Consider the following 53999-nt stretch of genomic DNA (forward strand, 5'->3'; position numbering starts at 1 on the left):
GGAGCCAGGGGCGATACGCGGTCGGTCACCGGCGGGTTCCTCCTTCGCGGATAGCCGCACACGCCTGATTTGTGTCGATTTCATAGCGTCTTCACGCGCCGGGGAGAACCGGTCGCGACGACAATATCGCGCTGGACCAATGCCTTGTGGTTCGAGTGCTTTCCAGCCAGGCATCCGCTGGCCGCATATTTGCCTAAGGCTGCCAGGCCGCCATCCTGTAGTCGAGGGCCGCTATTCGGCGGCCTTCGGGAAAGGTACCGGAGCCGCAACCGGCTTAGATGCGGGGGCGGCCGGTGCTGCCTTGTTGCGCCGGAAGACACGGCGGAAGAAGCCGTAGACCTTGCTGTTCTTGCTGCGCGTAAACACCATCAGCATCGATGGGGTGACGATCAGCGTCAGCACTGTGGCGAAGGATAGGCCGAAGACGATGGCCGAGGAGAGCGCGATCCACCATTGCGTCGACGGCGCGTTGATCGTCGTCTCCTGGTGGAAGATCTCCAACCCGAGGCCGAAGGCGATCGGCAGCACGCCGAGGATGGCCGACACCGCCGTCAGCACGACCGGGCGGGCGCGTTCGCGGCAGGTCTGCAGAACGGCTTCCTCCTTCTCCCAACCCTCCTCGCGCAGCCGGTCGTAGGTGTCGATCAGCACGATGTTGTTGTTCACCACGACGCCGGCCAGCGCGATGAAGCCGATGCCGGACATGACGATGACGAAGGTCTGTCCGGTAAGCAACATGCCCAGCAACGCGCCGACGATCGCCATCACCACGCAGGTCAGGACAAGGATGACGCTGGTGAATTTGTTGAACTGCGCGAGCAGCACGATGAAGATCAGGAACATCGCCGCGCCGAACGCGCTCATCAGGAATGCGCCGGCCTCGGCGCTGTCCTCGTTGGAGCCGGCGAGTTTCCAGTCGACGCCGGTCTTGGCCATGTCGCCGACAACCTTGCTGACCGCGGCCTGCACCTCCGCCACCTGGAAACCCGATGCGACATTGGCCTGGATGGTGATGGTGCGTTTGCCGTCGATGCGGTTGAGCACACCGACGGTGGGTTCCGGCTTGCGCGTGACGAAGTTCGAGATCGGCACCGAGCCTTCCGCCGTCTCGACGCGCAGATCGTCGAGCGCCGACAGCGTGCGGCGATCCTCGGGCAGGCGCAGCCTTATGTCCACGGCGTCGTCGGCGCCCGGCGGCCGGTAGTCGGTCAGCTTGAGGCCCGTGGTGACGAGTTGCACGACAGTGCCGACAGCGACGGGCGACACGCCGTATTGCGCGGCCTTCGACCGGTCGATCTGCAGCGCCCAGTCGACACCGGGCGGTGGAAGACCGTCGGACAGGTCGATGACTCCGGGCACTTTCGCCACCGCGCCAGCGACCTGCTTTGCGTATTCGTTGAGCCCGGTCGGGTCGGTTGCCGAGAGCTGGACCTGGATCGCCTTGCCGGTCGGCGGCCCCGCATCCGGGACGCGCACCTCGACATCGACGCCTGGAATGCCTGCCATGGCGACGCGCAATTCATCGAGGATCTGATGCGCCGACTTGCGCTCGCGCCAGTCAATGAATTCGTAGTTGATGACGCCGACAACGTCCTCGGGGATATCTTCCCCGCCGCGCGTCTTGCCGACCTTGGTCAGAACCGACTTGATGCCCGGCCAGCCGAGCATGCGCTCCTCGGCGACGCGCGTTGCTGCGTCCATCTCCTCTAGCGAGAGGTTGCCGCGGGCGTGGACGTAGAGCAGGCCGTAGTCCGGTTCAACCTGCGGGAAGAATTCGACGCCATTGCCGTATTTGACATAGGCGAACATGCCGCCGCCGAGCAGCAGCACGGTCAGCACCAGCGCCGTGATCGGCCAGTGCACGGCGGTCTTGACCACCGCCATATAGGCGCCGTCGCGGTTTTCGTGTTCGCCATGCAGGGGGGCCTTGCCGATCATGGCGCCGATCGCCGGCGCGAAGATCAGCGCATAGGCCATCGATGCCGCCAGCGTGACGATCAGCGTGATCGGCAGGTATTTCATGAAATCGCCGACGATGCCCGGCCAGAACAGCAGCGGCGAGAAGGCGGCGATACGCGTCAGCGTCGCCGCGATGACCGGGCCGGCCATGCGCTTGGCCGCTTCCTCGAAGGCCTGCGCCTTCGGCATGCCTTCGCCCATCCGCCGCTCGGCGTATTCGGTGACGATGATGGCGTCGTCGACGAGCATGCCGACCGCCAGGATCAGGCTGAACAGCACGATCATGTTGATCGTGTAGCCCATCAGCGCGAGCAGCAGGATGCCCATCAGGAACGACGACGGGATGGCGAGGCCGATCAGCAGCGAGGCCCGGCCGGACAGTGCGTACAGGATGACGATGAAGACCAGGATGACCGCGATCAGCACATGGTTCTGCAGGTCGTTGAGCAACTGGTTGACGAAGATCGACTTGTCCTGGGTGTAGGTCACCGCGAGGTCGGGCAGCGTCTGCTTGTTCTGGGCGACGAACTCCTCGGCGACCTTCTTGGAGCCCTCGATCGTCTGCACCACATTGGCGCCGATGCGCTTCTTCACGGCAATGGTGATGGCGCTCCGGCCGTCGATGCGGGCGATCGTCTCGGCATCCTTGAAGGTCGAACGCACGGTGGCGAGGTCTCGGACGCGCACTACGGCATCCTGGCCGGCGACGACCGGAAGGTTGGCGACATCCTCCGGCGTTTCGATCAGCGCCGGCACCTTGACCGCGTATTTGCCTTCCGAACCCTCGATCGCGCCAGCGGCGACAAGGCTGTTGGAGGCGCCGATTCCCTGGATCATCTGGTCGAGCTGCAGCCCGTAGGAGGCAAGCCGCATCGGATCGATGATCGCTTCGACGAGTTCGTCGCGCGAGCCCTGGATTTCGCCCTCCAGAACGCCCGGCACTTCCTCGATGCGGTCGCGCAAGGTTTTTGCCGCCGCGGTCAGCACGCGTTCCGGAATATCGCCGGAGAGCGTGACGAAGACCACTGGGAATTCGGAAAGGTTGACCTCGTTGACGGTCGGCTCCTCAACGCCCGCCGGCAGATCACGCTTGGCGTCCTGGACCTTGTTGCGGGTATCGATCAGCGCGTCGCCCAGGTCGACCGACGGGTCGAACTCGACGATGACATTGGCGCCGCCCTGGAAGGCGTTGGACTTCATCTCCTTGAGCCCCTTGAGGCTCTTCAGCTGCGATTCCACCGGCCGCAGCAGCAGGCGCTCGGCATCCTCGGGCGAGATGCCCTGGTAGACGAGGCTGACATACATGATCGGGATGGCGACATCCGGCTCGGCCTCTTTCGGCACGGAATTGTAGGCCACCGCCCCGGCGATCACCAGGAAGAGGAGGACCGACAGGGTCAGCCGTGCGTTGCGTATGGCAAGCTTGACGATATCCATGACTGCTCGTCCCTGCCTTCCCCGGACTTAGTTGATGCCGGCGGCTTCGCCGACCAGCTTCTTGAGCATCGCCTCGTCGGCTGGCACAGCCTTCACATGGGCGCCCTCGGCGACAAGATCCTGTCCGGCGACAATGACGCGCGCGTCGGCCGGAATGCCGCCAAGCACCAAGCCTGTCGGCGTGTCGTCGACGATGTCGATCGGGAAGAACACGACCTTGTCGTCCTTGTCGACCGCGCGGATGCCGATGTCGCCAGCGTCGGACAGCGTCACCACGGAGCGCGGCAGCATGACGGCGTCCGTCGGCTGCCCGCGCAGCGTGACCTCGGCGGTCATGCCGGCGGGCAGCGCCTTGTCCTCGTTGGGGATCGCCACCTCGATGCGGAAGGTGCGCGTCGTGGCCGAGGCGTCGCGGCTGATGTAGCGCAACGTGCCCTTGAGCTTCTTGCCGTCGACGAGCTGGATATCCGCCTCGCCGCCGACCTTGATGTATTGCAGGTCGCGCTCGCTCACTTCGCCGATGGCCAGCAGCGGGTCGAGGTTGATCAGTGTCGCCACCTCGGCGCCCGCCAGGATAGCGCTGCCGCGCTGAACGGGAACGCGGTCGATCAGGCCGTTGAACGGCGCATAGATCTCGTAGTTGGCAAGCTCCGCCTTTGCGCCCTCCAGTTGCGACTGGGCCGTGGCAAGGGCGGCGCGCGCCTGGTCGGCCTGGAGTTTTGGCGCGTTGCCGCCCTTCACCAGCTTCTCGGCGGCGTCGGCCTCGGCCTGCCGCTGCACGACAACGCTCTCAGCCATGCGGATCGCCGCCTCCTTGTCCTCGGCGTTCAGACGCATCACCAGGTCGCCGCGGTTGACGCGCTCGCCCTGTTTCACCGGCAGGCTCTCGATGACGCCCATGACGCGGGTCGCCAGCGTGACGCGCTTTTCGGCCTCGGTCCGGCCGGAGATGCGGATGGCCCGCGCATGCTGGGTGCGCGGCGGCGTGATGACCGCGACCGTGCGCAAGACGACCGGAGGTTTCTCGGCCTCGGCCTTCTCGGCCGCAGCCTGGGCTTCGGGCGCGGCGCTGCCGACCGAAGAGAACCGGCCCGTTCCCATCCAGCCGGCGAAAGCGACCAGCACGACGACCGCAGCCACCTTATGGAACCTGAACTTCGACATGATCGTTTCCGTTTGCCGATTGCGCCGGGGCATTCGCAGCCCTGCATATGGGTACGTATGGCCGCAGTTACACGCCCGGTCGGCGAACCCCCGGGAAGGCGGCGTACACGTACATCATCTTGTCATCGCCCAAAAGTGAGAATTTTTTATCAACCGATCAAGACAAGACGGTGGAATTGAGCCTTGCGGCCTTCGGCGCCCCTGCAGGCCGCATATTCGCGGCAAGATTGCATAATGGCAGCAGCCGTCAGCAATGTTGTCGCATAGCTCATGCGAACGCGATTTCCTTGCCGAGTGGCAAAGAGCGGATGCGTTTTCCGGTGAGCGCGAATATCGCGTTGGCGAGCGCCGGCGCGGCCGGCGGGGTGCCGATTTCGCCCACGCCTCCCATCTTGTGAAAGTTCTCCAGGATGGCGACCTCGAATTCCGGGCACTGATTGATGCGCATGGCATCGAAGTCATGGAAGTTCGACTGTTCGACCATTCCGTCGGCGAAGGTGATTTCCTGGCCGGTTGCCGCCGAGAGGCCGTAGATCGCGCCTGAAATGAGTTGCGCCTCGATGATGCCCGGATCGAGTGCGGTGCCGACATCCACGGCAATCCAGACCTTTTCGAGGCGGATTCCGGAGGATGTCTGCGCAACCTGTACGATCTCGCCGACCCAACTGCCGAAGGACAAACAGAAGGCGATGCCCTTCGCCTTGCCTGCGGGAAGCTTCTCGCCCCATTTGGCCATCGCCGCGACCTTCTCGACCACCTTCATCGCTGCCGGATAGTCGGCCATCATTCGTCGGCGCAGGTCGACCGGATCGGTCTTTCCGGCGACCGCGATCTCGTCGAGAAAACTTTCGTGGAAGAAGCCGTTGAATGAGTTGCCGACCGAACGCCACGAGCCGACCGGGATCGTGACCGGCGCGGCGATGCCGGTCACCCGGTAGTTGGGGATCGTGTAGGGCTGGTTGTAGGCGCCGTCGACGATGGTCTTGTCAGGACCGAGCGGCGACATGGATGGAAACAGCCGCCGCAAGGTGCTGGCGATGATCGAAGGCGAGGAGATTTTCATGTCGAGCGCGACGGGCAGGCCGTCGTCGCCGAGCCGAGCCTGGAATCTTCCGGCGGCGGCGGGGCGGTAGGCGTCCTGGCGCATGTCCTGCTCGCGCGTCCAGACGACCTTAATGGGACGCTCGCCCGTCTCCTTTGCCATCAGCGCTGCGCACAGCGAAAAATCGGCCTCGACACGGCGGCCGAAGCCGCCGCCCAGCGACGGCGTATGGATGTTGACCTTATCCTCGGCGAGGCCGAGCGCGATGGCACACAGCCGCCGCGTGATCGTCGGCGCCTGGTTGCCGGCCCACAGGTCGAGCACGCCGTCCTTCAGCCGCGCCGTGGCATTCATCGGCTCCATCGGGGCATGGGCGAGATAAGGCACCCAGTAGTCCGCCTCGACCAGTTTTTCAGCGGGCGCATCGGCAAAGGCGACGTCCACGTCGCCGTCGTTGCGCATGGCGGAACCGTCGGGTGAAGAGAGGGCATCGGTGAGCACCTTGGCGATCGCGGCGCTGTCGAGCGGATATTCGGGCGCGTCCCACTCAGCCTCGATGGCGTCCGCCGCCTTGAACGCCGCCCAGGTGTTTTCCGCGATGATGCCGAAGCCGTGGCCGTAATGCGTTTGCAGCGGCACGATCTTGATGATGCCTGGCATCTTCTCAGCCTTCGATAGATCGACCTTCGCCGGTTTCGCCCAGAAGCGCGGGCTGAGTTTCACGGTGCCGAACAGCATATTGGGCAACACCACATCCATGCCGAAGATCGGCGCGCCGGTGACCTTCGCCAGCATGTCGATGCGCTTCTGCGGCTTGCCGAGCAGCGTCCACGCGGATTTTTGCTTGAGCGGCGGGTCGGCGGGCGGCGAGAGTTTTGCCGCATCTAGCGCCACTTCACCATAAGCGAGCGAGCGACCCGATGGCTCGTGTACGATGCGTCCGGCCGACGTCTTAAGCTCACCGGCAGAAACGTTCAGCCGGGTTGCCGCCGCCGCGATCAGCATCAGCCGCGCGGCGGCGCCTGCCTGCCGCATCTTGACAAAACCGTCTCGCGTGGAGGCCGAGCCGCCCGTGCCCTGCAGGCCGAAAATCTTGCTGACGCCGCCCATGACGGACCGCATGATCTCGGCGGTTACGCTCTCGTCGTAGAAGGCGAACGGTCCACCTTCTTCGATCATCGCCGAATTGTAATAGGCCCAGGACGCCGGGCCGTGCTCGACCTTCAGCGCCTCCAGCGGCACGTCGAGTTCTTCCGCCACCATGGCGGCGAGCGTCGTCGAGATGCCCTGGCCCATCTCGGCGCGCGGCGCGATGACGGTGATGGTGTTGTCGGTGGCGATCTTCACATAGGGATTGAAGGTGGTCTCGCCCTCGGCGAGGGCGCCTTGCAGCGGGTTCGGATATGGCGTGGCGACATACCAGTAGCCGAAGGCCGCGCCACCGGCGATGGCGGCCGCTCCGAACAGGAAAGCGCGGCGGGTGGTTTTTCCGAGGACCATGGTCAGAGCCTCGCCGTCTTGAGGAGAGCCGCCTTCCTGATGGCGGCGCGGATCTTCGGATAGGTGCCGTAGCGGCAGAGATTGCCGCTCATCGCCGCGTCGATATCGTCGTCGGTCGGGTCGGCGACCTGGTCCAGCAAGGCGACAGCGCTCATGATCTGGCCGGCCTGACAATAACCGCACTGCGCCACCTGCTCCTCCAGCCAGGCCTGCTGCACCGGATGTAGTTTTCCACCTTGCGCCAGTCCTTCGATCGTCAGCACCTCGCCATCGACCGCGCCTATTGGCGTCACGCAAGAGCGGACCGGCATGCCGCCGACATGCACGGTGCAGGCGCCGCACATGGCGATGCCGCAGCCGAATTTCGGGCCCGTCTTGCCGGCGATGTCGCGCAAGGCCCAGAGCAGCGGCATTTCCGGGTCGGCGTTGATTTCCGTGGGGTTTCCGTCAACGATCAGGCGCATTGGATAGAAAATCCTTCTGCCAGCGGGTAGGAAGGGTGGAATTGACCTTTTATCTACAATCTGACAAAATTCGTCAAAATGTCAAGACACCCGCGCCAAGCCGAAAATCCGGTCGCATCCGACGCAACAGCGGAGGATGCGAAGCGTTCCCGCATCCTGCAGGCGGCGATGAAGGTTTTCCTCGCCTACGGGTTTTCGCGGGTCACCATGGACGACATCGCCAAGGCGGCCGAGATGTCGCGGCCGGCGCTCTATCTGGTGTTCCGCAACAAGGCAGACATCTACCAGGCGATAGCCGCAAGTCTTGTCGCCGAATCCTTCGGCAAGGCGCGCGCGGCGCTGGCGGCCGAAGGCACGTTCGCCGGACGGATGAACGCGGCGATCGATTCCTGCATGATTTCGATTTTTTCGGAGATCGCGGCCTCGCCGCACGGCGCCGAAATTCTGGACGCCAAGAGCACGCTCGCCGCCGACCTGCTGCTGTCTTGGAAGCGCGACCTCGGCGGCATCATCCGCGACGCGATCGAGGCGGAGGCGGAGCGCAACGGCGTCGATCTGGCGGCCGGCGAACTCTCGCCCGAGATGCTTTCGCAATTCCTGCTCGACGGCATCGAGGGCATGAAATCGCGCCTTGCCGATCCCGATCAGCAACGCAAGGCGGTGCGCGGGCTGGTGAAGATCGTCGAGCGGACGCTTCAGCCGTAGCGTATCCGGGATATTACCGCCGCGCCGCGTGCGGCTTCGGGCGGTTGGCGAGGAAGGCGCGGACGCGATCGCCGGGTTTTTTCTGCAACTGAGGTTGCGGCACAAGGTCGGCCTTGAGGTCGACAGTCGGATGTTTGCCGACCGCGTCGAAATGCTCTTCCAGCCAGTCGCTCGCGGCATTGCGGCCGAGGTCGCGCAGATATTCGAGGAAAGCCCATTCGGCGCTGATCTTCGAGGAGGCCGAAAGATCCTTGAAGGCCTCGTCGGCGTCGATACGGTGCAACCGGATGTCGCGATAATCACCGTCCGTCAGGCGTCCCTCGGCGATCAGTTTCTTGACGAAGGCGATAGCCCGGAATTCACGCAGCAGGGCGGCGTTGAAGGTGATCTCGTCGATGCGGTTCTGGATCTCGTTGGCACTGCGCGGCGTGCCCTCGCGGATGATGGGATTGATCTGGATGAGAAGAAGATCGTCGACATCGGTCGCGTAGAAGAACGGGAAGATCGCCGGATTGCCGCCATAGCCGCCATCCCAATAAGGCACGCCGTCGATCTCCACCGCCCGGAAAATCTGCGGCAGGCAGGCCGAGGCCATCACCACGTCGAGCGTGATCTCGTTGGGATTGAATACCTTGATTTGCCCCGTCTCGACATTGGTGGCCGAGATGAACAGTTTTATCGCCTCGCAGGAGCGGACTTTGGCGAAATCGATCTCGGCTTCGACCACGTCGCGAAGCGGATTGATATCGAGCGGGTTGGCGACATAGGGCGAAAAGGCGCGGCTCATCATGTCGTACCAGATGTAGCCGGGCGAATTCTCGACAGACCAGTTGCCCAAAAACATGTCCCAGGGCGTGCGCTGGATCGGGCTGAAGCGGCCATTGCGGGCGACCGCGCTCCAGAATTCGTGGAGTTTTTCGCGTGCACCCTCGGAACCGCCGCGCATCCAGCCGTCGACCAGCGCCACCGCGTTCATGGCGCCGGCGCTGGTACCCGAGATCGCCACGAAATCGAGCCGGCCGTCCTCGAGCAGCCGGTCGAGCACGCCCCAGGTGAAGGCGCCATGCGACCCGCCGCCCTGCAAGGCGATATTGATGCGCTTTTTCGCTGGGTGCGTGCCGTTCGTGGTCATAAAGCGTTTGCCTTTCGATGGTTAGTCGAACCGTTGGCTCTGCCCTTCGCCATGGCTCAGGGCGTTCGTCGCTCCAATCGACAAATCGTTGTCGATCGATCGGCCTGCGGCCGGCCGCTCCTCACTCCGCCGTCCACCCACCGTCGACGGAGATATGCGTGCCGTTGATCTCTCCGGCTTCGGGCGAACAAAGGAAGGCGGCGGTGGCGGCGATCTGCTCGACGGTGACGAACTCCTTGGTCGGCTGTTTGTCGAGCATGACCTCGCGGATGACGGTCTCGCGGTCCATGTTGTGCGCCTTCATCTGGTCGGGGATCTGCGCCTCGACCAGCGGCGTCAGCACGTAGCCTGGGCAGATGGCGTTGCAGGTGATGCCGTCGCGGGCGACTTCCAGCGCGATGGTTTTCGTCAGGCCCATGATGCCGTGCTTGGCGGAAACATAGGCCGACTTGAACGGCGAGGCGACGAGCCCGTGGGCGGAGGCGATATTGACGATGCGGCCCTTGCCGGCCTTCTTCATCAACGGGATGGCGGCGGCCGAGGTATGGAAAGCCGATGACAGGTTGATGGCGATGATCTGGTCCCACTTGGCGATGGGGAACTCCTCGACCGGCGCGACATGCTGTACGCCGGCGTTGTTGACGAGGATGTCGACCGTACCGAAGGCTTCGGCCGCCTTGGTCACCAGCGCCCGGCACTGGTCGGATTTCGACATGTCGGCCTGCACGTAGATCGCCTTGGTGCCGAACTCCTTCTCGATGCCGGTGGCGAAGGCGTGATCGTCAGCCGTGTCGCTGAAAGAGTTGAGCACCACATTGCAGCCGTCGGCGGCGAATTTTCGCGCGATGGCGAGGCCGATGCCGGAGGTCGAGCCGGTGACGATTGCCGTCCTCGGGGAGGTATTGCTGTCAGCCATAAAAATATTCCTTGTGGTTCGGAGCAAGTTGCGTCCCGGCGGAGATATTGCACCGCAACACGGATGCCAGCAACGCACCGGATGAAATTTCGGCAATGGGAGTTATCGGCTGGCGGCTCCAGGGCTCGTGGACGGATATTTCGTTCCCGTGCGGGGCTGTTCCACAGCCATTGCAGACAAGCGCCCCATCGTGTCATTCACGGCCGTTCCATACGGGTTCCGCATGACCACACCGAAAAACCTGAAAAAGCAATTGCGCCTTGAGGCGCTTGCTCGCCGCGACGGGCTCGACCCAGTCTGGCGTATCGAAGCTTCGCTCGACATGGCCGAGATGGCGCGCCGCCACATCGAAGCCGGGCAGGCGGACATCGTTTCCGGCTTCTGGCCGATCCGCTCCGAGGTCGACACACGTCCGACCCTCTTTGCCCTACGCGAGGGCGGCGCGCGGCTCTGCCTGCCGGCTATCCTCGACAGGGCGACCATCGTCTTTCGCGAACTGGTGCGGGGCGCCGCGATGATCGACATGGGATTCGGCACGTCCGGACCAAGTCCGGAAGCGGAGGTGCTCGATCCGACCATCATGCTGGTGCCGCTCGCCGCCTTCGACGCGCGCGGCCACCGCATCGGCTACGGCGCCGGCCATTACGATCGCGCCATCGCCCGCCTGCACGACAAGGGAGCACCGGTGCGGCTAATTGGCGTCGCCTTCGATTGCCAGGAGGTAGCGCAAGTGCCGGACGAACCGCACGACGTGGTCCTGCCGGAGATCCTGACGGAGAGCGGGCTGAGGCGGTTCGCGGGATAACGCGATGCATGATTTCGAGTGTGATGAGAGGAAAGGCCGGATCGAACTGGTTCCGTTTCCGTCCAATTCGCCGCAACCGCCTAACATAATTTTCAGCACCAGCGTCTAGCGTGCTTGGCGTACCGCTGGAGACACGGGATGCTTTTGCTGAAAATCGCGCTGGCGCCGTTTGTCCTGATGGCGGCGGTCTTCCTGGCGATGATCACCCATATTTCTGGGCTCACGCTTCATCACCGGCTCGCCTGGCAGCCGACCACCGCCACTGTCCTCAATTCCGAAACCCTGTGCGAGGTCACCTACCAGCCGGTGGACGCCGTACTGCGGGCCGTTGCCGCGCGCGGTCCTTGCGAGACGATGGGCAATGTCACCCTGCCCAGAGGCGGAACGACGCCGAGAACCTTGATGGGGGTATTTGGCGCGCTCGCCTACGACACCGACGGCGTCGGGCAGAAATGGGAGGGCAAGCTGGCGGATGCGGGTGTCTACAACGTACGTGCCGGCGACAAGCTGACGCTGTTCTACGACCCGTCCTCGCCGCAGCACATCGATAGCGCGCAGTACAAGGGATGGTTCGGGGGCCTTCTGATCTTCGGTGTGTCCGCGGGCCTGATCGTGTTTTGCACTTGGCTGGCCTGGCCGCGCCGGAGAAGCCCAATCGACACCGGCGGCAAGCCGAACAACAAGAATAGCAGGCCGTATGTGCCGCCGGCCCGCGCCGTCAACGGGCGCCGGCAGGGATTTGGACGGGCCTGAGCGGGCGTCCGCATGGCGGTTCCGGGGCAATTCGACTTGCTTCGGCACTCATCCCCTGACTAGAAGTCGGCATGAGACTTCTCTTTCTGGGCGACATGGTCGGGCGGTCGGGGCGCACCGCGGTGTGGGAGCGGCTGCCGGGGCTGATCTCCGACTTCAAGCTCGACTTCGTCATCGTCAATGGCGAGAATGCCGCCGGCGGTTTTGGCATCACCGAGGAAATCTTTCGCGAGACGATTACGGCCGGCGCCGACGTGGTGACCACTGGCAACCACGTCTGGGACCAGCGCGAAGCGCTCGACTTCGCGCCGCGCCAGGAGCGGTTCCTGCGGCCCGCCAATTTCCCGAGGGGCACGCCGGGCCGCGGCTCTGGCGTCTACATCGCCCGCAACGGCGCGCGCGTGCTGGTGTCGAACATCATGGGCCGTGTGTTCATGCATCCCGAACTCGACGATCCGTTCCGGGCCGGCGAGCGCGAGCTTGCCGCCTGTCCGCTCGGCGAACAGGCGGACGCGATCGTGATCGATTTTCACGCGGAAGCAACCTCGGAAAAAATGTGCTTCGCGCATTTCGTCGACGGCCGCGCCAGTCTCGTCGTCGGCACCCATACGCACCAGCCGACCGCCGACCATCAGATCCTCAATGGCGGCACGGGCTACCTTACCGATGCCGGCATGTGTGGCGACTACGATTCCTCGCTCGGCATGGACAAGGAGGAGCCGCTGAACCGCTTCCTGTCGAAAGTGCCGAAGGGCCGCTTCGAGGCCGCCGGCGGTCCTGCGACGATTTGCGGCGTGGGCGTCGAAATCTCTGACCGGACCGGGCTGACCGAAAGGATTGCGCCGTTCAGGCTGGGGCCGAGGCTGGAAGAAACCGTTCCCTTCTTCTGGCAAGGCCGTTGACGTGGACGGCGGCCTCTCCTACGTCTGTCGCGATTTCACCTACGCGCTATCCACTTACCGTTCGACGAGAGGCCGATGACCGACTTCCTTGCGACGCATCTCGACTGGTTTGCCGATCCCACCGCCTGGGTGGCGCTGCTGACGCTGGTCGTGCTGGAGATCGTGCTCGGCATCGACAATCTGATCTTCATCTCGATCCTGACCAACAAGCTGCCGAAGGACCAGCAGCAGCGCGCCCGTACCATCGGCATCGGCGCCGCCCTGATCATGCGGCTGCTGCTGCTGGCGACGGTCTCCATCATCGTGCGGCTGACCGACCCGGTCTTCAGCCTGTTCGGGCACGGCTTCTCCTGGCGCGATCTGATCCTGATCGCCGGCGGCCTGTTCCTGGTCTGGAAGGCAACCAAGGAAATCCACCACACGGTCGACCCCGAGGATCACAAGGACACAATGGTGGGAGACGCGGTGAGCATGGGGATCGGCGCGGCGATCTTCCAGATCCTGCTGCTCGATCTCGTCTTCTCGATCGATTCGATCATCACCGCCGTCGGCATGACCGACGAAATCGCCATCATGTATATCGCCGTGATCGTAGCGGTTACCGTGATGCTGCTGGCCGTGAACCCGCTCTCGAACTTCATCGCCAAGAACCCGACCATCGTCATGCTGGCTCTGGGCTTCCTGCTGATGATCGGCATGACGCTGATCGCCGACGGCATGGGCTTCCATGTGCCGAAGGGCTACATCTACGCCGCCATGGGATTTTCGGCGCTGGTCGAGGGGCTCAACATGCTGGCAAGACGGCGCAAGAAGCGGTGACGGACGACCGGCTGGCCGAAAAGCCGGCCGGTCCTGCTTCGTTCAGAGTCCGATGAAAGGAACGAAGCCGCCGGAGATCAGGCGCTTTCCGTCGATCGGCGCGTCCTTCATGATGTCGGTGAAATGCTCGTCCGACATCATCCTGGCGTTGGCCGCGTCGCGCACCTCCTTCGAGGGATAGACGATCCAGGACAGCACGACGATCTCGTCATCCCCGGCCTGGACGGCGCGTGGAAACGAGGTCAGCTCGCCATAGGGGACATCGTCGCCGATGCATTCCACGACGGCCGTGGCGCCGAACTCCTTCAAGATCGGTTCGGAGCTGCGCTCGGCTTTCTTATAGTCCTCGATCCGGCTCTTCGGCACGGCGAGCAGGAATACTTCGACATAGGGCATAATGCTTCTCCCATTGGCTGACCTGTAATAGGACGCCGCAGGGAAGGCTTTCCCGACACGCTAGCCCGATTTTTTGCAGCGCGGTCAAAGCGGATCAGCCGATGCCTTCCGGCCAGCGGTCGCCGACCGCATTGAGGCGGATGCCGTGTTCGAGCCATGCCTTCAGGCCGCAGAGCACGATGGCGAACCCGTCGGTCGATCCGATGGCCTGCGCAACCTGGCCGTCCCCATCGCCCTGGAAGCCAGAATTGCTGATGTCGACGAAAGTGGCCCCATCGGCCCGGTGCGTAAAATTCCACTCGATGATGCTGGCGTCGGCGCCGGTGCCCCAGGCTGCCACGATCTTTCGGTTCTTGACGATCTCCGTCGCATGCACTTCGGACGAGATGCCATACATCTCCCATGTCCATGTCACAGGCCTGCCGGAATCCAGCCTGTCGCTGCCCTTAGTGAACCAGAAATTGCGGGTGATTTCAGGATCGACGAAGGCCTCGTAAACCTCATGCGCCGGCTTGCGGATCAACATGCCGGCCCTGGCGACGGGCGATTGGTTCAACTGCATGTCATTCACCTTTGCTTTTTGAGGCATCACCGGCTGTGGCCGATCACCACGCGTCCGGCTCGCGCACCATGTGAACGATGTTGGCGGGGTTCATGATCCAGCCGCCGCGAAAACTTTCGCCGAGCGGCTCGATCGGATCGCAGCGTATGGCTCCCGACGCCTCGAGATGATCGAGCGCCGCCCGATGTGCATTGGTAAAAAGCTCCAGCCAGATCTCGGCCTGGCTCATCGTTGGCGCTTCGTCGATCCACAGCCGGTTGGGACCGAGCTCGAAGCCGACCGCCGGCGCCTTGGCGGTGAACGGCTTCAGGCCAACGACGTCGCGGTAGAAACGGATTGTTGCCTCGTATTGATGGCTCGGCACCTTCATGGCGATGTTGATGCCGCCGCTGATCTTCGCAGTCATGATGGTCTCCCCTACCGATCTCGTTTGGTACTTGGCGCGCTACGGCAGATTGATCTGCCACGAGACGCCGAACCTGTCGTTTAGCCATGCGAAGCGGCGGCTGAATCCGTAGTCGCCCGGAGGCATGAGAAACTCGCCCGTCTGCAGGGCCGAGATCATGGCATCGAATTCCTGCTCGGACCGGCAGGTCGCAAACAGCGAGAACGACGGCGCGAAGGCGAAGGCGTGCTCGACCGGACTCTCGAACATCATCACCTCGAGGCCGCCGATCGAGGCGCGCGCCAGCTTGAAGGAGCCCTCCTTGCCGGGTTCCCCAGGCCCGTAGTGCTCGACGTTGACGATCCGGCTGCCGGGGACCGTCCCGCAATAGAAGTTCAGCGCCTCCTCGGCCCTGCCGCCCTGAAACATCAGAAATGGAGTGACGAACGCCTGCATATCCGCCTCGCTCAGATATTGTGCTCGCGCGCGGGCTCGCCCTTGAGCTCGCTGCGGTAGTAGCCCTCGCGAAGATTGATGCCGTATTCGAGATACGCCTTCATGCAGCACAGCATCTGCGTCCATCCCTCGCAGTTGAGGTAGGACTTGCCGCGGCCGTTCTCGTCCTCGCGCCAGCCGGATTCGGCGATGGTCACCATCGTCGCGTCCTCGTCGAGCGCGTCGAACTTCATCTCGATGCGCGTCTTGTAGGTCGGCGCGCCGGCCGGCCCACCCGCGTCCCAGCGCAGCACGATGCGCTCGTTGGGCATGACCTCATCAACCTCGACCGGAATGTCGCCGAACCAGGTCACCGTCGTGCCCTCGACGAGTGGCGCGCTGGCGCCGCCGATGACCGTGAAATAGCCGCTGAGCTTCTTCGGATTGACGACGGCGTCGAATACTTCGTCCACCGGCTTGGCGATGCGGCCGGATATCTTGAATCCAAGAGACATATCCACAGCTCCTTCTTGCCTGCCATCAATTTACGTTATAAAAATATAACATGTCAAGCGATGCCACGGACGATAGTGTTTTCAAGGCCTTGGCCAACCCGACCCGGCGGAACCTGCTCGACCGGCTGAAGGAGGAGCCGCGAACGACGGGCATGCTGTGCGAGGCGTTGCCGGAGTTCGACCGCTGCACCGTCATGCAACATCTGAAGGTGCTGGAAGACGCCGACCTGATCATCGTGCGGCGTGAGGGCCGCGAGCGCTGGAACCATTTGAACGCGCTGCCGATCAAGCGCATCCACGACCGCTGGATCAGCGAATATGCTTCGCATGCAATCAGCATTCTCGACCGGCTGAAGAGCGACCTGGAGGGATAACCCATCGCTTCAGGCGGCCGTGGCCGTCGTGATGCGCTACGGGCTCGCCTCCCGGCAGAACCGTGGACCCACCCTTACGGTTGGGCGGATGTGTGAGACTGTTTCCGAGGTTCCCGTCTTGATCGGCCGGGCCGTCCGATCGCCGCTTCGCCGGCTTTGCTTGGTCATGCTTGTTCCGCAATAATCCACGCGGATTGCGATCAACTCTCTGTTCCTGCTTGGCTTTACAAGCATGACATTGTTTTCGACCGGCCTTGTGCCCAGGCCGGGAGAGCCCTGAAGCACGTCGCCGCCCATCGAAAGACCAAGCCTTTTCAATATGTTTGCTGGCAGGGTGACGGCAGCCTGGCCGCGCCATCATCGTGAAGGATTATTTTCTTAGGCCGCTTGTGTTTGTTCCCTTTATGTTCCATATTGGATGCCGGCCCTGTCCGGAGGTGGCATCGGTGGAGTTTGGAGACGCGAGTACAACAATCGAGCGATACCGGCAGGCGCTGAAGCACATCCTCTTGATGCTGGTCGGCATGGCCGAGATGGGGTTTGGCAGGCCGCTGTCGCTGGTGCTCGGGGAAGCCGTTGTCGCTCCAAGGCCGGGACGGGCGGGAAAGACGGGGAGAAACAAGCCGGCCGCGGCGCCCTGCCTGCCGCGCCATCTCTACCGCGGCATTCTGCTGTTGCTGCGTCCCGCCGAATCCGCCGCCCGGCGGCTGATCATCGCGGCGGCGCAAGGCATCGTGGTGACGCTTCCACCGTTTCGCCCGCGAAAGCTCAAGTTAAAGATATCCGACACAGTGGCCGCCATGCGCCGCCTCGGCCTTGCCGTTAATCTGTCGAGAGAAGACTTTGCCCGCTACGAAGCCGAGCGGAAGGCCGCCGAACGGCGCGCCGCGCGCCCGCGTACAGCAAACCTTTCGCTGCTCGATGCGCTGAAATATCCGTTCCGCATCCGCCGCAACTATGTGCCGGCGCATGCCGTGCCGCGCATCCGGTCGCTCGACGACGATGCGCCACGCATCCCCCTGCCGCCGCCGCCATCGCAGAACGATCCGATCAATGCGGCAAAACTGACGCTCAGGCTCGACGCGCTGGCCTCAGCGCTCGACGATCTGCCCGGCCAGGCGCAACGTTTTGCCCGCTGGAAGGCGCGCAACGACGCGGCCCTCCAACGTGACCGGGCGGCCCGCGACGCGGCGGCAGCAGGCGGCAAGCCAGGCCCGGTCCGGTTCCGGCGTTTTTCACCGCTGAGGCGCGGGCGTCCGCCCGGCGGAAGATTGCCGCGCTTCGACCCGGATGCTCCGAAACGCAAGAACATCCGCGAGGTCGACGAGATTCTGGCGCATGCCAACGCGATGGCGTACTACGCGCTGGAGCCGCCTCGCAGGAATACGTCGTGACGGCGGCGCCCCTGACAGGAAAGCCGAAGCTCGATGGCCGGCGCGGACTTTTTCGCGGCGTGGCGACGGTATAGGCTGTCAACAAATACCCTTGCTCATCCGTTGGCGAACTATGGCCAAAACCTGCCTAGACACCGTCCAGCACCACGATGGTCGGCCGGTCCGGCAGGCTGCGCAGCGAGACGGTCAGCGAGCGGCTGTCGCGATAATCCACCGCGAAACCGTCACCCATCATGCCGAGGAATTCGGCCATGGGAGTCGAATGGCGGTGCATAGGCAGCACGATCGAGGATTGCAGCCTTGCGGTGATCTCACTCATCGAGCCGAGCGATTGCGTCATGCCGCCGTCGATCGGCACCATCAATATGTCGAGCCGGCCGATCGCGCCGAATTGGGCGTCGCTCAGCCTGGTATGCAGGTGGCCGAGATGGCCGATGCAGAGATCCGCCACCTCGAAGATGAAGATCGAATTGCCGTCGCGCTCCAGATTGCCGCCCCAGTCGCGGATGTCGGTCGTCACGTTGCGGATATAGACGTCGTCGACCACCAGTGCGTGATGGGCCGGTCCGCCCTCGGGATTCCAGCCGCGCAGCACGTATTCGATCCCGGGGTCCGGCGCCTCGGTGAAATGCGTGCGGTGCGCCTTGTTCATCGTGGCGACGCGTGGCGGCGGATTGCCGCCATAGACGCCGCTGAAGTCGGTGGCGATGCGCACGTCGGCAGGCGTGTCGATCAGATAGGTCGAGTGTCCGGCATAAGTGATGATCACCTCGCCTTCGCCGGCCGCCTGGGCCGGCGTGAAATTCGCATAGGTAACTTTGGGCAGCGCCTCGGCGATCGCCATGCATTTGCTGGGCGGCCGCTCGCTGTCCTGCGCCACGGCCAGGGCCGGAGCAAAGAGCATGAAGCAGAGGGCAGCAAGCAGACGAAGCGGCATGAGCGTTCCCGTCGAACTCCGCGTATCGGACGTTCCGCAACGTTAAGCGGCTTCGTCCCGTCCGCCAGCGCAATCGCCTGGGCGACGATCAAAATTTTGCGAGCATCGCATTGGAAGCGGAGACCGGTTTCCATCGGCAGCCCAGCCTCTTTCCAACCCCTTCTGGACGTTTGACGGCAATTTATCTATAAGCCCCGCCATTCCGAAATTCGCCGAGACGACAGGGGTCCCATGGCCGGCCATTCTCAGTTCAAGAACATCATGCATCGCAAGGGCCGGCAGGACGCGATGAAGTCGAAACTGTTTTCCAAGCTGGCGCGCGAGATCACCGTCGCGGCCAAGCTCGGCACGCCCGATCCGGCGATGAACCCGCGCCTGCGGCTGGCAGTGCAGGCGGCCAAGGCAGAATCGATGCCCAAGGACAACATCCAGCGGGCGATCAACAAGGCCTCGGGGGGCGACGCCGAGAATTATGACGAGGTCCGCTACGAGGGTTATGGCCCGGGCGGCGTGGCTCTCATCGTCGAGGCGCTGACCGACAACCGCAACCGCACGGCCTCCAATGTGCGCGCCGCCTTCACCAAGGCTGGCGGCGCGTTGGGCGAAACCGGCTCTGTGTCGTTCCTGTGGGACCGCGCCGGCGAGATCTATTATCCGGCGAAGGCCGGCGACGGCGACAAGGTGATGGAAGCGGCGATCGAGGCCGGCGCCGATGACGTGCAGTCCGACGAGGACGGCCACACGATCCTTTGCGCCTTCGAAGACATCGGTGAGGTTTCCAAGGCGATGGAAGCGGCGCTGGGCGAGGCAGAGAGCGTAAAAATCATCTGGAAGCCGCAGAACAACGTGCCGGTCGACGAGGAGCGCGCGCAGTCGCTGATGAAGCTGGTCGCCAATCTCGAGGACGACGACGACGTGCAGAACGTCTATGCCAATTTCGAGGTCGACGAGGCGACGCTGGCCAAGCTGAGCGCGGCGTGAGCGACGAACCCAAGCCTTCCATCCGCATCACTTATTGCACGCAGTGCCACTGGCTTCTGCGGGCGGGATGGATGGCGCAGGAACTGCTCTCGACCTTCGGGACCGATCTCGGCGAAGTCACAATGGTGCCGGGAACCGGAGGGATATTCACGATCACCTGCGGCGAGACGCTGGTCTGGGACCGCAAGCGCGACGGAGGTTTTCCCGATGCCGCCAAGCTGAAGCAACTGGTGCGCGACGTGATCGATCCAGGTCGCGATCTCGGTCACGCGGACCGGAAGTAGCCGCCCCGACGGCATGGTGCCAGCGCTCAAACCTTGCCACCTTCACCCTTGATGGCGTGCGATGGGCCGGAGCCCGCTTGCAAAACGTTCCACCGGCGGAAACCGTTCGCGACTACTTGCAGCCGTTGTGCGCCCAGTTCGCCAGCGCCACCTTGAACCGGTTGCCCAGCGGATGCTCCAGCCGCATGATCGAGACGTCGATCTTGTCGTAGTTCTGGGCTTGCTCGCACAGCCGTGCCTTCGTCCATTGGTGACAGGTGGAGCAATGGTTGTCCCAAACGGACTGATCGAGGCCCTCGACCGGCGGATAGAGCGGCCTGCCTTGCAGGAGTTCCTCGATGCTCTTGCCGTCGATCTGCGGATCGCCGAAGATGATCGGCATGTCGAAGGAGATCGGCCCCTCCGTCTCGATTTTCGGAATGCGCTGGCGCAGCATGTTGAGCGCGACCTGGCCGGCATCGTCGGGAGCAGGACCGTTGGCGGTGCCTGCTGCCGTCCGGCTGTTTGAGCCAGGGCCTGCTTCCGGCCCCGCGGCCGCGACCTTTGGTGCCGGCTCCGGTTGTTCGTCGACGCGGTTGAGCACGATGTCGTCGGTCAGGGACAGATTGACCCACGGGCGCTGCAGGCCCTTGGTCGACGTGTACACCTCTTTCGTCACGCGCGTCATGATTGCCGTCAGCGGCTCGTTCTTTTCACTCAGATGCGCGAGCAAGGCAGCCGAAAAGGGTGAATGTTCGCCCTGGCCGTCATAGGCCACTTCTTTCGGACCCGTGGCGAAGGCGACCAGCGTTCCCGCGCCGCCATTTTCGATCTGCATCTCGGCAAGACCGCTCGACACCTCGGTGCTGCCCGACTTCGACAGCGCCTCGGCCAGCGGATTGTCGCGGCAAGCGTCCAGAAAGACCAGCCGCACGCCGGTCTCGCGCGACATCTGGCGCAGGATGAAATTCATCTGGACCGCCTCGAAATCCAGCGACGTCTCATCCTCCAGCACAGCATCGACCGGAATGAGATAGTTGACGTTGGAGACCTGCAGCCCATGGCCGGCATAGAAGAAGAGAGCAATATCTGCGCCGCGCACTTCCTTCGCGAAGTGAGCGATCGTTTCTTGCGTTTCGGCTTTCGTCAGGTTGAAGCCGGAAACCACCTCGAAGCCGAGACCTTGCAGGAGTTTCTCCATCGCCCTGGCATCCGAGGCCGCATTGGTGAGCGGCGGCACGTTCTGGTATTCGGAATTGCCGAGCACCAGGGCGACGCGGCGATTTGCATCGGCGCCCAGCACGAGCACGTCGCGGCGCTCCGCAGCCTGCGCGGCAAAGAACGGCGCGCAAAGCGCAATCAAAACTGCCAGGAAACGAAATCTCGATATTGGTCGCATGCGTTCAGCCATGGTTGGTCGGCGGCACCCCATCAGTTAACGATCGAGGAGGCCGAAAACTCGATCCTGCGGTTGAGCGCCTTGTTTTTATCGCTGTCGTTTGCTGCGATTGGCTTGTCCTCGCCGTAACCTGCCGTGCCGATACGATCCGCCGGAATGCCTGCGTCGTGGATATAGCTGGCGACCGCGGTAGCCCGGCGCAGCGAAAGGGCGCGGTTTTCCTCCGCCGTTCCGTCCGAGTCCGTATGGCCGGAGATCTCGACCTTCAGCTTCGGACATTTGCCGACTACGTCGAGCACCGTGTCGAGCACCGGCTTGCTTGCCGGATCGAGCCGCGCGCTGCCCCTGCGGAAATAGATCGCGCCGGTGCGCGACAGCACCTCGAACCGGTTCACGCATTCTTCGTCGGTATAGGTTGCCTTGGAAGCGTCCGTTTCGACGGGACCGGCTGCGGCGGGAACTGCGGCGGCGCTTGCGTCGTTCGTGGTTCCGGTCGCAAGCGCCGCGACCTGAGGAGGCGGCGCCGCGGCAGGACCCTTGTTGAAGATGAAATCGAACGAGACGGATGCGGTCGGCACGATGCTGCTCACATTCGCGGCCTGCTGCAGCTTCTCGACATTGGGAAGCAACCCGAAATCCTCGACATGAACAGCCACGGGCGTTTTCGAGGAGATCGACACCGAGGTATCGGTGATCATGGTGACGATGACGTCGGCCTCGTATTGCTTGTCTATGCCATGCAGGTTGAGGGTGAACGGCAGCTTCGTAGTCATGCGCCGTTTGGTCGACAGATCGGCGAAGGCGGCGGGATCGACCTTGGTGGTGACGGTCGCGACCGGATATTTGTAGGTCTCGAAGAACAGGAAGCGCATGCGCACATTGCGCAGGTCGACGCCGGTGTCGACGGAGTTCAGGTCGAGCCGGACTTCCGCGTCGCCCTGGGCCGACAGCGTGCCTTCCAGATTTCTGATCTGATTGGTTTCGACGATCGTGTTTTTCTTCACCGATTGGTAGGTGAGGATCGACGAGGTCGGATCAAGCGTCCAGTCTTCGGCTGCGGCGCGGCCAATGGAAACGGAGAAACTTCCGCCCGCAATACACACGGCAAGGACGAGCAGCAGGCGAGAAAATTTTCCCCGAAAGAGGTTCCCGAACCGGGCGGACATGATTTCCTCCGAAAATTCTCGCTCGACGCTGCCCCAGCGGCGCTGCCAAGCTCCATGGGGAATCTGTCGACGGCGTGACCGGCCAATGCCCAGTCCATTTCCGGCAACCTGTTCAAACTCACCCGGCACAGCTTTTGCCTGATATCACGGGTCGGGCGCAATCGGATTGTGGATCAAAATGTGGTGTCCACCTCAAAAATGTGGCTGTTCCAATGTGCTGCACAAACGATTTGTGGAAACCTGGTTGGATAAAATCCACCACCCACGATCAATGGCCAATTGAGGACAGGCCAATAAAAAACCCCGCCGGAGCGGGGTTTTGAACGGTGCGGCAAGCCTGGCTTAGATGCCGAGCCCCTCGTAGCGCTTCTTGAACTTGGAGAGACGGCCGCCGCGGTCGAGCAGCGTCTGCTGGCCGCCGGTCCAGGCCGGATGCGTGGTCGGGTCGATGTCGAGGTTCATCGTGTCCCCTTCCTTGCCCCAGGTCGACCGGGTGAGGTATTCGGTGCCGTCGGTCATCACGACCTTGATGGTGTGATAGTCGGGATGGATTTTTTCTTTCATCGGTCTGTTCCTGGCTTTCGCGGGGGCGCCCGGTCCGCCCTGCGGCGATGCGCCTACTGTCAAAATGAATGAAGCCGCAGCTATTGGACGGCTACGGCTGCAAAAACGGTCAGCGGGCCTATACACCAGCCAGAATTGAATCACAAGGCCGCCGCATCCGGGAAGGAAACCGATGGAGGAAACGAAAAGGCGCTCGCTGAAGCCGCTCCGGCGCCTGCTGCCATACATGCTGCGCTACCGCGTGCTGGCGATCGGCGCGGGCATTTCGCTGGTTGTTGCCGCCGCGACGACGCTAACCTTGCCGCTTGCAGTGCGCCGCATGATCGACCACGGTTTCTCGTCGTCGGATTCGACTTTCATCGCCAATTATTTTTCCATGCTCGTCGTGCTGGCGGCTGTGCTCGCGGCCGCTTCGGCGGCGCGCTACTATTTCGTCATCACACTGGGCGAACGGGTCGTCGCCGATTTCCGCCGTGATGTGTTCTCGCATGTGACGACGCTGTCGCCGGGTTTTTTCGACACGGTGCAGTCCGGCGAGATCGTGTCGCGGCTGACCGCCGACACCACGCAGATCAAGTCGGCCGTCGGTGCCACAGCCTCGCTTGCGTTGCGCAACGCTATCCTCGGCATCGGCGCGGTCGGCATGATGATCGTCACCAGCCCGAAACTGTCGGGCCTGGTGATCGTTGCCATCCCGGTCATCGTGCTGCCACTCGTCGCCTTCGGCCGTTCGGTGCGGCGCAAGTCGCGGATGGCACAGGACACGCTGGCCGAGGCGTCCGCCTATGCCAGTGAGCAGATCGGCGCGATCCGCACGCTGCAGGCCTTCACTAACGAGACATTGGTAACCGGGCGCTTCGCGCAGGCGGTCGAAGCAGCGTTCCAGGCCGCGCGTTCCTCGGTGCTGGCGCGCTCGCTGCTGACCTTCTTCGCCATCTTCACCATCTTCGCATCCGTTGTCGCCGTACTGTGGTTCGGCTCGCGCGACGTGCTTTCGGGAGCGATTTCGCCCGGCACGCTCGGCCAGTTCCTGCTCTATTCGGTGTTTGCAGCAGGCGCGCTTGGCGCGCTGTCGGAAGTGTGGGGCGAACTCAGCCAGGCCGCCGGCGCGGCCGAGCGGCTGACCGAATTGCTCGCTGAAACGCCGGCCGTCGCCAGCCCGATCAATCCGCAGCCTCTGCCCTCAAAGTCGCTCGGCTCGGTCGAGTTCCGCAATGTCGCCTTCTCCTATCCGTCGCGCCCAGACTTGCCGGCGCTGCATGGAATGAGCTTTGTCGTGAAGCCCGGCGAGCGCATTGCGCTGGTCGGCCCGTCGGGCGCCGGCAAGAGCACCATCTTTTCGCTGATCCTGCGTTTCTACGATCCGCAATCCGGCGCGGTGCTGGTTGACGGGGTCAATGTCGCCGCCGCCGATCCCGCCGAGCTGCGCGCCCGAATCGCTATCGTGCCGCAGGACGTCACGGTGTTCGCGGCGACGGCTGCGGAAAACATCGGCTTTGGCCGGCCGGGCGCGACTCCCGCCGAAATCGAAGCCGCCGCTCGCGATGCAGTGGCCGAAGAGTTCATCCGAAAACTGCCGGACGGTTACGACACGCAGGTCGGCGAGCGCGGCGTGACGCTCTCCGGCGGCCAGCGCCAGCGCATCGCCATTGCCCGCGCCATCCTGCGCGACGCACCGATCCTGCTGCTCGACGAAGCCACCTCGGCGCTCGACGCCGAAAGCGAGAGTGCTGTGCAGACCGCGCTGGAACGGCTGATGCAGGGACGCACGACGATCGTCATCGCCCACCGCCTCGCCACCGTGCTGAAGGCCGACCGCATCCTGGTCATGGACGACGGGCGGATCGTCGAGGAAGGCACGCATGAGAGCCTGGTCGCAAGAGGCGGGCTCTATGCGCGGCTGGCGGAACTGCAGTTCGCCGACGGCAAGGCGGCGTTTGCAAGGGCTGCGGAGTAACGCCTCAGTCGGGTTTCCAGTCGGCCAGTAGCGTCACATGACCGAACTGGCCTGCCTTTGCGACGTGGCGAGCATCGGCAGTGACGAACATACCGCCGCGCTGGATTGCCATGGCGTGGTAGATGCTGTCGAACAGCGTAGGATAGCCGCCCACGGGAGATCGCTTTCGCGCAATGGTTTCGGCCAGTTTGAGATCGGCCTGGCTCGGCTCCTCCATGACGAGGCCCAACGCGCGAAATTCCTCGAAAAGGTTGCCGACGGTGTCGAGCGGCACTTCGACATGGAGCGCGGCGGATAGCGACTCGTAAAGGACAACCGAAGGGGACAGGTAACCTTCGCCCTTTGCCAGCATGTGATCGATGAATGATCGGGCACGATCGCTATCGTCCTCTTCCTTCAGCAATTTCACGAAGATAGACGCGTCGACGACAATCACTCGTGCTTGCCCTCGAGAATTTCGATCGGCCGACCATCCCATTCCATGCGCTTTCGACGCAGGAATTCCGTACTGGACTCTCCGGTCGAGACCGGCCGGCGTATCCTGTCCAAGGTTTTCTGCAAGTCTTGAATGGCGACGTCACGCAACGCCTTGTCGATCGCCTTCTCTACGAAGCGTGACCGTTCACTCTTCGGCACGGCGGCTTCCAGTCTGCTTTTTATGTCCGCCGCAATTGAAAACGTCGCGCGTTCCTTCGGGCCCGATGCATTCATTGTGCACCTCCTAAGCGTATCTTATCTTCATACGCCTTCGTACGCAAATCTCGTACGCATAGATGCGTTGAAGCCTGCTCTACCCCAGCAGATTGCGCGCAGTGCGCATGAAGATGCGCGAGCCAATGGCGATCAGGTCGTCCGGAAAATCATAGTCCGGATTGTGCAGCGACGGCCGGTCGACGCCTGCGCCGAGGAAAAACATTGCTGACTTCGACGAATGGCCGAACAGGCCGAAATCCTCCGAGGCGCGCATCGGCAGTTGCTCCTCGTCATGGGAGATGCCTTCCGCGTCGAGCGCGGTGCGTAGATGCTCTACGGCCTCTGGCGCGTTGAGGCTGGCGACGAAGATTTCGTGATAGTCGACCGTATGACGTAGTCCGTCCTTTTCGGCGGCCTCGCGAACCAGCTTCTCCGCCGCGGCGCAGAGATCGGCCATGCGCTCGTCTAGACGGGTGCGCAGCGTTGCGCGGATTTCCGCGTGGCCCGGCGCAATGCCGAAGACCGGCTCGCCCATCGCGGCGTGGGTGACCGTGACCATGGCGAAATCGTCGTCATGAAAGCTGCCGCCGCCGAGCTTCCCCAGCGCCGGCATCAACCGGCTGACGGCGAGCATCGGCGACGTTCCAGTTTCCGGCATGGAGGAATGCGCCGTCTTGCCCTCAAGCACGATGCGTATGCCGCGCGAGGCACAATTGACGACGCCCGGCTTCAGCCGGACATGGCCGAGCGGCGTGCCGGGCAGATTGTGTAGCGAGAAGGCGAAATCCGGACGGATTTTCTCGTAACGCGGATCGGCGACCACGCCCGCCGCCCCGTTGCCGGTTTCCTCCGCCGGCTGGAACATCAGCACGACGCGCCCGCGCGCCGGCGGCCGGCGGCCGAACTGACGGGCAAGCGCGGCAAGGATTGTTGTGTGGCCGTCATGGCCGCACATATGCGACTTGCCGGGCACGGTGGAACGGTGCGGAATTTCCGGCAATTCCTCGATCGGCAGCGCATCGAGCTCGCTGCGGAACAGAATTGTCGGCCCCGGCTCGGCGCCTTCGAAGACCACCGCGACACCATGGCCGCCGAGGCCGGTGAGCACCTCGCTCGGCCCGGTGCCGGCGAGGAAATCGACCACCCGCCGCGCCGTGGCTTCCTCCTCGTTGGAGATTTCGGGATAGCGGTGCAACTCGCGGCGGAAGGCAACGAGATCGGCGATATCGCGATTGGTCAGCATCATGAGGTATTCCGAACCTTTCGTTGACGCCACCAGCTCAGGAGATACCTGCATTTCGACGGCGCGCAAGCAGCAGCCGAACCTGCTGTACCATCACGAACGAAAGTACCAGAAGCACCATTGCCGCAAATGCGACCACGGTCGTCGACGCTTCCGGCGATGTATCCTTTTGTCCAGCGACAGGATCGACGTAGCTGAAGTCATAGGTCAACCACATGCTTCTTTTCATTTCCTCCACCGTCTTCAGATAATCGGCCACCTCGGTGGCCGGCACCTGATCGGCGGGAGTCTTCAGCGTCCAACTGATCTCGAATTCGGACGGGGTGCTCGACCAGTTGGTTCTGAGTTCCGCATAAGGTTTCAGGATGTCGATAAGGCCGGCTGGGCCGCTGAACCTGGCTCGAAGATTGGTTACGGTTGCGCGGTGCCGCTTGTAGACCGACCGGCCGACATAGACCGGCGCCGTCCTGCCGACGGCGCTTGGCGTCGGAAAATTCTCAACGCCGAGATCCGCCTTCAGTTCGAAAGCGCTCGCCAGCTTTTCCTTATCGAGCGCCGCGGCCGGCAATTGATAGGCCTCGGTGACGATCACGACATTGCGGTCGCGGTCGTCACTGCTGATGGCCGGCCTGTCGCTGGTCATTCCGGCATACTGGCGGTTGTAATATTCGAGATAGGTGTCGCTGAGCTTCGATATCGACTCGCTCGCCAGCCGGTAGCGCATCGTATCCGCATCGCGGTCGCGGTAGGTTGTCGTCACTGCAAGCGTCAGTGGAGCACCGGGCGTCTTCGGGAATTCGAAACGCTCGTCGATGAATGTCGTGGGCTCGGGATAGATCTGGCGTTCGATCTTCTCCATTGATGCGCCGGACGGAACCATCGGAAGGGCAAAGCCGAAATCCGGGGAAACCATATCCTGTGCGCGGCCACCTTGCAGGTAGTTGGTCGCGTCAAGCCAGTAGACCTTGCCGCCGATGACGGCCTTGACGATGACGTGGTCGAAGGCGCCGAGAGCCGGCAAGGCGTCGCCGAGAGCATAACCCCTGTCGATGTCGGTCAGAGCCGGGTAAGCCTCGATGCCTAGCCTCTTCAGACTGGAGGCCAGCAGAAGGGCCTTGTCCTTGCAGTCGCCAAAACCGCTGGCGACCACGGTCGCAGGATCGCGCGGAATGTAGGAGCCAGCGCCCATCGAGAGGCTGACATAACGAATCTCGTCCTGGACGAGGCGTGTCGCCTCGACCAGGCGGTCTTCCGCCGTGGGGAACCGCTTCGCAATATCATCGATCTTTGCAGCAAAGTCTGAGGGCAGGTCCTCCGCCGTCTGGTAATGCGGCAGCACCGCGTCGACGATATCCTGCCAGTTCATCGTCGAGGTCAGCTCGACATATCCATAGTCCAGCCGGTCGGGGGGCAGGTTGTCCTGGCGCTTTGCCGGATTCGGATTGTGGAACTCCCAGGAATACACAGTATCAGAGCCGTTTGTGGCTGTCGGCGAAGCCGCGTAAGCCCTCACGCCTCGGACGTGAAGCGGCATCGACGTGGGCCATATGAGCTTCTCCCTCAACAGGGCGACAGGCTCGTACCACTGGACAGCGATCCTGTCATAAAGCAGGCCCTTTCCGACGATGGGTGTGCGCTCGACGGTCTTGGCGATGTCGATGATGTCGCCGACGCGGACCTCGCCGATGTCGGCGTAAGCGCTTAGGCGGCCGTCGAATATGCCTCGCTCGGCGTCCTTCTCCCGGCGGAACACATCGAATTTCGTCTGCGGCAACCGATCGAGGACCACACCGTCACGGATGATATGGAGGCGATTCACCGTGATCCTGTGGATCGCCGGATCGAACTCGAAGTTTATGGCCGCCCCGGATTCAAGGCCGGACCGATCGACGATTTTGTAGGCCGTGCGATCAAAAGACGTAAAACCATCGGGCCGATGCTTGATCTGGTAATCGGAAAGGAGTTGCGAAAGACCGTTCTGGATCTGGTTTTCACGGGACGGGTCGGGGGCCGGCAACTCGACATATTCAGCCCAGCTTTCGGCATCGCCCGTTGCAACCGTACTCTCAGCCCAAGCTGACCACGAAGCCGTGACAAGGACAAGTATTGCGAGGATGCGGCACATCACTGTTGTGCAGCTCGGAAAATGGTCTAGCTGCCGCATGCCGTGTTTGCCTTGCAACTCTACTTTAGCGCTAACTCCTGCCAGTACTGTCGATCAGGGCAATACGCAATATCCCTTTTCTGGACGAAATAGAATGCCGTCTTCAGCGCGACGTCCAGCCGCCATCGATGATCAGGGTCTGACCGGTGATCAGCGAGGCGGCCGGTGAGGCCAGGAAGGCGACCGCGCCCGAGACTTCCGCCGGCCGGCCGATCCGGTGGAGGGCGGCGATGCGCTCGATCACGTCGGCCTTGAACTCGGGATTGCCCAGCGCCTCGGAGGTGCCGTCGGTCTCGATGAAGGTCGGCGCGACGGCGTTGACGGTGATGCCGTGCTTGCCCCATTCGACCGCCATGCATTTGGTCATGTGGGCGATCGCGGCTTTGGACAGGCAGTAGATGGCTTCGCCGGGCAGCGCGATGAAACCGGCTTGCGAACTCATGTTGACGATGGCGCCACCCTTACCGCGCGCCATCATCTTCTTGGCGACGTGCTGGGCGATGAAGAAGCTTGCCTTGACATTGTAGGCGACGGTCCAGTCGAATTCTTCTTCGGAAAAATTCTCGACCGGCCCTTCCGTGCCGCCGCCTGCATTGTTGACGAGGATGTCGACGCCGCCGAAGTGATTTATCGCCTCATCGACGGCTGCATAGGACTGCTTCAGGTCCAGAACGTCCATCTGAAGGGACAGTGCTTCGCGGCCGAGCGCCCTGACATCGGCGGCGGTGCCGCCATCCTGGTTGCGGTCGCGCAGGCCAAGGGCGATGTTGGCGCCGGACTGCGCCAGCGCCAAGCAGATCGCCCGACCGAGGCCACGCCCGGCGCCGGTGACCAGCGCGGTTTTTCCCGTCAGATCGAAACTCGGCAGTTCACTCATCGATTTCCCTCCCATGGTCCTGAGCCCTCTGACGGGCTCTTTGTTTTTGCCAGCGCAATCCCCGGCGCTCGCCGACTACTATGACCGCCGGAGCGGTGGCGTGCTACGCAAAATGCGTGTCAGTGGGCAGCCGCTCGCCCGGCGTTGCGTCCCGAAAAGATGCAGCCCCCGAGGAACGTGCCCTCCAGCGCATTATAGCCGTGATAGCCGCCGCCACCGAAGCCGGCTGCTTCGCCGGCGGCGTAAAGGCCGGGGATCGGCACGCCGGCCGCGTCCAGCACCTGCCCGTCGAGGTTGGTGTGGATACCGCCCAGCGTCTTGCGCGTTAAAATGTTGAGGCGCACCGCGATCAGCGGGCCGTTGGCCGGGTCGAGGATTTTGTGCGGTTTTGCAGTGCGGATAAGCCTGTCGCCGAGATAGCAGCGGGCGCCGTTTATGGCGATCACCTGCGCGTCTTTCGAGAACGGATTGTCGACCTCGCGGTCGCGCGCCTCGATCTGCGTTCTCAGTCGTTCGACGTCGAGAAGAGTGGAGCCGGCAAGCCGGTTCATGCCGGCGACGAGGTCAGCGGGATTGTTCGCGACGACGAAATCCTTGCCCTTGGTCTTGAACGCCTCGATTGGCGGCGGCGCCCCCATGCCACGCCGGCTGCGCAGCACGTTGAGCCAGCTTTTCGAGGTCAGGTCCGGGTTCTGCTCGGAGCCGGAGAGGGCGAATTCCTTCTTGATGATCTTTTGCGTCAGCACGAACCAGGAGTAGTCGTGGCCCGTAGAGAGAATGCGCTTCAGCGTCGACAGCGTGTCGAAGCCAGGCAGGCAGGGCGCCTCCAGTCGCTCGCCGAGCGCGTCGAACCACAACGAGGACGGGCCGGGCAGGATGCGGATGCCGTGGTTCGGCCAGATCGGCGCCCAGTTGCGCAGGCCCTCGGTGTAGTGCCACATGCGGTCGGCGTTGATCACGGTCGCGCCCGCTTCCTGCGCGATGCCGATCATCCGGCCGTCGACATGATGAGGAACGCCAGAGACCATGGAGCGCGGCGGCTCGCCCAGCCGTTCGCGCGGCCAGTTTTTTCGCACCAGATCGAAATCGCCGCCGATGCCGCCGGAGGTGACCAGCACTGCGCCGGCGGTGAACTCGAATTCGCCCACCACCGTTCGGCCGGACTTTTGGCCGCGCTCGACCATAGAGGGTTCGAGCACCTCGCCGGCGATGCCGGTGACGGTATCGCCGGTCTTGACGATGAGGCTGGCGCGGTGGCGGAATTTGAGCGCGATCCGCCCCTTGGTGGCGTGGTCGCGCACGCGCCGTATGAACGGTTCCAGCACGCCGGGGCCGGTACCCCAGGTCAGATGGAATCGCGGCACCGAATTGCCGTGGCCATGTGCCTGGCCGCCGCCGCGCTCCGCCCAGCCGACGACCGGAAACCAGCGCATGCCTTGCGCGTGAAGCCAGGGGCGCATCTCGCCGGCGGCGAAATCGACGAAGGCCTCGGCTGCATGGCGGGGCCAAAAATCCTCGGGGCGGTCGAACTGTGCGGAGCCGAGCCAGTCCTGGAGCGCGAGGTCACGGCTGTCGCGGATGCGCATGCGCCGCTGCTCGGGGCTGTCGACGAAGAACAGCCCACCGAGAGACCAGAACGCCTGGCCTCCGAGCGAATTCTCGCCTTCCTGGTCGAGGACGATGACACGCTTGCCGGCATCCGCCAGTTCGGCTGCGGCAACCAGCCCGGCCAATCCCGCCCCGACGATGATGGCATCGGCTTTTTCTGCCATCTCTCCTCCCGTTTCGGAGTATGCCGATATCCAAGCGGAATCTCGGACTGACCCCATGCCGACTGTACCGGCTAGCGGGCGGAACGCAATTGCGCGAGCAGGTCGGGACCGCTCCAGCGGCGGCGGTTGCCGCTCTCCGCGTTATGCACCAGTTCGACCAGTTTCCGGTTGGCCGGTGCCGGCACGCCGTTCTTTTCGGCAAGGCGGACGACTTCGCCGTTCAGCCAATCGACATCGGTCTTGCGGCCGGCGTCGAGCGCGTCGATCATCGAGGAGCGGGCGGCCGGATCGACCTCCAATACGCTGCCGGCGAGGCGCAGGAACAACCAGTCGGGCAGGCCGAGCAGCCAGGGCACCAGCGCGGGCGGCAACGAGGTCAGCTTTGCCGGGCGGATGCCGGCGGCCTTCATCGCCGCCAGCGCCTCGCGCTGCGCCATCGCCAGGCATTGGCGGTAGGCGCGCTGCGATAGTTCCTCACGCAAGGTCAGGCCCGACAGGCCGCTGACGGCGTTGTTGAGATTGAGCAGAAGCTTTCCCCATTGCACGGGACGAAAATCCGCATGCTGGGTGAGCGGCAGCCCGGCCTTTTCGAAAGCCGGCAGATACGGGGAGAGCGTTGGGCTTGCCTCGACGTCCAGCGCGCCTTGGGTCGCCTGCTTGAAGGTGGGACCCGGAAGCTGCACGACATTGAACGGCACCATGCCCGCCAACACCGTTCGTCCCGGCAGTGCCTCGCGCAAAATCTCCTCGTTGCCGATGCCGTTCTGGAAGCTGATGACAATCGCCTGGGGCGGCGCGTGTTCGGCCAATATGGCGGCAGTCGAAGCCGTGTCTCCTGCCTTGACGGTAACCAAGGCCAGAGCGGCATCGGCAAGTGCCTGTGGATCGGTGCGATAGTCGACGGAGCCCGGCTCCAGCCGGAAATCGACGCCAAGATGGTCGGCGATCCCGAGGCCGCCTTTGGCGATGGCCTCGCCGAAACGCTCGCGGCCGATGAAACGCACGTTTGCTCCGGCCGCCGCCAGACGGCCGCCAATGTAGCAGCCGATGCTGCCCGCGCCGAACACTGAGATCGTCGGCGAAGTTTTCATCTCTTGCGCCTCCTTCGCCAGTCTCCGCCTCGCCGCTTGCGGGAAATCTCAGCCGGCGTAGCGGGCCTTCAGATGGTCGATGAAATAGGCGGCGTTCAGTCTTTCGCCCGTCGCCCGCTGCAGCAGGTCCGGCGTCGACCACCGGGAGCCCTGCGACCAGATCTTTTCGCGCCGCCAGTCGTTGATCGCTTCGAATCTGCCCTCGGCGATGTCCTCGTCGAACGCGGGATGGTCGCGCCGGAGGGCCGCCGCCTGCTGGGCCGCGAACATCGCGCCCAGCGTATAGGACGGGAAATAGCCGAAGGCGCCGCCCGGCCAATGCACGTCCTGCATCGGTCCGTCCTGGAAATTGTCGAGCGTAGAGAGCCCGAGATAGTCGCGCATCTTGGCGTCCCAAGCCTCCGGGATGTCGGCGGCCTCGATACGCCCGGCGATCAGGTCCTGCTCCAGTTCGAAACGCAGGATGACATGCAGCGGATAGGTGACTTCGTCGGCTTCGACGCGGATCAGACCGCGCTCGACATGCAGGACATGGGCGAGGATGTCGGGCACGTTCCAGTCTTCGCCGAGATGCCGCTCGACGATCGGCAGCGCCCAGCGCCAGAAGGCGGGATTTCGCGCGAGCTGCATCTCGACGAACAGGCTCTGGCTCTCGTGCATGGCCATGCCGCGCGCCTTGCCGAGCGGCCAATGCGACCACTGCTTCGGCAGGTTCTGCTCGTAGAGCGCATGGCCGGTCTCGTGCAGGACGCCCATCAGGGCCGAAAGGAAGTCCGACGTCTTGTAGCGCGTGGTGATGCGCACGTCGCTCGGCACGCCGCCGCAGAACGGATGGTGCGACACCGACAGGCTGCCATGGGTCAGGTCGAAGCCGACCGCCGTCATCATGGCGAGGCCTAGCTCGCGCTGCTTGTCCTGCGCATAGGGTCCGGAGAGCGGCCGCATTGGCGTTTTGGCAAGCCGTTCCTCCTGCGCGGCAAGCGCCTTCGGCACGAAATCCCGCAGGAAGGTCTTCAGCTCTTCAAAGATCGGCGCGATCTCCGCCGCCCGGTTGCCAGGGTCATACTGCTCCATCAGCGCGTCGTAGGGATCGATCCCCAGCGCGCCGGCGCGCAACGCCGCTTCCTCGCGGGCCAGATCGACGATGCCGGCAAGCGCCGGCAGGAAGCCGCTCCAATCGTTCTTGGCGCGTAGGTCGCGCCACAATTGCTCGGCGCGAAGCCGCGCCTTCGTCTGCCGCTCGACGAACTCGGCAGGTAGGCACGTCAGGTTTGTATATTGCCGCCGGAATTCGACGAGCGCGGCACGCTGCTCGTCGTTCAAGGATTCGCCTTCGGCAGCGGCAATCCAGTCGGCGATTTCCGGGGCGGTCGCCTGCCGGTGATACATGCCGGCCAGCGTGGAAAGCGCCTCGGCGCGTTTCTCGCCGCCGCCGACCGCCATGTGCGTCGCCTCGTCGGCGCCGAGGATTGCCAGCGCATGTTCCAGCGCCTCCAGCTTGCGACCCGTCTCGTCGAGTTTGGCGAAGGACATGCTTGCTCCTGCTTTGGTCCGGGGAAGGGACACGAACTCGGCTGCGACCGCAAGCCCTCGCTTAACTTCCGGTCGGGCCTTGCGGAAGCGATTGCGAACGGCAAGATGGAGGCCTGCACAGGAGCGGGGAGGCAACGATGCTCGCCAGCATTTTGATCGCGGTGGTGGCGCTGTTCCACCTCGCTTTCATGTATCTGGAAATGGTCGCCTGGGGCCAGCCGCTCGGCCGAAAAGTGTTCGGCACGTCGCCGGAATTCGCGACGGCATCCAAGGCGCTGGCCGCCAACCAGGGTCTTTACAACGGTTTTCTCGTTGCCGGGCTGGTCTGGGGGCTGGCGCTCGGCGAAAGCGGCTTTTCGGTAAAGGTGTTTTTCCTCGCCTGCGTGATCGTCGCCGGGGTGTTCGGTGCAGCGACCGTGTCGCGGCGCATCCTCTATGTCCAGGCGGCTCCAGCCGTGATGGCGCTCATCTGCCTGTATGCAGGCCTGTGAAATCAGATCGGCCGCCGGTGGATGCCGGCGGCCGATGAATCCGGCTTGAAGTGGAGGCTAGGCGGTCAGGTCGTCACGGCGTGATGAATTTCCCGGTTCAGCCTGTCGATGCGGTTCTGGAAGGCGACAAAACTTGCCTTCGGCAGGGCGCCGCGATGGTTGGCGGCAGTCCGCTGGACATCAAGACGGATATCGTGCGAACGGGCACGCAACATCCGGTATTCGGCCGCCGTCAGGTAACCGCGTCCATGGTCGACGGTCATCCGGTGATTGGCTTCGCCGAGCCGGCGGTCGATATGGGCGAGCCGGGGCCGGAACACCTCACGCTGCATGGCGACGTGCGCCGACTTCGGCGTGGCGTGCGTTGGCGCAGTAATCGCTCCGGTGGTCATGGCGTCGGGCTTGACGGGCTGCGCCTGATACGCGGCGTTGGCCGCCGGCGTGCCGGGCGCTGTGGGCGATGCCGCCGCGTAGGCGCCGGCCAGGGAGGTCGAGACGAGAACGGCGGCAAGAGCCGCCCTGAGGGTTTGGGAACGCATGGTGCGTCTCCTGTCAGAACGCGAAGGAGTGATCCCGCGCGGATACGGCTGTCCGGTCCCGTCGCGTCGCAACGCCTTCCAGGTCGGGCGCGGCCAACGGGAGGTGTCGGCCGCGTCGATCGGGATGTCCGGCGTCACCGGCAGTTCCCAGCCACGACGGGAAGCTACGCCCAGGTCGACGCGATCGGCAAATTACAAAATGATAATCTTTCGAATGGCTTGATGAGAATGGACGGTGCCATAGGTATCGCCGACATCCGGTGTTCCCTTGGCATCGCCTGAGGTCAAACCCGGCACAGGATTTGGCCGGCGCGCCGATGGCGACCGTGACATTTCATCGTCGCGGTCATGTCTTCATATCAAACAGAGCAGGCCTCGTAGTCTCGTCCGGCCCGGGACAAATGCAGCCCCCAAGGCATGGTCGGCCGCCGGCTCTTGCCGGCAGCCGATATTTTTCGATCAGAAGACTGGCTGGTTGTCAGGTGGTCGCGTCGTGGCGGATCGTCCGGTCGAGCATGGCGACACGATGTTGAAGGACGTCGTAGCTTGCCGTCGGCAGCGCGCCGTCATGACGCTCCGCAACCTGCTGGGCTTCCATACGGATGTTGTGCGAACGGGCGCGTAGCGCGTGATACTCCACCACCGTCAGATAACCGCGCTCGCGATCGACGCCGATCCGATGATTGGCGGCGACGAGTTCACGATCGATATGCGCGATCCTCGGGCGGAACTCCTCGTGCCGGACTGCCACCCGTGCCGCCCTCGGGGCTATCTGCACAGCCTGGGCCGGCATGGCGATGGAGGCGGTGGCCATACTGTCGATGTCCGCCGGCTGGTTGTCATGGCCTGCCCAGGCCTCCGACTGAAGCGTGTTCATCCTGGGCGCGCGGGGATCCAATCCGACTGCGGACGCAGCGTAAGCACCGGCAAGGGAAGTCGAGACGAGAATGGCTGCGAGGGTGGATCTTGTGACGAAGGAACGCATGATGCTCCTCCTCTTGCAACGCGAAGATTTCTTCGCGGGAGCGGCTGTCCGGTCCTGTCGCGTCGCGACGCTTTTCCGGGTCAGCATGGTCGCGGAGGAAAGCGTCGACCGTGCCGATCGGGATCTCCGGCATCGCCGGCAGTTCCCAGCCGCAGCGGAAGGCTACGCCCGGTTGAAGGCGTTTCGCAAATTACAAAATGATAATCTTGCAAAAGCCTTGACGGAAATGGATCGCGCCGCAGGTAACGGCGATGTCGGCGTTCCCTAACGTTCCGTCAGCTTCAGTTCGATGCGGCGGTTGCGGTTGCGCGCCTCGTCGGTTTCGGCGGGGTCGAGCGGCTGGTACTCGCCAAAACCGGCGGCGACGAGGCGGTTGGCGGGCACGCCGTTGGCGATCAGGAATTTCACCACCGAGGTTGCGCGCGCCGAAGAAAGCTCCCAATTGTCACGATAGCGCCCGGTGCCGGAAAGCGGCCGGTTGTCGGTGTGGCCATCGACGCGCAGCACCCAGTTGATCTCCGGCGGGATCTCCTTCTGCAATTCGATCAAGGCCTGCGCCAGCTTCGCCATCTCGACGCGCCCAGCCTCGTTGATCTCATCCGAACCAACCGGAAACAGCACTTCCGACTGGAAGACGAAACGGTCGCCGACGATACGGATATTTTCGCGATCGGAAAGGATTTCGCGCAGCCGGCCGAAGAAGTCGGAACGGTAGCGGTTCAGTTCCTGCACGCGCTGGGCCAGCGCGACGTTCAGCCGACGCCCGAGATCGGCGATCTTGGTGTTGGATTCGCGGTCGCGCGCCTCGGAAACGTTGAGTGCATCCTCCAATGCGCCGATCTGCTTGCGCAGCGCCGAAATCTGCTGGTTGAGCAACTCGACCTGGCTCAGCGCCTGCTGGCTGATCTGGCGCTGCGAATCGAGTTCACCGGAAAGCGTGCCGATGCGCTGGTCGGCCGCGGCACCCGCGCCCGCGCCGCGATCGAGCAGTTGCTGGAGTCGCGTGCGTTCGGTCTCGGCGGCCTGCAGCGACGCCTGAAGGTTGACGAGTTGGTCCTCGGCGTCCTGAGTATTGGATTTCTCGAGGGCCAGAAGCTGGGTCAATTCGTTAATCTGCGAGTTGAGGCGGGTCAGCACCTCGTCCTTGCCGGAGATTTCGCGAGACAGCAGGAACTGCGCCAGCACGAAGACCGACAGCAGGAACATGATGGCGAGCAGCAGGGTCGACAGGGCGTCGACGAAACCCGGCCAGTAGTCGATGCGGCGGTCGTTGCGGCGCCCCCGGGCCAGCGCCATGTCAGTTCATCTCCCGCTTCTTCAGCGCCTCGGCTATTCTGTCGAGCGTGGTGCGCAGCGCCTTCTGCTCCTGCGACTGCGCTTCCACCCAGTCGCGCATGATCTGCTGTTCGCTGCGCATGTTCTTGACGAGGCCCGAAATGCCGTCGGCAAGGTTGGCCATGGCGGTGGCGACGCGCGGGTTGGAGCCGCCATTCTCCTGAAGCGCGCGCAGCCGCTCGCCGAGCACTTTCAACTCGTCGGCGGCGCCGGCGCGCGCCAGATCGGAAGGAACGGCGGCGTCGGATGACAGATCGGTCACCGACGACAGCCAGTTCTCCAGTTCGGTGTAGAAACGCGTCTGCGCCCGGCCGGCCTGCAGGTCGAGGAAACCGAGGATGAGCGATCCGGAAAGGCCGAATAGTGATGAGGAGAACGCCGTTCCCATGCCGGCCAGTGGCGCCGACAGTCCGGCCTTCAGCGAATCCAGAACGGCCGCTGTGTCGCCCGATCCCGCATCGAGTGACTGGATGGTCTCGCCGATCGAACCGATGGTGGCGAGCAGACCCCAGAATGTGCCGAGCAGGCCGAGGAAGACGAGCAGTCCGACCAGATAACGCGATACGTCGCGGCTCTCGTCGAGGCGGGTGGCGATCGAATCCAGCATGGTGCGCATCGAATTCGTCGACAGCGCCATGGCCGAGGAGCGGCCGAGCATCGCCTTCATCGGCGCCAGCAGCACCGGCTCGTTGGTTTCCGAGCCGGCGCGGAAGGAGTTCACCCAGCGCACTTCGCGAAACAGCCGCGTCACCTGCCCGAAAGCGAGCAGGATGCCGACCAGCAGCACGCCGGCGATAAGACCGTTTAGGCCCGGATTGGTGGAGAAGGCGGAGGTGATCTGCCGCGTCAGGATCGCGGCGATGAAGGCGACGATGGCCAGGAAGATCAGCATCGAGAGCAGGAAGACCTGCGGGCTCGACAGCTTGTACGGATCATAGACGCCGGTGGCCTCGCCCCCGCCGATGTTTTTCAAGAACGACATTCGCGCCCCGAATCCGTGCCGGTATTTTCCATGCCGGGGACTCTAAGCGAAAATGTGACGAAAATGAAAGGCGCGTGGTCGTGCAATGCGTTGTGACGAGAGGCTTTGCGCTTTGTGGTTAAGCCCGGCCGATCACCAGGCAATCCATCATCGCCGCCAGATGCAGCCCTGCTCCCGCGACCACGAAACCGTGCCAAGCCGCCGACTGGAATTTCAGCCGCTGCCAGACGAAGAAGACCACGCCGCAGGAATAGGCAACGCCGCCGGCGACGATCAGCCAGATCGTCGTCTCGGACAAGGTGGCGACCAGCGTGCGCGCCACAACCACGCCGCTCCAGCCGATGGCGAGATAGAACACCACCGACAGGCGGTCGAAGCGGCCGGGCAGAAAAATCTTGATCGCCATGCCGGCCGCGGCTGCGCCCCAGACCAGCGCGGCCATGCAGCCGGCCAGTGCCGGGTCGTCGAGTTGCGCCAGGAAGGGCGTGTAGGTGCCGGCAATCAGCAGATAGATCGCCGCATGGTCGAGGCGGCGCAGTTTCCATTTCACGGGCGAGACCGGCCACAGATTGTAGGCGAAGGAGATCGACATCAGCGTCAGCAGCGAGGCGACATAGAGAAGCGTCGCGACATATTCCCAAGGGCCTGTGTGGAAGGCGGCGAAAGCGAGCAGGATGGAGCCGGCGGAAATCGCCAGCACGAGGCCGACGGCATGTACGACGCCGTCGGCGATCAGCTCCGCCCTGGAATAGGCAAAGCGTCCGCGAAACGGGATGTCGATACCGGAAAGGTTGTTCATCGCCGTCGTGCCCTCAAGGAGCCCGATATCAACATTGCGGGCGGCAGGCTGGCAAGCGGCGGATGGTCGCGCCCCGACCCCGGCCAGTCACTCAGCGCGCGCTGACGGGCTTCTTGATCGTCTTCAACAGCGCCTTGTGGATCGCCTCGTTGCCGGCGACGATCGAGCCGTTTTCGAGCATGCCTTGTCCACCCTCGCTATCGGAGACGAAGCCGCCCGCCTCGCGGATCAGCAGCATGCCGGCGGCGATGTCCCAGGGGTGTAGCGGGTCTTCCCAGAAACCATCGAAACGCCCGGCGGCGACATAGGCGAGGTCGAGCGAGGCGGCGCCGAGGCGGCGGATGCCCGAGACTTCGCCCATGACGTTGCGCAGTTCGACCAGGTAATTTCCGTGGCCGGTCATGCCGAGATGCGGAACGCCGGTGCCGATCACCGCGTCCGACAGTTTTGTGCGCGCCGCGACGCGCAGGCGGCGGTCGTTGAGGAAGGCGCCGCCGCCCCGCTCGGCTGTGTAGAGTTCGTCCATGGCCGGATTGTAGATGACGCCGGCGACGAGCTGGCCCTGGCGCTCCAGCGCGATGGAGACGGCGAAGATCGGCAGGCCGTGCAGGAAGTTGGTCGTGCCGTCGAGCGGATCGACGATCCAGCGGTGCTGGTCGTCCTCGCCGGCGACCGCGCCGCGCTCCTCCATCAGAAAACCGTAGCCGGGGCGCGCCTTCGACAGTTCGGCAAAGACGATCTCTTCCGCCTTGCGGTCGGCCTGGCTGACATAGTCGCCCGGGCCTTTCAGCGAGACCTGCAGGTTCTGCACCTCGCCGAAGTCGCGCGACAGCGAGCGGCCGGCCTTCATTGCGGCCTGGACCATGACGTTGAGGAGTGCGGAGCGTGCCATTTCTAATTTTCCCGGAATATTCCGATGCCGCTTCCGGCGCTCAGTCGGCGCGGCGCAGGTAAGTGATCTCGTTGGTGTCGACCAAAATGCGCTCGCCGGCTTCGATGAAGGGCGGGACCAGGACACGGATGCCGTTTTCCAGCACCGCCGGCTTGTATGACGATGCGGCCGTCTGGCCCTTCACCACCGGGTCGGCCTCGGTGATTTCGAGTACCACCTGGTCGGGCAGCGAAATGCCGATCGGCGTCTCCTCATAGAGCCTGACGGTGACCATCATGCCGTCCTGCAGGAAGGCGGCGCGGTCGCCGACGAAATCCTTCTGCAACTCGAGCTGCTCGTAGCTTTCGGTGTCCATGAACACCAGCGCGTCGCCCTGCTCATAGAGGAACGAAAAATCCTTCATCTCGAGCTGGACCTGCTCGACCGTCTCGGCCGAGCGGAAACGCTCATTGAGTTTCGTGCCGTTGATGAGGTTCTTCAGCTCGACTTGGTTGTAGGCGCCGCCCTTGCCGGGCTTCACCGTATTGGTCTTCACCGCCACCCACAGGCCGCCCTGGTGCTCGATGACGCTGCCCGGACGGATTTCGTTGCCGTTGATCTTGGCCATTCTTGTTGTTCCGGAAGGAGGGATTTCGCCGAACGGGCGGTTTTGGCGCCTCCAGACCATAAATTGGCCCGCGAGGCAAGGGAATGGTCTTATCAGCGGTGGCGGGGTTTGGTTTGGTGGGCGGCCTGCGCGACCATCTGCTATCTACCAACGGCTCGGTGTGCACGATGGCCGGCAACCATCGGCGCAAGAATCATCGGCAATTATGGCGACAACATTCTGCGCGACGGCCAAGCCGGCGGCGGCCCGCTATGCCAGCAAGTTTGGCTGCGACGCCCCAGCGATAAGCGGGCTGAGTCATCACCGCTCCGGTCCCTGCGACAGTCGCGGCGCCAGGCCCAGAAGCACGATGCGGGGGGTGCGGATCAGGAGTGCCGAAGCTACTCCCCCGGCTTGCCGTGATCGAAATCGGCGGTGTGCACCAGGCGGCCCATCAGGAACACAACGACCAGAAGGCCCGACAGCGCCACGAAGATCATCGAGAAACCGCCGGTGTGCTCTGCCGTGAAGCCGATCGCAGAGGGCGCCAGCAGGATGCCGGAATAGCCCATCGTCGTCACCACGCTCATGCCTGTGGTCGAGGCCATGCCCGGCTGGTTGCCGCCAGCGGAAAAGATGATCGGCACGACATTGGCGATGCCGATGCCGGCCAACGCGAACGCGGCGATGACAAGCCAGGGATGCGACGATAGGCCGGCGATCAGCATGCCGGCGGCGGCGATCAGGCTAGATATGCGCAGCGTGTTGACAGCGCCGAAGCGGTTGCGCACGGCGTCGCCCAGGAAACGCATGAGTGCCATGGCGCCGGCGAACAGGCCGAAGGCGAAGCCCGCGGTAGCGAGATCGGCGCCGCGTTCCTGCTGGAGATAGAGTGCGGCCCAGTCGAGCACCGCGCCTTCCGGGATCATCGAAAACAGCGCCATCAGGCCAACGAGATAGACGGTCGGCGATTTCGGCAAGGAGAATTTGTGATGCTCGTGCGTGGCCGGCGCCTTGTCGGCAATGACATGGCGGTAGCAAAGCGCTAGCACCACGAGGGCGATAAGCGTCACACCGATGGCGTGGGTAAGGTGGCCATAATTCTGGATGATCAGCCCGCCGGCGCCGCCGCCGAAGAAGCCGCCGAGGCTCCAGAAGGCGTGTGACGACGACATGATGGCGCGCGACATGTAGCGCTCGACCGCCACCGCGTTGGCGTTCATGGCGACATCCATGCCGCCGATCAGCCCGCCAAACAGGAACATGGCGATGGCCGCCAGCGGCACGTTGGGCGCCAGCGCCACACCGAGCAGGCCGAAGGCCGCGACAATGCCAAAGCCGCGCACCACCTTCTGCGACCCGTGACGCGACATGAGGTAGCCCGACCACGGCATGGCGGTGACCGCGCCGACGCCGAACAGCAGGATGAGCAGGCCGAGTGTGAACTCGCTGATGCCGAGCCGGGTCAGGAAGACAGGGATTTGCGGCGCCCAGCTTCCCGACAGGAAGCCGTTCATAAAGAACAGCGCTGCGACCGCCCATCGGTGACGCTGGCCGGTCCGGACCATGTTGGTGGCGTCCATGGCGATCCCTTCCGGCCATTTCCAAGCGGACGCGCAAATTAGATCGATTCAAAATCAAGTCAAGGAGCGGTCTGGAGCCGGGCCGAGAAACAATTGGGCCACGGCAGCCGGGCCGGTTCCGACGTCATTACGATTGACAAATGCTGCGCCGCAGCGTCGAATAACGAAAAAGGTCCGCCTGCGACGAATGGCGCGCGGAGTGCTTTCAGCACCGATTTCCAGTGACTCCGGGGCGTTTTCTCTCAGGAGGCATCATGGCCAATTTCAAACTTTTCGAGATCGACCAGGACATCTCGTCCTTCGACCTCCCGCTCAACCGTACCGTCAAGCTCAGGCAATGGGGCGGCGACGGCAAGAACAACCAACTCGACGTGGCGCTCAACTCCTCGACTACGGACATCGAAGTCAACGTGCTGCCCGACAAGACGGCGGCCGCCTCCACCATCTTCACCGCACTCGGCCGGAAGAAAGGCGCGACCGCCAATGTTTCCGCCTACCTGAAGGATTCCAAACGCACGCAGACCTATAGCGAGGACCTGAAGCTGAGAGTGATGGGCGAGCCCAAGAAGCATACCGGCTACGACGTCGACATGCTGTCCGACCTCGCGATCAAGGGGAACGGCAAGCAGATCTGGGACTACAGCCGCGTCATCAACGGCCCGTCGACGAATGCCCATATGCTTTCGCAGAACACCGAAAAAGGTAAATTCAATTGCGGCGACGTGGCCGCCGGCTACGGCAAGAAGCTGTTCGCGAAAGAGGCCTACACGCCGTACTACACTTACTATCTGCCGCCGACCAGCGACAAGATGGCCGACCTGCGCTTCGATGAGAAGGCGATGCGCAAGCGGGTCGCCCGCATCAAGGGGCTTGTCGACGACAACATTCCGGTCCGCTTGTGGATGATCCACGCGGACGGCTTCAAGAAGGTGATCCAGGGCGACTGGCGGTCGCATTTCCTCACCGTCATAGGCTACTCGGCGACGCGGTTCCTCTATATCGACCCGTGGCCGACCGGCTCGATCCTGAAATACGAGGGTGGCATGTACGACCCGACCGACGTGGCCTTCCTGGGCGAACTCGAATTCGACATGAGCAGCCTGGCGAACGGCATTCGCTCGCCGTCGGGTTTCAAGGGAGCGCACAACTACACGGTGATCGCCGGCCCGAACTGATGCCGACTCCCGCCAGGTGAAGCTGCCCCCGTTCGAGAAGTGTTCGGCGGGAAAAAAGAACCCGGCCGGAGCCGGGTTGAGGTCCGGGAGGCGACTATTGCCTCCCGACGGGATGGAGGTTGGCGGCGCAGGCGAATCCCGCACCGGAACGATTACGAGTGGTAGGCCACTTCGCCATGCGCGGTGAGGTCGAGGCCTTCGCGCTCGGCATCGGGCGTTGCCCGCAGCCCGACGATCAGATCGACGATCTTGTAGAGGATCGCGCTGCCGATGCCGGACCAGAGCAGCGTGACGACGACGCCCTTGAGCTGCGCCCAGACCTGGGTGGCGGTTCCGGCGTAGCCGGCGGCGAAGTCGGCGGTCGAGTAATCGACGATGCCGGCGCCGCCGAGGGCGGGGTTGACCAGGATGCCGGTGCCCAGCGCGCCGACGATGCCGCCGATGCAATGGATGCCGAACACATCGAGGCTATCGTCATAGTCGAACCTGTTCTTGACGACGGCGACGAAGAAATAGCAGATGCAGGTGGCGACCGCGCCCAGAACGATGGCGCCCATCGGACCGGCGAAACCCGCGGCCGGGGTGACGGCGACCAGGCCGGTCACCGCGCCCGAGGCGGCGCCGAGCATGGAAGCCTTGCCGCGCAGCGCGCGTTCCAGAATGATCCAGGCCACGGCCGCCGCCGCGGTGGCAACGAAGGTGTTGATCATCGCCAGGACCGCATAGGCATTGGCCTCGAGGTTCGAGCCGGCATTGAAGCCGAACCAGCCGACCCACAGCAGCGAAGCGCCGACCATCGTCAGCGTCATCGAGTGCGGCGCCATGACGTCCTTCTTGTAGCCGATGCGCTTGCCAATCATGATGGCGCCGACGAAACCGGCGATGCCGGCATTGATGTGAACCACGGTGCCGCCGGCGAAGTCGATGGCGCCGAAGCTGAAGATCAGGCCCGACGGGTCGGAATAGGCGCTCGGGCCGCCCCAGAACCAGACCATGTGGGCGATCGGGAAATAGACGAAAGTGACCCACAGGATGGAGAACAGGATCACTGCCGAGAATTTCACCCGCTCGGCGAAGGCGCCAACGATCAGCGCCGGCGTGATGGCCGCGAAGGTCATCTGGAAGACCACGAACACCAGTTCGGGGATGGCGACGCCCTTGGTGAAGGTTTCGGAGACGGTCGTCACGTCGACGCCCGCCAGGAACATTTTCGAGAAGCCGCCGATGAAAGCGTTGCCGGGGGTGAAGGCCAGGCTGTAGCCGTAGACGACCCAGACGATCATCACCACCGCGGTGATGGTGAACACCTGCATCAGCACCGACAGCATGTTCTTGGCGCGGACCAGGCCGCCATAGAACAGCGCCAGGCCGGGGATGGTCATCAAGAGCACGAGCACGGTCGAAACCATCATCCAGGTCGTATCGCCCTTGTCGATCGTGAATGCCGGGGCCGCGGGAGCGGCGGCTGCCGCGTCGGTCGCAGCAGGGGCCGCTTCCTGCGCGAAGGCGGCGAGCGTGCCCAGCGCGCAGAGCGCTGCCGCGGTCGCAAGGGTGGTGCGCGCCACCGGCGCTATTTTTTTCAGAAAGGTCATTGATATCTCCATGATGCCTGGTGGCGTGCTTACAGCGCGTCGGTGTCGGTCTCGCCGGTGCGGATGCGCACGGCCTGTTCGATCGCGTAGACGAAGACCTTGCCGTCGCCGATCTGGCCGGTCTTGGCGGCCGACGAAATGGCCTCCACGGCCTTGTCGACCATGTCCGAACCGACGGCGACCTCGATCTTGATCTTCGGCAGGAAGCTCACCGCATATTCCGCGCCGCGGTAGATTTCCGTATGACCCTTTTGACGCCCGTAGCCTTTGACTTCGGTGACGGTCAGGCCCTGTATGCCGACGGCGGTGAGCGCTTCGCGCACCTCGTCGAGCTTAAACGGCTTGATGATAGCCATCACGATTTTCATAAGGTTTCACCCTCTGCTTTGCGGGTCCCCCGCGTTTCGTGCCTCGGCCGGTTGCCGCAGGGCAGCCGATGAGTGCAAAGGGCAATTCAAACTGCGTGCCAGTTGCCAAGGCACGCGTTAACCTTTTGGAATCGAACGGTATTGCGCGCTTGACGAGCGCCAGCCTTCGCAGGCGCGACACAACACTTGCTCACCAATTAGGCAAATTTCAAAAATTGCCTATTCGGCAGGCGCCTTTCGCAGGCGGATGAGGCCTTCCTGTGCCACCGAAGCGATCAATCTGCCGCCACGCGAATAAAGGGCGCCGCGCGTGAACCCGCGGGCGCCCCCCGCCGAGGGGCTGTCCTGCGTATAAAGTAGCCATCCGTCGAGCGGATCCTCGCGATGGAACCACATGGCATGGTCGAGGCTCGCCGCCTGCAGGTCGCGGTCGAAGACGGCGCGGCCGTGCGCGAAGGTCGAGGTGTCGAGCAGCGTCATGTCGGAGAGGTAGGCGAGGATGGCGGAGCGCACCGCCCGGTCGGCGGGCACTGGGCCGGTCGTGCGGATCCAGATGTGCTGCGTCGGCGGCAGTTTTTCCCGGCTGGTATAATGTTCGAGGATGACCGGCCGGATCTCCAGCGGCCGCTCGCGCGCCCAGTAACGCCGCACGCCTTCCGGCACGGCGTCGCCATAGTCGCGCAGGATCTCGACCGGCGTCTTGAGCGTTTCAGGGCCGGGAACGTCTGCCGGCATCGGCATCTGGTGATCGAGGCCATCCTCATCGACCTGGAAGGAGGCCTCGAGCGAGAATATCGTCTCGCCGTGCTGGATCGCCGCGACACGCCGTGTCGTGAAGGAGCCGCCGTCGCGGGTGCGCTCGACCTCGTAGACGACGGGCGCGGCAGTGTCGCCGGGGCGGATGAAATAGCCGTGCAGCGAATGAACGTGGCGCTCGGCCTCCACCGTGCGCCGGGCGGCCACCAGCGCCTGCGCGATGGTCTGCCCGCCGAACACGCGCTGCCAGCTCTCCTTCGGGCTGCGACCCCGATAGAGGTTGTGTTCGAGCTTCTCCAGGTCGAGAATGGAGAGAAGCTCCTGCATGGCGGACGACATCGGCGTCTCCGGAACGGATTTCTGGCCACCGGGTTGCACCGGGAGCGGCGGACAAGTCAAGCGGCGATGGATCGCTCCAGCGATCGTGCCGGAACTGGAAGGAGGCGACAATGCCTGGCAAGAGAACGGACGAGACGCCGGCCCTCGACATTCTTGTGGCGGGCGCGGGTTATGTCGGTCTGGCTGTCGCCGTCTCGATCCGCCAGGCGCGGCCCAATCTTTCGGTCGCCGTCGTCGATGCTGCACCCTCCGGCGCATGGGAACGCGATGGCCGCGCCTCAGCGATTGCCGCCGCCGCCTGCCGCATGCTGGGGCAGCTCGGCTGCTGGGACGAGATCGCTGAGAAGGCGCAGCCCATCACCGACATGATTGTCACCGATTCGCGCACCAGCGACCCGGTGCGCCCGGTATTTTTGACCTTCGGCGGCGATGCCGGCACGGGCGAGCCCTTCGCCCACATGATCTCCAACAAGGTGCTGAACGGCAGCCTGCGCCGCCGCGCCGCCGAACTCGGCATCGACATCATCGAGGGCGTGGCGGTCGCGGGATTCGAGACCGGCGCCGGCAAGGCGCTGGTGCATCTGGCCGACGGCGTTACGCTGCGCACCCGCCTGCTCGTCGCCGCCGACGGGGTGAAGTCAAAACTGCGCGACATGGCTGGTATCAAGACCGTGCATTGGGACTACGGCCAGTCCGGCATCGTCTGCACGGTGGCACACGAGCGCCCGCATGGCGGTCGCGCCGAAGAGCATTTCCTGCCGGCCGGCCCCTTCGCGATCCTGCCGCTGCCGCCCGGCGATGATGGCGGCAACCGCTCGTCGATCGTCTGGACCGAACGCACCGCCGACGCCGAGCGGCTGATCGCCTCCGACGAACTGCTTTTCGAAACCGAACTGGAGCTGCGCTTCGGCTTGAAGCTCGGCGAGATCCGTGTCGAGGGCAAACCGCGCGCCTGGCCGCTCGGCCTTACGCTGGCGCGCGATTTCGTGAAACCGCGTTTCGCGCTCGCCGGCGACGCCGCGCACGGCATCCACCCGATCGCCGGCCAAGGCCTCAATCTCGGTTTCAAGGATGCTGCGGCCCTTGCCGAGACAGTGGTCGACGCCGACCGCCTCGGCCAGGATATTGGCGCGCTCGATGTGCTGGAGCGCTATCAGCAATGGCGGCGCTTCGACACGGTGCAGATGGGCATCACCACCGACGTGCTGAACCGTCTGTTCTCCAACGACTTCGCGCCGCTGCGGGCCGTGCGCGACATCGGCCTCGGCCTTGTCGACCGCATGCCGCGGCTGAAGGATTATTTCATCCGCCAGGCATCCGGGCTGACCGGCGGCACGCCGAGGCTTTTGGCCGGCGAGGCTATCTGACCGGAAGCGCTCTACGTCTTCGGCTGCTCCAGGTCGGGATCGCCGTGGAAGGAGAGGCCGCGCACCTCGATGAAACCCGTCTTGGCCATAGGGCATATGGTGGCCAGATCGACGGCCTCATCCATGCTTTCGGCTTCGACCAGGATGAAACCGATCAGTTGCTCCTTGGTCTCGGCGAACGGCCCATCCATGACATGGCGTTTTTTCGCGCGTATCCGGACCGTCCTGGCGCTGTGCGGCAGTTTCAGGGGCCGCGCCATGACGATCTTGCCCTCTTTCCCCAGCCTCTCGTCAAAGGCTCGCGCGTCGCGCTGCATCGTCTCGATCTCGGATGCCGACATGCGCTGGAAGACTTTTTCGTCATGATAAATCAGGCAGATATATTGCATTTTCTTCTCCGTCTCGGGGGCCATACATGCCGCATGGAAAGGACGTCCGGAGGATGGGACGACCGACATTTCTGCCTCAGGATAGTTCTATCCGCCAAATCCGCACGGGTGCATTGTCATGCATCGCCCCAATCGATAAGCCTGCCGCATGTCTCTTTCTTCCGTCCGCGCCTTCTTCGCCGAAAACGCCCCCGACATCGAAGTCATCGTCACCGCGCAAAGCTCGGCTACGGTGCAGCTTGCGGCGGAGGCGCATGGCGTCGAGCCGGCGCAGATCGCCAAGACGATCTGCCTGCGCGTCGGCGATCAGATCATGCTGATCGTTGCCGGCGGGCTGGCGCGGCTGGACAACCGGAAATTCAAGGACCGGTTCGGCGGCAAGCCGCGCATGCTGGACGCCGAGGAGGTCGTGGCCATGACAAGCCATCCGGTCGGCGGCGTCTGTCCGTTCGGGTTGCCGTCGCCGCTGCCGGTCTATTGCGATACCTCGCTCAAAAACTTCGGCGAGGTGGTGCCGGCGGCCGGCGCCACCAACGCGGCCGTGCGGCTGCCACCGGAGCGCATGGCCGCGCTGGTCAACGCCGCATGGGTGGATGTCTGCCAGTAGCGGCCGGCGCGGAAAATTTCTCGACCTCATGACCCCGGAATGTCGTAGACCGCCCTTACCTCGATTGTGCCCATTTCGGCCAGCGGAATGCCCGCCGCGATCTCCAGCGCCTCGTCGAGATCCTTCGCCTCGATCATGATGAAGCCGAGCAACTGTTCCTTCGTTTCGGCGAAAGGTCCGTCGGTGATCAGCGTCTTGCCCTTACGCCGGCGCACACTCCTCGAGGTTTTTGCCGACTGCAGGGCCTGGGCGACGATGAGGTGGCCTTTGGCTTCCAGCGAGCGGTCGTAGGCGATCGACGACGCATCGAGCTTCGCCGCCCCCTCGGGCGTCAGATTGTGAAGGTCGCGTTCTTGGCCATAGACGAGGCAGACATATTTCATGGCAGGGCTCCTTGCTGCTGGAACGACGATGCGCTGGCGACGCGGCTGGCGGCAATCTCCGGATTGCCTGTCGCGGCGACCTGAAGCCCGGTCACGACGGCGCCGATCAAGGCGAACGCCAGCAGCAGCCGGGCGGCGCCGTTCAGCGCCGTGGACATGAGCGCCAGTTGCGCCTGCATCGGACATTGATCCGGGCTTTGTCGGCGGGCAGCGGGAAACATGGTCAGAAAAGCCAGCATTTGCACGAAAGCCTCCTTCGGCTCGGGGATTTTCATCCCGAGGACGAGCCCGCCTCCGACAGGCCGACATTTTCGCACACGCGGATTTTTGTCTTTTTTCGCGTATTTTTCCGGTTCGTGAAGAAGCAGTGGAAGCGAAATCGGTCGCGGTGGACAAGTCGGCAGTGGCGCCATCGGCTGCGGGCGCTATAGTTCGGCCGACCGCCTCGCGGCTCGCCACCTCAACCAGGGAGACCCATCATGGACCGTCACGCCACCGCCGTCTGGAAAGGCACGCTGAAAGAGGGCGCCGGCACGCTCGACACGCAGAGCAGCGCGCTGAAAGCATTGCCCTATTCGTTCAAGAGCCGCTTCGAGGACGAAAGCGGAAAGTCCGGCACCAATCCGGAGGAACTGCTGGCCGCCGCCCATGCCGGCTGCTTCGCCATGCAGCTTTCGCATTTCCTCGCCGAGAACGGCACGCCGGCCGAGAAACTCGACGCCAAGGCGGTGGTGACGCTGGTACCGGGAACCGGCATCACCGGCAGCGCCATCACGCTCGTCGGCACCGTGCCCGGCATCAGCGCGGAAAAATTCAAGGAACTGGCCGACAAAGCCAAGGGCGAGTGCCCGGTGTCGCGCGCGCTGGGCGCGATCAAGGTGTCGCTGGACGCAAAACTAGGCTAGGCGCCCACGGCCTCCAGCCTGGCCTTCAGCGCGGCGACCTCCTCCTCGAGCTGGCGAACGCGTTCTTCCAGTTCGCTCAGCGCCGAGCCGGCGGGAGCGGCGCTGCGCGCCGCCGGCGCGGGGATCGACGACACATCGACATCGCCGGCCAAAAGATGCGCGAAGCGATCCTCGCGCTGGCCGGGGGCGCGGCCGATCTCCTTCACCAGCGGTGGGCGGCGGCCGACCAGCATGTCGAGTTCGGTGCGTACGGCGTCGGCAGAGCCGAAATTGGCCATGCGGTCGGTGCGAGTCTGCAGTTCGTTCAGCGTCTGCGGACCACGCAGCATCAGCATGGCGACCAGCGCGCTCTGCGGCGTGGTCAGGCTGAACTTCCGCGACGCCGTCTGCTCGTAGCGGTCGACGCGCGAGGCCATCATCCGCCGCGCCAGGCCCTTTTCCTCCAGCGCCTTGAGCGTGCGGTTGATGTCGACATGCTCCAGCGCCATCACCGGCTCGCGCGACGTCTTCTGGTTGGCCGCGGACTGCAGCGCATTCAGCGTCAGCGGATAGACGTCCGGCGTCAGAAGCTGCTTTTCCATCAGGCAGCCGAGGACTCGGACTTCGAGGGCGTTGAGGGTGGGAAGGTCGCTGCTCATGCCGCCGCTTCTCGCAAAACGGCAGCCCTGCGGCAAGGGGCAGGCATCGGCAACCGCCTTACCGCTTGACGACTAGGCCGAGTCGGCGCCGCAACTGCTCGATGCGGCGCGGAAACATGGCGTGGCGCTCGGTGGGCAGCGCGACGGCAAGCGCCATTCGCACCAGATCCTCCTTCTCGCTCTCTTCGAGCCGCGGCTTGAGCAGAAGGCAGGCCTTGTCGATCACCGAGCCAACTTCCGCCACCTGGTCGCTCGCCCATTTCGCATAGATCACCGCCTCGTCGACCTGCTTTTCGCTGTCGGCGATTCCGGCGATCTCGTCTCGCACCCGCTTTTCCAGCGCTTCCGAAACCGGCACATCCTCAGCCGCTATCGCCACGATCACAGTGGTGGCCGCCGTTATCGGATCGTCGATCGCCGTGATCGGGGAAAGCGCCGCCTTCTTGCGCAGCTTGCTGCGGCGGATGTTGCCCTGGACCCGCCCGACCGCGTCGGCCACCTCGCTGGCGGCCTCGCCCATGATTTTGAGCCGGTACCACCAGAAAGCGCCCACTCCCAATATGCCGAGAATGGCAAGCAGAATGTGCATCGTCGCAGCCCCACGCCAATACTGTGGGTTGCATAACCTATGATGCAGGTGGCGACTACTGAAAACCGGCTTCGACGTCCTGGGGGCTTAAGGTTTCGGCCAACGAAGTGGCGAAATGATCGCACAGTTGCAAGAGGTTCTCCGGTGAGGAGCGACCATCAAAGAGGTGCAAATCGGTCAATGACCAGATCGACATGCCTCTGAACATACGCGTCACCGGAATTGGAGAGATTGTACAGAAGTCCGCGATAGTCCATTACATGGAATGCAACAAAATCGCCCTTCACCGCCGCCTCGAAACGGTCGCGCTCGGCGCGATGAGCCAAAATCCGCTCCGCCGAGACACGGCTTCCGTTTGGCCACCTGTCGGGTTCAGCGTGAAGATAGACGAGAAACGGTCGCCTGCCTTGCTTTCGAGACTGCGTGGCCAAGCCGAAGGCATGCTTGACCAGTTGTGTCGTATCCAGAAAATCGTACTCGGACGATCCATCCATGATAGCATCGCGCTGCGCGAGAAAGCGGGCCATGCCTTCTCCCCACACTGGCTTTAGGTAAGCCGTCGAAAACGCACCATTCTTGCTGCCTCGAAACGGCTCATAGCGCTTCGATTCGATCGCAATGAGCGAATCTGGCGTCTCAATAACCGCATCCAGCCATGGATGCCGCCCGCCACTCCAAGGAAAACGCAGACATTGCTCGAGTTTGAGCTTTGCTGGACCATCTATCCGGAGACCGAGCGCCGTTACCAAAGGCCGCGCGTCGTCGAGGAACAAGCCCAATGCGTTGGCGGCCAGCGCGGCAGATGATTCGGGACTATGAAACTTTACTTCGAGTTCCCTTCCGTCGGCCTTTTCGTAGAAGTCGCGGATGCGGCTGCGGTCGAGATGCGGCAGAATGCTTTCGCCCGTGTCCATCATGCCCTTACGAGCGGCCTCCTGTTCGTCAGACCCGTCTCTCCACCATCATCTTCTTGATCTCGGCAATCGCCTTGGCCGGATTAAGCCCCTTCGGGCAGGTCTGCGCGCAGTTCATGATGGTGTGGCAGCGGTAGAGGCGGAACGGGTCTTCCAGATTGTCGAGCCGCTCGCCCTTGGCCTCGTCGCGCGAATCGATCAGCCAGCGATAGGCTTGCAGCAGCGTGGCCGGGCCGAGATAGCGCTCGCCGTTCCACCAGTAGCTCGGGCATGAGGTCGAGCAGCAGGCGCACAGGATGCATTCGTAGAGGCCGTCGAGCTTCTGCCGGTCGTCATGGCTCTGCAGCCATTCCTTGGCCGGCTCCGGCGACACCGTCTTCAGCCACGGCTCTATCGACCGGTGCTGCGCGTAGAAATTGGTGAGGTCCGGCACAAGATCCTTCACCACCGGCATGTGCGGCAGCGGATAGACTTTCACCGCCCCCGAAATATCGTCCATGCCCTTGGTGCAGGCCAGCGTGTTCGACCCGTCTATGTTCATGGCGCAGGAGCCGCAAATCCCTTCGCGGCAGGAGCGGCGCAGCGTCAGCGTCGGGTCGATCTTGTTTTTGATCCACAGCAGGGCATCGAGCACCATCGGCCCGCAATCATCCATGTCGACGAAATAAGTGTCGACGCGCGGATTTTCGTCGTCGTCCGGCGACCAGCGGTAGATCCTGTATTCGCGCAGATTAGTCGCGCCTTCCGGCTTCGGCCAGGTTTTTCCCTGCTGGATTTTTGAGTTCTTGGGGAGGGTGAGTTCGACCATTGGAAAATCCGTCCTGCTATCGCGCCAGTTCCGCCGCGACGCTGCTGCGACCCTGATGAAGCACTTCGCTGATGCCGTAGTACAGAAACGCCTGGTCCAACGCGTCAAAACCCTTTTCGAGCTTTAGCGCCATCTCGTCGTCATACACCGGCACCACCGCGAAGAGCGGCACATTGCGCCCGTCCGACATCGTTACTGACCAGTACTGCTCGGGCCAGCCTGAAAGCGGGGAGAGCACGATCCCCGACAGTTTCGTCCCGTCCGCATAGGGCGTGGCCGGGTTGCCGTTGGGCATGGAATGGCCTTCCCACAGCCAGGTGTCGTATTCGTGCGGGAAGCGCGCGAGGAATTTGAGCAGCGCGACCGGCCAGAACTTCTCATAGTCCTTGAGCTCGGCTTCCGGGATCATGCCCTTATCGTCGGCCGAGAACCAGCGCGCCGGCACGGCAATGACCAGTTCGGCGAAGCGATAGTTCTCGGCCCGTTCTACGTCTTGCGGCACATGCATCGGCAGGTCGCTCATGCCGCTGGTCACAAAGGTCCAGTTGGCGCGGGTCGCGGTCGGCCTGAACACCAGCACGTCGATATGGACCTTGTCGGATTCCAGCTCGTGATAGACATAGTGCTCGCCAAGATATGGCTTGAGCGCCTTTTCGATGTCGGCAACGTGCTCGGCCT

60 protein-coding genes (2 of these 60 cut by a window edge) are annotated in these 53999 nt (G+C 63.6%); 16 read left to right on the forward strand and 44 right to left on the reverse strand.

The window, feature by feature from the left end; genetic code table 11:
- From ACH196_RS01360 to ACH196_RS01385, 6 genes are all read right to left on the reverse strand, one after another.
- On the reverse strand, positions 1–29 hold the 5' end (the start) of the coding sequence (locus ACH196_RS01360; RefSeq protein ID WP_396644246.1) for an MFS transporter. The gene continues 1600 nt to the left of window position 1, outside the view; 29 of the gene's 1629 nt are visible here — the first part of the coding sequence; its start codon is at positions 27–29; the stop codon falls past the left edge of the window.
- A gap of 202 nt (positions 30–231) precedes the next feature.
- A complete protein-coding gene (locus ACH196_RS01365; RefSeq protein ID WP_396644248.1) occupies positions 232–3396 on the reverse strand; it encodes an efflux RND transporter permease subunit in 3165 nt (1054 codons plus the stop codon).
- Between the two features lie 27 nt (positions 3397–3423).
- Positions 3424–4560, reverse strand: coding sequence for an efflux RND transporter periplasmic adaptor subunit (locus ACH196_RS01370; protein ID WP_396644250.1), 1137 nt, complete (start codon positions 4558–4560; stop codon positions 3424–3426).
- A 149-nt stretch (positions 4561–4709) separates the two neighbouring features.
- Positions 4710–4832: a hypothetical protein gene (locus ACH196_RS01375; RefSeq protein WP_396644251.1), complete on the reverse strand. Its 123-nt coding sequence runs from the start codon at positions 4830–4832 to the stop codon at positions 4710–4712.
- Entirely contained in the window at positions 4829–7102 is a 2274-nt protein-coding gene (locus tag ACH196_RS01380) for a molybdopterin cofactor-binding domain-containing protein (protein WP_396644252.1), read from the reverse strand. Before ACH196_RS01380 ends, ACH196_RS01375 begins: the two co-directional genes overlap by 4 nt.
- A gap of 2 nt (positions 7103–7104) precedes the next feature.
- Complete coding sequence (locus ACH196_RS01385; protein ID WP_396644254.1) at positions 7105–7566, reverse strand: (2Fe-2S)-binding protein; 462 nt, start codon at positions 7564–7566, stop codon at positions 7105–7107.
- Positions 7567–7644: 78 nt separating this feature from the next.
- Here ACH196_RS01385 and ACH196_RS01390 point away from each other — a divergent pair, with 78 nt between their 5' ends.
- A complete protein-coding gene (locus ACH196_RS01390; RefSeq protein ID WP_396644256.1) occupies positions 7645–8271 on the forward strand; it encodes a TetR/AcrR family transcriptional regulator in 627 nt (208 codons plus the stop codon).
- Between the two features lie 13 nt (positions 8272–8284).
- Here the strand turns inward: ACH196_RS01390 and ACH196_RS01395 are convergent, their stop codons facing one another.
- Positions 8285–9403 carry a patatin-like phospholipase family protein gene (locus ACH196_RS01395; RefSeq protein ID WP_396644258.1) on the reverse strand — a complete coding sequence of 373 codons (1119 nt, stop codon included), beginning with the start codon at positions 9401–9403 and terminating at the stop codon, positions 8285–8287.
- 121 nt (positions 9404–9524) lie between these two features.
- Complete coding sequence (locus ACH196_RS01400) at positions 9525–10319, reverse strand: 3-hydroxybutyrate dehydrogenase (RefSeq protein WP_396644259.1); 795 nt, start codon at positions 10317–10319, stop codon at positions 9525–9527.
- A gap of 223 nt (positions 10320–10542) precedes the next feature.
- Here ACH196_RS01400 and ACH196_RS01405 point away from each other — a divergent pair, with 223 nt between their 5' ends.
- The 4 genes from ACH196_RS01405 (at position 10543) to ACH196_RS01420 (ending at position 13598) form a co-directional block, all read left to right on the forward strand.
- Positions 10543–11124, forward strand: coding sequence for a 5-formyltetrahydrofolate cyclo-ligase (locus ACH196_RS01405; protein ID WP_396644261.1), 582 nt, complete (start codon positions 10543–10545; stop codon positions 11122–11124).
- A 138-nt stretch (positions 11125–11262) separates the two neighbouring features.
- Positions 11263–11877 (forward strand): DUF3592 domain-containing protein, encoded by a 615-nt coding sequence (locus ACH196_RS01410; protein ID WP_396644262.1) that lies wholly within the window; start codon positions 11263–11265, stop codon positions 11875–11877.
- A 71-nt stretch (positions 11878–11948) separates the two neighbouring features.
- A complete protein-coding gene (locus ACH196_RS01415; protein ID WP_396644264.1) occupies positions 11949–12779 on the forward strand; it encodes a YmdB family metallophosphoesterase in 831 nt (276 codons plus the stop codon).
- A 75-nt stretch (positions 12780–12854) separates the two neighbouring features.
- Complete coding sequence (locus tag ACH196_RS01420; protein WP_396644265.1) at positions 12855–13598, forward strand: TerC family protein; 744 nt, start codon at positions 12855–12857, stop codon at positions 13596–13598.
- 42 nt (positions 13599–13640) lie between these two features.
- Here the strand turns inward: ACH196_RS01420 and ACH196_RS01425 are convergent, their stop codons facing one another.
- From ACH196_RS01425 to ACH196_RS01445, 5 genes are all read right to left on the reverse strand, one after another.
- The gene (locus ACH196_RS01425) at positions 13641–13994 is read right to left on the reverse strand and encodes a DUF1428 domain-containing protein (protein WP_396644266.1); all 354 of its coding nucleotides are present in this window, start codon (positions 13992–13994) and stop codon (positions 13641–13643) included.
- Between the two features lie 94 nt (positions 13995–14088).
- A complete protein-coding gene (locus ACH196_RS01430; RefSeq protein ID WP_396644267.1) occupies positions 14089–14556 on the reverse strand; it encodes an SRPBCC family protein in 468 nt (155 codons plus the stop codon).
- 43 nt (positions 14557–14599) lie between these two features.
- Positions 14600–14962, reverse strand: coding sequence for a hypothetical protein (locus ACH196_RS01435; protein WP_396644268.1), 363 nt, complete (start codon positions 14960–14962; stop codon positions 14600–14602).
- A gap of 39 nt (positions 14963–15001) precedes the next feature.
- On the reverse strand, positions 15002–15397 hold the full coding sequence (locus tag ACH196_RS01440; protein WP_396644270.1) for a VOC family protein: 396 nt from the start codon (positions 15395–15397) through the stop codon (positions 15002–15004).
- Between the two features lie 11 nt (positions 15398–15408).
- A complete protein-coding gene (locus ACH196_RS01445; protein WP_396644271.1) occupies positions 15409–15891 on the reverse strand; it encodes an SRPBCC domain-containing protein in 483 nt (160 codons plus the stop codon).
- A 50-nt stretch (positions 15892–15941) separates the two neighbouring features.
- On the opposite strand from ACH196_RS01445, the gene ACH196_RS01450 reads away from it, so the two are divergent.
- A complete protein-coding gene (locus ACH196_RS01450; RefSeq protein ID WP_396644272.1) occupies positions 15942–16265 on the forward strand; it encodes an ArsR/SmtB family transcription factor in 324 nt (107 codons plus the stop codon).
- 446 nt (positions 16266–16711) lie between these two features.
- Positions 16712–17659, forward strand: coding sequence for a hypothetical protein (locus tag ACH196_RS01455; RefSeq protein ID WP_396644274.1), 948 nt, complete (start codon positions 16712–16714; stop codon positions 17657–17659).
- A 127-nt stretch (positions 17660–17786) separates the two neighbouring features.
- Here ACH196_RS01455 and ACH196_RS01460 read toward each other — a convergent pair whose 3' ends face one another.
- Entirely contained in the window at positions 17787–18596 is an 810-nt protein-coding gene (locus ACH196_RS01460) for an MBL fold metallo-hydrolase (RefSeq protein ID WP_396644275.1), read from the reverse strand.
- Positions 18597–18827: 231 nt separating this feature from the next.
- Here ACH196_RS01460 and ACH196_RS01465 point away from each other — a divergent pair, with 231 nt between their 5' ends.
- Together ACH196_RS01465 and ACH196_RS01470 are read left to right on the forward strand one after the other, a co-directional pair.
- Positions 18828–19577, forward strand: coding sequence for a YebC/PmpR family DNA-binding transcriptional regulator (locus tag ACH196_RS01465; RefSeq protein ID WP_396644277.1), 750 nt, complete (start codon positions 18828–18830; stop codon positions 19575–19577).
- Positions 19574–19861 carry a SelT/SelW/SelH family protein gene (locus tag ACH196_RS01470; protein WP_396644279.1) on the forward strand — a complete coding sequence of 96 codons (288 nt, stop codon included), beginning with the start codon at positions 19574–19576 and terminating at the stop codon, positions 19859–19861. The genes ACH196_RS01465 and ACH196_RS01470 overlap by 4 nt, the downstream gene beginning before the upstream one ends.
- A gap of 112 nt (positions 19862–19973) precedes the next feature.
- On the opposite strand, the gene ACH196_RS01475 is transcribed toward ACH196_RS01470, so the two are convergent.
- The 3 genes from ACH196_RS01475 to rpmE form a co-directional block, all read right to left on the reverse strand.
- Complete coding sequence (locus tag ACH196_RS01475) at positions 19974–21239, reverse strand: caspase domain-containing protein (protein ID WP_396644281.1); 1266 nt, start codon at positions 21237–21239, stop codon at positions 19974–19976.
- Between the two features lie 32 nt (positions 21240–21271).
- Entirely contained in the window at positions 21272–22405 is a 1134-nt protein-coding gene (locus ACH196_RS01480; RefSeq protein ID WP_396644283.1) for an OmpA family protein, read from the reverse strand.
- Positions 22406–22747: 342 nt separating this feature from the next.
- Positions 22748–22969, reverse strand: coding sequence for a 50S ribosomal protein L31 (gene rpmE, locus ACH196_RS01485; protein ID WP_349005789.1), 222 nt, complete (start codon positions 22967–22969; stop codon positions 22748–22750).
- 172 nt (positions 22970–23141) lie between these two features.
- On the opposite strand from rpmE, the gene ACH196_RS01490 reads away from it, so the two are divergent.
- Positions 23142–24926: an ABC transporter transmembrane domain-containing protein gene (locus ACH196_RS01490; protein ID WP_396644284.1), complete on the forward strand. Its 1785-nt coding sequence runs from the start codon at positions 23142–23144 to the stop codon at positions 24924–24926.
- A 4-nt stretch (positions 24927–24930) separates the two neighbouring features.
- Here the strand turns inward: ACH196_RS01490 and ACH196_RS01495 are convergent, their stop codons facing one another.
- The 8 genes from ACH196_RS01495 to ACH196_RS01530 all read right to left on the reverse strand — a co-directional run bounded on the left by ACH196_RS01495 (position 24931) and on the right by ACH196_RS01530 (position 34299).
- On the reverse strand, positions 24931–25362 hold the full coding sequence (locus ACH196_RS01495) for a type II toxin-antitoxin system VapC family toxin (protein WP_396644286.1): 432 nt from the start codon (positions 25360–25362) through the stop codon (positions 24931–24933).
- Positions 25359–25637, reverse strand: a complete 279-nt coding sequence (locus tag ACH196_RS01500; RefSeq protein WP_396644288.1) for a hypothetical protein — start codon at positions 25635–25637, stop codon at positions 25359–25361. Before ACH196_RS01500 ends, ACH196_RS01495 begins: the two co-directional genes overlap by 4 nt.
- 79 nt (positions 25638–25716) lie before the next feature.
- A complete protein-coding gene (locus tag ACH196_RS01505; RefSeq protein WP_396644290.1) occupies positions 25717–26865 on the reverse strand; it encodes an amidohydrolase in 1149 nt (382 codons plus the stop codon).
- 34 nt (positions 26866–26899) lie between these two features.
- Positions 26900–29026, reverse strand: a complete 2127-nt coding sequence (locus ACH196_RS01510; RefSeq protein ID WP_396644292.1) for a DUF3857 domain-containing transglutaminase family protein — start codon at positions 29024–29026, stop codon at positions 26900–26902.
- A gap of 103 nt (positions 29027–29129) precedes the next feature.
- Positions 29130–29903, reverse strand: coding sequence for an SDR family NAD(P)-dependent oxidoreductase (locus tag ACH196_RS01515; RefSeq protein ID WP_396644294.1), 774 nt, complete (start codon positions 29901–29903; stop codon positions 29130–29132).
- Positions 29904–30022: 119 nt separating this feature from the next.
- Entirely contained in the window at positions 30023–31675 is a 1653-nt protein-coding gene (locus tag ACH196_RS01520; protein ID WP_396644296.1) for an FAD-binding dehydrogenase, read from the reverse strand.
- A gap of 71 nt (positions 31676–31746) precedes the next feature.
- A complete protein-coding gene (locus ACH196_RS01525; RefSeq protein WP_396644298.1) occupies positions 31747–32766 on the reverse strand; it encodes a 2-dehydropantoate 2-reductase in 1020 nt (339 codons plus the stop codon).
- A gap of 48 nt (positions 32767–32814) precedes the next feature.
- Positions 32815–34299 (reverse strand): carboxypeptidase M32, encoded by a 1485-nt coding sequence (locus tag ACH196_RS01530; protein ID WP_396644300.1) that lies wholly within the window; start codon positions 34297–34299, stop codon positions 32815–32817.
- Between the two features lie 137 nt (positions 34300–34436).
- Here ACH196_RS01530 and ACH196_RS01535 point away from each other — a divergent pair, with 137 nt between their 5' ends.
- Positions 34437–34790, forward strand: a complete 354-nt coding sequence (locus ACH196_RS01535; protein WP_396644301.1) for a DUF1304 domain-containing protein — start codon at positions 34437–34439, stop codon at positions 34788–34790.
- Between the two features lie 65 nt (positions 34791–34855).
- Here ACH196_RS01535 and ACH196_RS01540 read toward each other — a convergent pair whose 3' ends face one another.
- Positions 34856–35329 carry a hypothetical protein gene (locus tag ACH196_RS01540; RefSeq protein ID WP_396644302.1) on the reverse strand — a complete coding sequence of 158 codons (474 nt, stop codon included), beginning with the start codon at positions 35327–35329 and terminating at the stop codon, positions 34856–34858.
- A 478-nt stretch (positions 35330–35807) separates the two neighbouring features.
- Positions 35808–36314, reverse strand: coding sequence for a hypothetical protein (locus ACH196_RS01545; RefSeq protein WP_396644303.1), 507 nt, complete (start codon positions 36312–36314; stop codon positions 35808–35810).
- On the opposite strand from ACH196_RS01545, the gene ACH196_RS01550 reads away from it, so the two are divergent.
- Positions 36313–36582 (forward strand): hypothetical protein, encoded by a 270-nt coding sequence (locus ACH196_RS01550; RefSeq protein ID WP_396644305.1) that lies wholly within the window; start codon positions 36313–36315, stop codon positions 36580–36582. The two genes, ACH196_RS01545 and ACH196_RS01550, sit on opposite strands and share 2 nt — an antisense overlap.
- Here the strand turns inward: ACH196_RS01550 and ACH196_RS01555 are convergent.
- The 6 genes from ACH196_RS01555 to ACH196_RS01580 form a co-directional block, all read right to left on the reverse strand.
- Positions 36579–37610 carry a peptidoglycan -binding protein gene (locus ACH196_RS01555; RefSeq protein ID WP_396644307.1) on the reverse strand — a complete coding sequence of 344 codons (1032 nt, stop codon included), beginning with the start codon at positions 37608–37610 and terminating at the stop codon, positions 36579–36581. The genes ACH196_RS01550 and ACH196_RS01555 overlap by 4 nt on opposite strands.
- A gap of 1 nt (position 37611) precedes the next feature.
- Positions 37612–38631, reverse strand: a complete 1020-nt coding sequence (locus tag ACH196_RS01560; protein WP_396644309.1) for a MotA/TolQ/ExbB proton channel family protein — start codon at positions 38629–38631, stop codon at positions 37612–37614.
- Between the two features lie 118 nt (positions 38632–38749).
- A complete protein-coding gene (locus ACH196_RS01565; protein WP_396644311.1) occupies positions 38750–39430 on the reverse strand; it encodes a hemolysin III family protein in 681 nt (226 codons plus the stop codon).
- Positions 39431–39521: 91 nt separating this feature from the next.
- Positions 39522–40322, reverse strand: a complete 801-nt coding sequence (locus tag ACH196_RS01570; RefSeq protein WP_396644313.1) for an inositol monophosphatase family protein — start codon at positions 40320–40322, stop codon at positions 39522–39524.
- A gap of 40 nt (positions 40323–40362) precedes the next feature.
- On the reverse strand, positions 40363–40929 hold the full coding sequence (gene efp / locus ACH196_RS01575) for an elongation factor P (protein WP_396644315.1): 567 nt from the start codon (positions 40927–40929) through the stop codon (positions 40363–40365).
- Between the two features lie 380 nt (positions 40930–41309).
- Entirely contained in the window at positions 41310–42491 is a 1182-nt protein-coding gene (locus ACH196_RS01580; protein ID WP_396644317.1) for an MFS transporter, read from the reverse strand.
- Between the two features lie 254 nt (positions 42492–42745).
- Between ACH196_RS01580 and ACH196_RS01585 the strand changes: the two genes are divergently transcribed.
- Complete coding sequence (locus tag ACH196_RS01585; RefSeq protein ID WP_396644319.1) at positions 42746–43666, forward strand: C39 family peptidase; 921 nt, start codon at positions 42746–42748, stop codon at positions 43664–43666.
- Positions 43667–43818: 152 nt separating this feature from the next.
- Here the strand turns inward: ACH196_RS01585 and ACH196_RS01590 are convergent, their stop codons facing one another.
- From ACH196_RS01590 to ACH196_RS01600, 3 genes are all read right to left on the reverse strand, one after another.
- Complete coding sequence (locus ACH196_RS01590; protein WP_396644321.1) at positions 43819–45258, reverse strand: ammonium transporter; 1440 nt, start codon at positions 45256–45258, stop codon at positions 43819–43821.
- A gap of 29 nt (positions 45259–45287) precedes the next feature.
- Positions 45288–45626: a P-II family nitrogen regulator gene (locus ACH196_RS01595; RefSeq protein WP_349006392.1), complete on the reverse strand. Its 339-nt coding sequence runs from the start codon at positions 45624–45626 to the stop codon at positions 45288–45290.
- A 219-nt stretch (positions 45627–45845) separates the two neighbouring features.
- Positions 45846–46721 (reverse strand): acyl-CoA thioesterase, encoded by an 876-nt coding sequence (locus ACH196_RS01600; protein ID WP_396644322.1) that lies wholly within the window; start codon positions 46719–46721, stop codon positions 45846–45848.
- A 110-nt stretch (positions 46722–46831) separates the two neighbouring features.
- On the opposite strand from ACH196_RS01600, the gene ACH196_RS01605 reads away from it, so the two are divergent.
- Positions 46832–48088, forward strand: a complete 1257-nt coding sequence (locus ACH196_RS01605) for a ubiquinone biosynthesis hydroxylase (RefSeq protein WP_396644324.1) — start codon at positions 46832–46834, stop codon at positions 48086–48088.
- 11 nt (positions 48089–48099) lie between these two features.
- Here the strand turns inward: ACH196_RS01605 and ACH196_RS01610 are convergent, their stop codons facing one another.
- Positions 48100–48477: a YciI family protein gene (locus tag ACH196_RS01610; protein ID WP_396644326.1), complete on the reverse strand. Its 378-nt coding sequence runs from the start codon at positions 48475–48477 to the stop codon at positions 48100–48102.
- A gap of 148 nt (positions 48478–48625) precedes the next feature.
- On the opposite strand from ACH196_RS01610, the gene ACH196_RS01615 reads away from it, so the two are divergent.
- Positions 48626–49084 (forward strand): YbaK/EbsC family protein, encoded by a 459-nt coding sequence (locus tag ACH196_RS01615; protein ID WP_396644328.1) that lies wholly within the window; start codon positions 48626–48628, stop codon positions 49082–49084.
- A 26-nt stretch (positions 49085–49110) separates the two neighbouring features.
- On the opposite strand, the gene ACH196_RS01620 is transcribed toward ACH196_RS01615, so the two are convergent.
- Entirely contained in the window at positions 49111–49467 is a 357-nt protein-coding gene (locus tag ACH196_RS01620) for a YciI family protein (protein WP_396644330.1), read from the reverse strand.
- The gene (locus tag ACH196_RS01625) at positions 49464–49742 is read right to left on the reverse strand and encodes a hypothetical protein (RefSeq protein ID WP_396644332.1); all 279 of its coding nucleotides are present in this window, start codon (positions 49740–49742) and stop codon (positions 49464–49466) included. The genes ACH196_RS01620 and ACH196_RS01625 overlap by 4 nt, the downstream gene beginning before the upstream one ends.
- 204 nt (positions 49743–49946) lie before the next feature.
- On the opposite strand from ACH196_RS01625, the gene ACH196_RS01630 reads away from it, so the two are divergent.
- Positions 49947–50372 (forward strand): OsmC family protein, encoded by a 426-nt coding sequence (locus ACH196_RS01630; protein ID WP_396644334.1) that lies wholly within the window; start codon positions 49947–49949, stop codon positions 50370–50372.
- On the opposite strand, the gene ACH196_RS01635 is transcribed toward ACH196_RS01630, so the two are convergent.
- From ACH196_RS01635 to ACH196_RS01655, 5 genes are all read right to left on the reverse strand, one after another.
- On the reverse strand, positions 50369–51010 hold the full coding sequence (locus ACH196_RS01635; RefSeq protein WP_396644336.1) for a YceH family protein: 642 nt from the start codon (positions 51008–51010) through the stop codon (positions 50369–50371). The two genes, ACH196_RS01630 and ACH196_RS01635, sit on opposite strands and share 4 nt — an antisense overlap.
- Positions 51011–51068: 58 nt before the next feature.
- Entirely contained in the window at positions 51069–51599 is a 531-nt protein-coding gene (locus ACH196_RS01640) for a hypothetical protein (RefSeq protein WP_396644338.1), read from the reverse strand.
- A gap of 158 nt (positions 51600–51757) precedes the next feature.
- Complete coding sequence (locus tag ACH196_RS01645; RefSeq protein WP_396644340.1) at positions 51758–52516, reverse strand: PGN_0703 family putative restriction endonuclease; 759 nt, start codon at positions 52514–52516, stop codon at positions 51758–51760.
- A 25-nt stretch (positions 52517–52541) separates the two neighbouring features.
- A complete protein-coding gene (locus ACH196_RS01650) occupies positions 52542–53321 on the reverse strand; it encodes a succinate dehydrogenase iron-sulfur subunit (protein WP_396644342.1) in 780 nt (259 codons plus the stop codon).
- A gap of 16 nt (positions 53322–53337) precedes the next feature.
- A protein-coding gene (locus ACH196_RS01655) for a suppressor of fused domain protein (protein ID WP_396644344.1) crosses the window boundary here: on the reverse strand, positions 53338–53999 show its 3' portion. Its footprint extends 127 nt past the window's final position; 662 of the gene's 789 nt are visible here — the last part of the coding sequence; the start codon falls outside the window, past its right edge; it ends in the stop codon at positions 53338–53340.

The organism is Mesorhizobium sp. IMUNJ 23232, from assembly GCF_044326205.1.
Lineage (GTDB): Bacteria > Pseudomonadota > Alphaproteobacteria > Rhizobiales > Rhizobiaceae > Kumtagia.

Excerpts from the sequence above, each read along its gene's own strand:
- ACH196_RS01615 (WP_396644328.1), top strand. The coding sequence starts at position 48,626 with ATGTCTCTTTCTTCCGTCCGCGCCTTCTTCGCCGAAAACGCCCCCGAC.
- ACH196_RS01535 (WP_396644301.1), top strand. The coding sequence starts at position 34,437 with ATGCTCGCCAGCATTTTGATCGCGGTGGTGGCGCTGTTCCACCTCGCT.
- ACH196_RS01445 (WP_396644271.1), bottom strand. The coding sequence starts at position 15,891 with ATGTCTCTTGGATTCAAGATATCCGGCCGCATCGCCAAGCCGGTGGAC.
- ACH196_RS01525 (WP_396644298.1), bottom strand. The coding sequence starts at position 32,766 with ATGAAAACTTCGCCGACGATCTCAGTGTTCGGCGCGGGCAGCATCGGC.
- ACH196_RS01515 (WP_396644294.1), bottom strand. The coding sequence starts at position 29,903 with ATGAGTGAACTGCCGAGTTTCGATCTGACGGGAAAAACCGCGCTGGTC.
- ACH196_RS01565 (WP_396644311.1), bottom strand. The coding sequence starts at position 39,430 with ATGAACAACCTTTCCGGTATCGACATCCCGTTTCGCGGACGCTTTGCC.
- ACH196_RS01450 (WP_396644272.1), top strand. The coding sequence starts at position 15,942 with ATGTCAAGCGATGCCACGGACGATAGTGTTTTCAAGGCCTTGGCCAAC.
- ACH196_RS01365 (WP_396644248.1), bottom strand. The coding sequence starts at position 3,396 with ATGGATATCGTCAAGCTTGCCATACGCAACGCACGGCTGACCCTGTCG.
- ACH196_RS01410 (WP_396644262.1), top strand. The coding sequence starts at position 11,263 with ATGCTTTTGCTGAAAATCGCGCTGGCGCCGTTTGTCCTGATGGCGGCG.
- ACH196_RS01600 (WP_396644322.1), bottom strand. The coding sequence starts at position 46,721 with ATGTCGTCCGCCATGCAGGAGCTTCTCTCCATTCTCGACCTGGAGAAG.
- ACH196_RS01420 (WP_396644265.1), top strand. The coding sequence starts at position 12,855 with ATGACCGACTTCCTTGCGACGCATCTCGACTGGTTTGCCGATCCCACC.
- ACH196_RS01415 (WP_396644264.1), top strand. The coding sequence starts at position 11,949 with ATGAGACTTCTCTTTCTGGGCGACATGGTCGGGCGGTCGGGGCGCACC.
- ACH196_RS01520 (WP_396644296.1), bottom strand. The coding sequence starts at position 31,675 with ATGGCAGAAAAAGCCGATGCCATCATCGTCGGGGCGGGATTGGCCGGG.
- ACH196_RS01375 (WP_396644251.1), bottom strand. The coding sequence starts at position 4,832 with ATGAGCTATGCGACAACATTGCTGACGGCTGCTGCCATTATGCAATCT.
- ACH196_RS01505 (WP_396644290.1), bottom strand. The coding sequence starts at position 26,865 with ATGATGCTGACCAATCGCGATATCGCCGATCTCGTTGCCTTCCGCCGC.
- ACH196_RS01540 (WP_396644302.1), bottom strand. The coding sequence starts at position 35,329 with ATGCGTTCCCAAACCCTCAGGGCGGCTCTTGCCGCCGTTCTCGTCTCG.
- ACH196_RS01395 (WP_396644258.1), bottom strand. The coding sequence starts at position 9,403 with ATGACCACGAACGGCACGCACCCAGCGAAAAAGCGCATCAATATCGCC.
- ACH196_RS01400 (WP_396644259.1), bottom strand. The coding sequence starts at position 10,319 with ATGGCTGACAGCAATACCTCCCCGAGGACGGCAATCGTCACCGGCTCG.
- ACH196_RS01465 (WP_396644277.1), top strand. The coding sequence starts at position 18,828 with ATGGCCGGCCATTCTCAGTTCAAGAACATCATGCATCGCAAGGGCCGG.
- ACH196_RS01560 (WP_396644309.1), bottom strand. The coding sequence starts at position 38,631 with ATGTCGTTCTTGAAAAACATCGGCGGGGGCGAGGCCACCGGCGTCTAT.
- ACH196_RS01405 (WP_396644261.1), top strand. The coding sequence starts at position 10,543 with ATGACCACACCGAAAAACCTGAAAAAGCAATTGCGCCTTGAGGCGCTT.
- efp (WP_396644315.1), bottom strand. The coding sequence starts at position 40,929 with ATGGCCAAGATCAACGGCAACGAAATCCGTCCGGGCAGCGTCATCGAG.
- ACH196_RS01475 (WP_396644281.1), bottom strand. The coding sequence starts at position 21,239 with ATGCGACCAATATCGAGATTTCGTTTCCTGGCAGTTTTGATTGCGCTT.
- ACH196_RS01570 (WP_396644313.1), bottom strand. The coding sequence starts at position 40,322 with ATGGCACGCTCCGCACTCCTCAACGTCATGGTCCAGGCCGCAATGAAG.
- ACH196_RS01585 (WP_396644319.1), top strand. The coding sequence starts at position 42,746 with ATGGCCAATTTCAAACTTTTCGAGATCGACCAGGACATCTCGTCCTTC.
- ACH196_RS01620 (WP_396644330.1), bottom strand. The coding sequence starts at position 49,467 with ATGAAATATGTCTGCCTCGTCTATGGCCAAGAACGCGACCTTCACAAT.
- ACH196_RS01550 (WP_396644305.1), top strand. The coding sequence starts at position 36,313 with ATGATGCTCCTCCTCTTGCAACGCGAAGATTTCTTCGCGGGAGCGGCT.
- ACH196_RS01390 (WP_396644256.1), top strand. The coding sequence starts at position 7,645 with ATGTCAAGACACCCGCGCCAAGCCGAAAATCCGGTCGCATCCGACGCA.
- ACH196_RS01430 (WP_396644267.1), bottom strand. The coding sequence starts at position 14,556 with ATGCAGTTGAACCAATCGCCCGTCGCCAGGGCCGGCATGTTGATCCGC.
- ACH196_RS01425 (WP_396644266.1), bottom strand. The coding sequence starts at position 13,994 with ATGCCCTATGTCGAAGTATTCCTGCTCGCCGTGCCGAAGAGCCGGATC.
- ACH196_RS01650 (WP_396644342.1), bottom strand. The coding sequence starts at position 53,321 with ATGGTCGAACTCACCCTCCCCAAGAACTCAAAAATCCAGCAGGGAAAA.
- ACH196_RS01595 (WP_349006392.1), bottom strand. The coding sequence starts at position 45,626 with ATGAAAATCGTGATGGCTATCATCAAGCCGTTTAAGCTCGACGAGGTG.
- ACH196_RS01555 (WP_396644307.1), bottom strand. The coding sequence starts at position 37,610 with ATGGCGCTGGCCCGGGGGCGCCGCAACGACCGCCGCATCGACTACTGG.
- ACH196_RS01480 (WP_396644283.1), bottom strand. The coding sequence starts at position 22,405 with ATGTCCGCCCGGTTCGGGAACCTCTTTCGGGGAAAATTTTCTCGCCTG.
- ACH196_RS01645 (WP_396644340.1), bottom strand. The coding sequence starts at position 52,516 with ATGATGGACACGGGCGAAAGCATTCTGCCGCATCTCGACCGCAGCCGC.
- ACH196_RS01635 (WP_396644336.1), bottom strand. The coding sequence starts at position 51,010 with ATGAGCAGCGACCTTCCCACCCTCAACGCCCTCGAAGTCCGAGTCCTC.
- ACH196_RS01605 (WP_396644324.1), top strand. The coding sequence starts at position 46,832 with ATGCCTGGCAAGAGAACGGACGAGACGCCGGCCCTCGACATTCTTGTG.
- ACH196_RS01380 (WP_396644252.1), bottom strand. The coding sequence starts at position 7,102 with ATGGTCCTCGGAAAAACCACCCGCCGCGCTTTCCTGTTCGGAGCGGCC.
- rpmE (WP_349005789.1), bottom strand. The coding sequence starts at position 22,969 with ATGAAAGAAAAAATCCATCCCGACTATCACACCATCAAGGTCGTGATG.
- ACH196_RS01625 (WP_396644332.1), bottom strand. The coding sequence starts at position 49,742 with ATGAAAATCCCCGAGCCGAAGGAGGCTTTCGTGCAAATGCTGGCTTTT.
- ACH196_RS01385 (WP_396644254.1), bottom strand. The coding sequence starts at position 7,566 with ATGCGCCTGATCGTTGACGGAAACCCCACGGAAATCAACGCCGACCCG.
- ACH196_RS01545 (WP_396644303.1), bottom strand. The coding sequence starts at position 36,314 with ATGCGTTCCTTCGTCACAAGATCCACCCTCGCAGCCATTCTCGTCTCG.
- ACH196_RS01530 (WP_396644300.1), bottom strand. The coding sequence starts at position 34,299 with ATGTCCTTCGCCAAACTCGACGAGACGGGTCGCAAGCTGGAGGCGCTG.
- ACH196_RS01370 (WP_396644250.1), bottom strand. The coding sequence starts at position 4,560 with ATGTCGAAGTTCAGGTTCCATAAGGTGGCTGCGGTCGTCGTGCTGGTC.
- ACH196_RS01640 (WP_396644338.1), bottom strand. The coding sequence starts at position 51,599 with ATGCACATTCTGCTTGCCATTCTCGGCATATTGGGAGTGGGCGCTTTC.
- ACH196_RS01490 (WP_396644284.1), top strand. The coding sequence starts at position 23,142 with ATGGAGGAAACGAAAAGGCGCTCGCTGAAGCCGCTCCGGCGCCTGCTG.
- ACH196_RS01610 (WP_396644326.1), bottom strand. The coding sequence starts at position 48,477 with ATGCAATATATCTGCCTGATTTATCATGACGAAAAAGTCTTCCAGCGC.
- ACH196_RS01510 (WP_396644292.1), bottom strand. The coding sequence starts at position 29,026 with ATGCGGCAGCTAGACCATTTTCCGAGCTGCACAACAGTGATGTGCCGC.
- ACH196_RS01580 (WP_396644317.1), bottom strand. The coding sequence starts at position 42,491 with ATGGACGCCACCAACATGGTCCGGACCGGCCAGCGTCACCGATGGGCG.
- ACH196_RS01435 (WP_396644268.1), bottom strand. The coding sequence starts at position 14,962 with ATGACTGCGAAGATCAGCGGCGGCATCAACATCGCCATGAAGGTGCCG.
- ACH196_RS01630 (WP_396644334.1), top strand. The coding sequence starts at position 49,947 with ATGGACCGTCACGCCACCGCCGTCTGGAAAGGCACGCTGAAAGAGGGC.
- ACH196_RS01590 (WP_396644321.1), bottom strand. The coding sequence starts at position 45,258 with ATGACCTTTCTGAAAAAAATAGCGCCGGTGGCGCGCACCACCCTTGCG.
- ACH196_RS01500 (WP_396644288.1), bottom strand. The coding sequence starts at position 25,637 with ATGAATGCATCGGGCCCGAAGGAACGCGCGACGTTTTCAATTGCGGCG.
- ACH196_RS01460 (WP_396644275.1), bottom strand. The coding sequence starts at position 18,596 with ATGCCGCTTCGTCTGCTTGCTGCCCTCTGCTTCATGCTCTTTGCTCCG.
- ACH196_RS01440 (WP_396644270.1), bottom strand. The coding sequence starts at position 15,397 with ATGCAGGCGTTCGTCACTCCATTTCTGATGTTTCAGGGCGGCAGGGCC.